This window comes from Paracoccus sediminicola (assembly GCF_027912835.1).
In the GTDB taxonomy this organism is placed as follows: Bacteria; Pseudomonadota; Alphaproteobacteria; order Rhodobacterales; family Rhodobacteraceae; genus Paracoccus; species Paracoccus sediminicola.
Genome location: NZ_CP115768.1, coordinates 2,403,742 through 2,460,053, shown reverse-complemented (window position 1 = coordinate 2,460,053; position 56,312 = coordinate 2,403,742). Strand labels below are relative to the sequence as shown.

Genomic DNA, 56,312 nt, shown 5'->3' with positions numbered 1-56,312 from the left:
GCAGTCGCCATGACGAAATCGGCATAGTGGTGGGAACGCCCCATGAGCTCGCCGAGGCCGCGGCAAGCAAGGCCGAAGCGGCGCGCGATCGCGGCCCATTCACCGGCCCGCTTCGGCATGGTCTGTGAAAGCCGTTGCGGCCGCTCGTCTCCCGCTCGGAGCCCGAACGCCTTTGCCAGGGTCGGCCAAACATTCCGCCAGACGAACACGTCGCCATTGGTGATGTTGAAAATTTCGTCGCGCGCTGAAGGAGACATTGCCGCCCAGTACAGGGCATTTGCGATCAGCCGGGCATCCACCGCTTCAAGCACATAATCCGGTCCGCCGGGATAGCCGAAATCGCGTCCCGCCGCCGCCTCCATAGCTGCAAGGGCACCAAGAACGGGCAAGGCATTCATGGCGGCGCCACATACATCGCCAAATACGACCTGGGGTCTCCAGATCGTCCATGCGAAGTTGGACACGCCGCCAGCCTTCCTGATGAAATCTTCCTGTAGCCAGTAGAAGTTTCGATGCTGATGTCTGGGCCAGCTTTCCCGAGCGGGAACCGGAAAAGGGCGAATATGGACGCCATAGGCCTTCGTCCCCTGAAAGAGAGAAACGTGGCGCATATTGCCGCCCGTGGTAAGGGGACCGACCACATTGCGGAGCATGGTGAGATTGATCTCCATCTGCCGCTCCGATCTCCAGCCCGACACGAGATCGTCTTCCTCGAAGACTGCCGCATAGACGAGATGCGTTACCGTTTCGAGATGGGGCACCGCGGCACAGGCGGTGGCGTCTAACAGGTTGACGGGATGATATCGCACCTTGGCACCAAGCCCGGGGTTGCGGCGGGACAATGCGGTGACTGTCCAGCCGCGGGCCGCAAAACATTCCGCCGCTGCTCGGCCGATAACGCCGGATGCGCCGGCGATAAGCACATGACCCGAACCGACCATCTCAAGCGCGCTGGCTAAACCGGCGTCCGACCAGTCCAGCGGCGATGTTCACTTTCTGGATGTCGATCGCACCACCTGCGATGCCCCAGCCAAAGCTGTCACGGACCCGGCGTTCCATGCCGTATTCGCGAGCATAGCCGTAGCCTCCCATCAGCTGCATCCCCATAGCCGTCACTTCGCGTGTCATCTCATTCGCAAGACACTTCGCCATGGCGGCCTGCTGGCTGTCGGGCAGACCGGTCCCGGCGCCGGCTGCGGCCCGATGGATCATCAACCGGCAGGACTCGACGCGCATCGCCATTTCGGCAAGACGCAGCTGAACAGCCTGAAAATCAACGATCGGCTTGCCGAACTGGCTCCGGTCCTGCACGTAGGCAAGGACCTGATCAAGCGCACCCGCCGCCACGCCAAGCGCCATTGTGGCATTGCCGAGACGCTCGATGTTGAAAAGCCCCATCAGCTTTGAAAAGCCTCCGGCCTCAACAATAAGGTGTTCGCGCGGAACGCGAACCTTATCAAAGTTCATATCGGCAGAGGGGACGCCGCGAAAGCCCATAAGCTCTTCCTGGGGACCAAAGGTAAGACCTTCGGTATCACGATCGACGAAGACTGCTCCGATTCCCTTGGCGCCCGGTGTGTCGTCGAAGCGGCAGAACACAACGTACCCTTGGCTGTGACCCGCGCCAGAGCACCACCGCTTAGTGCCGTCTATGACGATCTCCTCGCCGTCGATCACGGCCTTTGTGCGCAGGTCGGTAAGTGCGGTCCCCGCGTCCGGTTCGGACATACAGATCGCGACGAGCATCCGACCCGCGACCGCGTCCGGCACGACACGCGCGGCCAAGTTCGGATGCCCAAGCGCCTCGACGATGCGGACGGGTCCTGCGCAGCATTCGAAGACTGGAAAGCCGACACCGACCGAAATCTTCGCGAACTCCTCCATTGCAATGAAGGCATCCAGATGCGGCAGGCCCAGCCCCCCATGCTCCTCCCTCGAATTGATGCCGAGGAAGCCCAGTTCGGCATATTTTTTCAGCCAGTCCTTACCGACAGGCTCACCCGACTCGCCAATCTGCCGGGCCAGTTGCGGCAGTTCCGATTGCGCAAAGCGGCGCGCCGTCTCCTGCAATGCGCGTTGATCGTCCGTGAAGTCGAAGTTCATGTCATTCTCCAGGAATGTATTCAAAGCGGCCGTTGGCCAATACGGAGGCATCCCGTGCGGGCACGCGAGCGCTGAAAGCCGCCGATCCGGGCTCGAGTCGCCAGTAATCGAAGACGATCGCCTCTCCCGGATAAACGGGCGCGGAGAAGCGGGCTCGAATCAGGCGGACACGGAGAGGATCGTTGCCGGCAAGCTCGCGCATCAGGGCACGGCAGGCTATTCCGAAAGTTGATAGCCCGTGCAGGATCGGCCTGTCGTAGCCGACCTTTCGCGCGACTTCCGGATCGGAATGCAGCGGATTGAAGTCGCCCGAAAGACGGTAGATCAAAGCAAGCTGGTTCTGCGTTTTGATCTCGACCGAACCATCCGGATCGCCGTCGGGTATCACCTGAACAGACCGTTCACGTCCTGCCGAACCGCCGAAACCGCCGGCACCGCGGCAGAAGATCGTATGACGGATCGTAGCGAGCATTTGGCCGGTCCGCGCATCTTTGAGTTCGCGCGCTGTCACGATCAGCGCACCACGCCCTTCACCCTTGTCGATCAGTTCCTCGATGACCGTCTTGCCAGTCGCCGAACTCTCAAGCGGCAGAGGCGCGTGCAGAACCATCTCCTGCTCGCCATGCACGACCCTCGAATAATCTATCCCAGCTTCCGGATCGCGCAGCCAGCTTCCGTCATAGCAGAGGACATTCGCCATGGCCGGCATAACGTCCATGCCCTTCGTTCTGTCCAGAAAACGCAGCTGTTCGGAATCTGTCGGATCATCACCGTAGCCGAGGCCGAGCGCATATAAAGCTGCGTCCTTCGCCGTCCATTTCTGGATGATCTCTGGCCTTTTCAACGATGCCAGATAGACTGCATTAAGTGCCATCAGACCGGATCCCACGAAATGACATCGGCCGAACGCTCAAGCGGCGTAAAATGCGGTCCGAATGCATCGGGCAGTGTGTCGGCTATCGATTCAGCCGTCCAACCCTCACCGCGATGCAGGCTGCGGACCGGACGCGGCTGGTTGAACAGATAGATTTCGTTGTTACGCACTGAGAATATCTGTCCCGAGATGCCCGTCGCACGATCAGAGCCGAGAAATGCGACGAGCGGTGCGATCTTTTCAGGCGTCATACGTTTCAACTTCGCCACGCGGATCTTGTCCGCCTCGGTTTCAGTCGGGATCGACGACACCATCCGGCTCCAGGCGAAAGGCGCAATGCAGTTGGAGCGGACACCATAGCGCTGCATATCCATCGCTATCGCCCGCGAAAGTCCGACGATACCCAGCTTCGCCGACATGTAGTTGGCCTGACCGAAATTTCCGATCAGGCCGGCCGTCGAGGTCATGTGCACAAACGAGCCCGTTTCCTGCGTTCGGAAATATGTTGCGGCCGCGCGTGAGATATTGAAACTACCGAAAAGATGCACACGCAGAGGTAGTGCCCCGGGGGATGGTGTAAGAGCGCCGACCTTCGGAGAGGTCCAAAGCTGATCAGGTCGCCACGGCGGACAGCCTGATGTCGGGATTGTCGGTGACGCGCGCGAGGCTTTCAAGAGACATATATCTCCGCGCAACCGTCCATTCGTCATTGGTTTCAAGCATCAGCGCGCCGACGAGCCGGATGATTGCCTCGTCGTTCGGGAAGATGCCGATGACGTCAGACCTGCGCTTGATCTCCCGGTTCACCCGCTCCAGTGGATTTGTCGACGCGATCTGAGCCCAGTGCTCGCGGGGAAAATCCATGTAGGCGAGCACGTCGTCGCGCGAGACGTCCATGAGGGTGCCGAGCCTCGCCTGCTTCTCGCGCAGTGCGTCCGCGACGACCTCCCATTGGGCTTCGGCATCCGCCTTGTTTTCCTGGGCGAAGATCGTCTTCAGCATGGCTGCCACAGCCGTGCGCTGCTTGGTCGGAGCATGGGCGAGCGCGTTGCGCATCCAGTGAACGCGACAGCGCTGGTGCGTTGCATCGAACACTCGCCGCGCAGCAGCCCGCAGCCCCTTGTGGTCATCGGCTACGACCAGCTTCACACCGCGCAGGCCACGGTCTGCGAGAGAGCGCAGGAAGTCGGTCCAGAACGTTTCTGCTTCGGAAGGACCGGTGGCGACGCCGAGAACCTCGCGCTTGCCGTCCTCGTTGACCGCGACGGCGATTATCACAGCGCGGCTGACGATCCGTCCGCCCTCACGCACCTTCACGTAGGTCGCGTCGAGCCAGAGATACGGCCAGGCTCCTTCCAGCGGGCGAGAGAGGAAGGCGTTCACCCGCTCGTCGATTTCGACGCAGAGGCGACTGACCTGGCTCTTCGACATGCCGCCCGCGCCCATGGCCTTCACCAGATCGTCCACGGAGCGCGTGGAAACACCTTGGACGTAGGCCTCCTGAATCACCGCCACGAGCGCCTTCTCGGCTGTGCGGCGCGGCTCCAGGAAGCTGGGCAGGTAGCTCCCTTTTCTCAGTTTCGGGATCTCCAGCGCGATCCGCCCGGCACGGGTGTCCCAGTCCCGGTCCCGGTAGCCGTTCCGCTGAACCTCCCGCAGGGGCGAACGTGCGCCCTTCGCGGCGCCGGTTCGCTCTTCTACCTCCGCTTCCATGATCCGCTCGGCCGCGAAGGCCAGCATCTCGCGGACGAGGTCGCCGTCAGCCTGCTTCTCAACCAGCTCGATCAGCGTCATTCTGTCGTCGGTCATCGTCATCTCCGTTCTTGGTTCAAGGTCTCGCAACCCGAACCTGCCCGAAGATCGACGATGGCCGCCAGCGTCACACCCGGCCGCGCGCTGCGCTACGCCAGGGGCTCCGCGCGCGGCCTCCTACACCAACCGGTGGGGCACTACCCACGCAGAACGGTTTCGAACTGATTCGGCTGCATCTTGTGGAAGATCGCGTCGCGCAGGATGCCAGCATTGTTCACCACGAGATCAACCCGCCCATAGGTGTCCATCGCGGCTTGCACTATTCGCTCCGCGGCATCCCACTCGGTGACGCTCTCTGTATTTCCGATCGCTTGTCCGCCGGTCTCACGGATTCCCTTCGCGACTTCCTCCGCGGCGCCAGCATTGTCCTTTTCACCCGTGAGTGTGACGCCAATATCGTTCACGACGACGTTGGCGCCCTCTGCGGAAAGGCCTTCAGCGATCGCCTTACCGACCCCTTGCCCAGCGCCGGTCACGATGGCCGTCTTGCCTTCTAGAAGCTTGTTCACGTGCCTTCCTTTCAATGTCTACAGAGTCGCGGCATTTCCGAGAACGGCGGTCGCCTGGCTGCTTAGGACGCCGCCATTGGCATGGGCGACGCTGATTTCCGCACCGGTCACCTGTCGATCGCCCGCTTGTCCCCGAAGCTGCTCGACGGATTCGATCAGCGTGAAAAGCCCATACATGCCCGGGTGATTACAGCTGAGGCCTCCGCCATTAGTATTGACGGGAAGCGAACCGCCCGGGGCGATCGCGCCGGAAGCGGCAAGGCGTCCGGCCTCGCCCTTTTCGCAAAAGCCGAGGTCTTCAAGAAACAGCAATGTGCAGATCGTGAACGCGTCATAAACCATCACGTGATCGACGTCGGGTGGCGATACACCCGCTTCCGCCATGGCGTCCCGGCCAGAGCGTTCGGCCGCGGTGCGGGTCAGGTCCGGCATTGCCGCGATCTGTCGATGACTGACGGCAGCCCCCGTTCCGAGCAGCGGAACCAGCGGTTGTCTTAGATCTCGAGCGCGTTCGGTGGTGGTCAGAACGATCGCCCCGCCGCCATCGGTGACAAGGCAGCAGTCAGCCTTGGAAAGCGGATCGCTGACAAGTCGAGATGACAGCACATCTTCTATCGACAGATCGCCTCTGCTGAAGGCATCCGGATTGTGGTTCGCCCATTGCCGCGCAGCGACGGCGACAGATGCAAGATCTTCCCGCGTCGTGCCGTATTCGTGCATGTGACGCGCAGCAGCCAGTGCGTAGCTGGAAATCGGGTAGAGTGCCCTGTATGGCTCCTCGAAAGGCTGCGGATCCGGCATCGGCACCAGCTTGCCGCCAGCGCTGCGCTGATTTGAGCCGTAGCAGACAAGAGCGGTCGAGCATTGCCCAGCGGCAAGCGCCGAAATGGCAGAGCGCAGGTGGAACAGGAACGACGCACCGCCGACCATCGTGCCATCGGCATGGCGAAGGTTCCTCGCGATGCCAAGCCTCTCGGCCGCGTTCAGCACCGGCAGGCCAGAGACCGAAGAGGCGCAGTAGAGGCCATCCACATCTTGGAGTGACAGCCCGCAATCTTCGACAGCGAGGATTGCCGCTTCCTGCAACTGGTCAAAAGCGCTGAACTCCGGGGCGTCCCAGCGTTTTGTGTTCCCGATCCCAGCAATCGAGACGACCCCGCGCAAACGATTGCTCATGACCGCCCCCCGATCCGGTCGAAGACGACGATGGGCTGGTCACCCTCTTGCGTGATGCGCGCCACAACCGCTTCGCCAATCGCGACACCTGCGGGATCACATTCCACGCGGGTCAGAATTCGCGGTCCATCGTCCAACTCGATGATCGATACGTTGTAGGCCCTGTCTCGCTTGCGGACGGTTGTCGTGGAATAGACCGTGCCGTGACCGGATGCATCGATGAACGAAAGCGTGACGCTTCCACACTCGCCGCAGACGAGTTGCGGCGGAAACTGACAGTGATTGCACGCGCCGCATGCCTGCAGGGTGAAGCGTCCCTGGCCGAGGGCGTCACGCCAACGTGCCTCCGGGCCCGCCCCATCAAAGCGTGGATCGGTGCTCATCGCTATGCTCTTCCTTGTTATGGCTCTGCCGCGTCGCAGCAGCTGCAAAGTCGAGAGCCTCACTGAAGGGCAGCTCGCGGATCGCTCGCCAGACCTGCCTCTCGCCTTTGATTTCGGGCCCCGTGGCGATGACCCCCTCGTCCCGAAGAACCGAAAGGTGATCTTTCGCACGCGCCAATCGGCGCGCTGCAAGGGATCCAAGACGCGCCGACGCTACGACGGCGATAAGCGGGTGAAACCCGGCTGCACTGGCCGAGCCTTCTTCCACAGCGCTCCGATCAGCGAGGAGGAGAAGAAGGATGCCGCGCATCCCCACCTTGCCGGAAATCCGAACGCTGACGGGAATTCTGGCATCGTCCAACGCCCTGATCCATCCAACTGCGTCGGGGCCAACACCCTCGCTAGCCAGCCCCACGACCTCAAGCCCGTCTTCCGAACGCAGATTGCGCGCCAGAACTTTCGCCAAGTCTCTGTCGTCCTGCCCGTCCAACCGGATCGTCTTCATTGTCATCGACCCTCGAATACTGGTGGACGCTTTTGCTGGAACGCGGCGATACCTTCCGCGGCATCCGAACTGGACAGAAGTCCCGCCATGACCGAGACTTCGTGATCCAAGGTTCCGGAAAGCGACATGTTCCAGCTTGCGCGCATGACGCGCTTTGCCGCAGGAAGCGCCAGAGGACCATTCTTCGCCAGCTCGGCGCCGAACTGGCAGGCTTCTTCGATTACGCCCCCGCACGGGACCACGCGGTCGACAAGCCCAGCTCTGCGGGCAGTAAAGGCGCCGATCGCAGCACCACCAAGCGCGGCCACAGACTGGACACCATCACCGGCGCGCCTTCGCCAGAGTTGCGTGCCCCCTGCCCCCGGAATGATCCCAAGACGGATTTCCGGCTGACCAAGGCGGGCCGTATCGGAAGCAATCACTACGTCGCAGGCGAGCGCGATCTCGCATCCCCCGCCGAGGCAAAACCCAGAAACCGCCGCAACAAGCGGCTTTTCTGTCCGGCGAATTTCTTTGAAGCATCGCGCGTTGACCGATCGCGCGTATCCTGCAGACGTCTGACCGGACAGCATATCGATATCCGCGCCCGCGGAGAAATCGCCCTCTCCACCTGTCAAGACGATTACCCGGACCGAATCGTCGCGGTCGGCCTCCGCCAAACTGTCGCGCAGACCTTCCAACACCGCCAGATTCAACGCGTTACGCACTTCAGGTCGCTGGATACGGATGACGACCACGTGCCCCCTGCGGTCGACACCGATCACTCCCGAATCTCGTGACTGCATCATGCGATTTCCTCCACCGATCACTCTTACATACTGATTGGTATGATTGCAACCAGTAACCGAATTAAGTCGGCACTTATGGACAAATCCATACCTTTATTAGCATCACAGAGCCCAGAGAGCGCGTAATAATAGGTTTATGAACAGTTGACGTATCGATCATACTGTGCAGTATGCTTCTTGTTGGGAGGACTTCATGAAGGCAAGAATCGTCGCATCGGTGCTGCTCGCCGCAGCCGTCGCCATTCCCGCCATGGCCTCCTCGCAAGAGGGCCCCGTGAAGGTAGGGGTAATCTTTCCGCAAAGCGGGGGGGCCGGCCCGCAGGGACGGCATGTCATTCAGGCCATTCAGGCAATGGCCGAAATCCTCAATGAGCAGGGCGGCGTTCTCGGGCGGCAGATCGAACTGATCAGCCGCGACGATGAGAGCACACCTGCGATCGGCGTCTCGCGGGCCAATGAACTGATCAGCGAAGGCGTCGAGGTTTTCATCGAAGGCTGGAACAGCCCGGTCACACTGGCCATGCAGCCGGTCATCGACCGGGCCGACATCATGGACATCACGGTTTTTTCAAGTGCCGACGGAATTCTGTCCGGTGAAGGCAATGCGCTTGCGGTTCGCCTGAACAGTTCAAACGCTCAGAATGGCGTCGTGACCGCCAATTACATCGCCGAGAACGGCTGGACCCGCGTGGCCTTCCTCACCGAGAATGACGCGTACGGCAATGGGGCGCAGCAGGCGATAGAGGATGCGTTCGCCGAGATGGACTATGAGTACCAGAAGGTAGCGGAAGAGAAATTCCCGTTCGAGCAATCCGATTTCCGCGTTCAGCTATCCAACGTCAAGGCTGCCAATCCGGACGTCACGGTGGCGATCAGCGCCAATGAAGGACTCGGCATGCCGGCGCTTATCAGACAGGCAAAACGCTCGCGCCTGCCGGGTCAGCTTGTTGCTGCGGTCGGTACGGTCGCGCCGAGCGTCATTGATGTCGCGGGCGACACCGCCGACGGGCTGGTCGGCGCTGATATCTACTTCCCGAATGTCGAGCCCTTCGCGTCGAACGAAGCTAATCAGCGCTTTGTCGCTAAGGTCGAGGGCGAGTTCGACTACACGCCCGACAAGTACATGGCACTCGGCGCTGTTGCGCTTCAGATCTGGTCTCAGGCGGTTAGCGATGTCGGATCCTTCGAAAAAGGCGCGGTAGGTGAGCGAATCAGGGGCGGCAGCTTCGAGAACACCATCCTTGGCGACATCACCTTTGAAGACAATGGTCAGATGATCAGCAATCACTTCACGTTCTCAGTCTCTGGGCAGACCATTGTGGTCGATGACGGGGACGAGACACCCGGGGAAAGCTCATCGGCGAAATAGTTCGACAGGCTGTCCACCGAACACAGAAACATACGCGTCCAACTGGGAGGAAGCCACGATGGGAAACAGGTTGAAGGGAATATTACTCGCCGCCGCGACGTTCGGCGCCTCGCTGAATTTCGCCCATGCGCAGGATCAGAGCAGCGATGGTGGCGAGCCAGTAAAGGTTGGGCTCATCTTTCCGTTGAGCGGCGGTGCCGGCCCACAGGGTCAGCACGTGAACTGGGCAATTGAGGCTATGGCAGATATCATCAACGAAGAAGGCGGGGTCATGGGACGCCAGATCGAACTGGTCAGCCGTGATGACGAAAGTACGCCGGCGGTCGGTGTCTCGCGTGCCAACGAATTGATTTCCGAAGGTGTCGAGGTCATCATCGAGGGCTGGAACAGCCCGGTGACGCTGGCGATGCAGCCGGTCATCAGCCGTGCCGGCATTCTCGACCTCACGGCCATTTCAAAGGCCGACCCGATCCTTTCCGGCGAAGGCAACTCGCTACCGGTGCGGTTCAACAGCTCCAATGCGCAGGATGGCGAAGTGGTCGCACGTTACATCGCCGACAACGAATTCACGCGTGTCGCGTTCCTGACCGAGAACGACGCCTACGGCAATGGTGCCCAGGAATCGATTGAGGGTGCGCTGCAAGCGATGGGCCACGAATATGAAAAAGTCGCTGAAGAAAAGTTCCCGTTCGAGCAGGCTGATTTCCGCGTACAACTGTCCAACGTCCGGTCAGCCAATCCTGACGTGACGGTCGCGATCAACGCGAATGAGGGGCTCGGCATGCCGGCGCTTATCCGGCAGGCGAAGCGTTCGCGACTTCCAGGCGAACTGGTCGCCGCGGTCGGGACGGTTGCACCAAGCGTGATCGAGGTGGCCGGCCCCGGCGCGGACGGCCTCATCGGAGCCGACATCTATTTCCCGAATGTAGAACCCTTCGCATCGAACGAGATGAACCAGCGCTTCGTGGCGAAGACCGAGGAAATGCATGATTACACGCCGGACAAGTTCATGGCATTGGGCGCCGCTGCGCTTCAGGTCTGGGCGATGGCTGTTGAAGAGGTCGGTTCGTTCGAAAAGGACGCAGTTGCCGAACGCATCCGAGGCGGCAGATTTAATGGCACCATTTTTGGTGACGTCGCCTTTGAGGACAGTGGCCAGCTCATCTCCAACCATTATCTGTTCGATGTGGCCGACGGCGAGATCGTTGTCCGCGACGGCCAGAACTGAGTACGACAGGAGCCAGCGCGGTGTCTACCAAACATCAGGGCAAATCGCTCAAGGTCGAGGAGCTGGGAGTGTCCTTCGGGGCTCTTCGCGCCCTCGATGGTGTAACATTCGAGGTCGCGCCCGGAGAGATCCTCGGTATAATCGGGCCGAACGGCGCCGGAAAAAGCACCTGCTACAACGCAATCACTAACATGGTGACGCGGGAGGGACGCGTTCAAATCGGCGAAGAGGACGTCACGGACGTGCCCCCCTACCGTCTTCCGTCATACGGGCTGAGGCGGGCCTTTCAGCAGAACGCCTTCTTTGCCGAAATGAGCGTGCTGGAGAACATGGTGGCTGTAAGCCAGCATGAACACGGCTCGTCATTGGCGCGGACGATCTTTCGGCCGATAGCCTCTCATGCAGGGGCCAAGCGCGCCCGGCAAGAAGCGCGGGATGCACTGAACCAGATGCAAATTCCCGAACGTTTCCACGACGCCCGGCCCGGCGAGGTCCCGTACGGCACCCAACGGTCCCTCTCAATCGCGCTCGCAAATGCAACGGGGGCCGACATCCTCCTCCTTGATGAGCCTGCGGCGGGCCTGGGAGGCGAGGACATGAAGAGGCTGGTCGCCTTGCTCCGTCGTCTTCAGTCACAGGGCATGACCCTCGTTATCATTGAGCATCACATGGATTTGATCATGAGCGTCACCGACAGAATTGTCGTGCTTGATCAAGGCAGAATGATTGCCAGCGGGACCCCGGCGGAGATCCGCAAGTCTCCGGCGGTTCTCGAAGCCTATCTGGGGCGCGCGGCATGAGCATCAGCGATCCCATCCTGACCATCACGGACCTCACGGCCGATTATGGCGGCAACCGGGCTTTGGTGATCGGCAAGCTGACAGTTCGCCGCGGCGAACTGCTCGGTGTTGTCGGGCCCAATGGCGCTGGCAAGTCCACGCTGGTCGGCGCCATCCTCGGCTGGTCACGCGGCGATCCCAAAGTTTCGGGCCGGGTCGAGCTCGACGGTGAGGACGTCAGCCAGATGTCCACCGCGCAGCGCGTCCGCCGCGGTCTTCTTCTGATCCCCGAGAGCACATTAATCTTCAGCCAGATGAGCGTCGCCGACAATCTGGCTCATGCAGCGACCAATCCTGGGGCCGGGCGTGACATTTATTCCCTGGATGACATTTACGATCTCTTTCCGAACCTCGCCAAGCGTCGCCATCACCTTGGAAGCCAGCTTTCGGGCGGGGAGCGTCAGATGCTCGGCATTGCTCGTGCGCTTCGCCTCGCCCCGCGTGTTCTCTGTCTTGACGAGCCGTCGATCGGCCTCGCACCGAAACTCGTGTCGAGCGTATTGAGCACGATCCACGATCTTGCCAACGACGGTCTGACTGTGCTGCTGATCGAGCAAAATGTAGAAGCAGCGCTGAAGGTCGTCGACCGGCTGATGCTGCTGGAACGTGGTCGGATCGTGACGTCTGGCACAGCAGACGAGATGCGCGAAGACAAGCGCATTGCAGAAGCCTATCTGGGAGCCGCTGCATGAACTTTCTCCAGCAGGTCATTAACGGGATTGTGCTCGGTCATGCCTATGCTCTGATCGCCATCGGGTGGACCGTGCTCCTCGGTGTGGCGCGGCTTGTTAACTTCGCTCACGGTCAGATCTACATGGTCGCAGCCTTCGTCACCTGGTTTGCCATGGACTCTTGGGGCCTGCCTTACCTCATGGCCATACCGCTCGCCATGATGGCTGGAATTGCGATAGGATTCGTGATGCAACGGACTATGCTGGGCCTCACGATCCGCCAGGACCTCGTTTCGGTTATGATCGTCACGCTTGGCTTCGGATACGTGCTTGAGGGCGGGGCTGCCCTGACCTTCGGATCGACCGGTCAGATCCTCGACACGCCACTTTCGCTGCGTGACATTTATATCGGCAATATCTGGATCACATGGCAGGACATTGCGCTCGTGATCGTCGCGATCCTCGTGTTCATTGGTCTAAAGCTGACACTCGATCGTAGCCATCTCGGCCGACTGGTTCGTATGGTTGCTGAGGATCCCAAATTGGCGCAACTCGCCGGCATCGACATCAGCAAGGTCTATCTCGGGGTTTTCGCCTTTGAGGGCGCCGCAGTCGCTCTCGCCGCGGCGCTGGTGGCGCCGCGGACACCAATTCTCACCTCCATGGGATTTGATGAGGTCATTATCACTTTCGTTGTCGTTGTTCTTGGGGGGATCGGCTCGGTGACAGGCAGCTATCTTGCCGGTCTAAGTATCGGTCTTTTTACCGCATTCTTCGGTGCATATGTCTCGTCGGCCTATGTTACGGCTGCGGTCTTCCTTGTCCTCATCGCGTTTCTCGTAGTGCGACCAGGCGGGCTCGCCGCATCTGCAGGAGGTCGCTAGGATGTCAGGCGTCGCTCAAGCTGGCATGTGGATCATTCTTGGCATTGGCGGATTCTTCCTGCCGATGGCCCTCGGCGGCAGCAGCGCGGTCTATTCTGCTCTCGTCGTCATCGCGATCTTCGCGGTCATGGCCTACGGGCTTGACATCATCGTTTCCGACCTTGGTGAGGTCAGCCTCGCCCATACGGTTTTCTTCGCGATCGGCGCTTACACCACGGCGATGACCACCAGCCGCTTAGGCGCCAATCCACTTGTCTCGCTTGCCGCGACGATCGTCCTGACGCTTGTCGTGGCCGGCGCAATCGCGCTGGCGACCTTGAGACTTCGGCAATTTGTATTCTCGCTCGTGACCTACGCCGTGACAGTCGTCGCAATGACCATCGCCTCTAACTGGACCTTCATCGGTGGTTCGGACGGAATCAGCGGCATACCGGTCTTTTCGCTGCCAGGCTTCACTGCCCGGAATGACCGCGACCTCTGGCCTGTGGCTTGGATGCTGCTGCTCGTCGCGCTGTGGTTCGTATCGAGCTTCAGGCGCTCGCGCCTCGGCCACGCTGCCATGACGGTGCATCTCAACCCCGCACTCGCCACGATGAGCGGCATCAATCCTGCAGCGGTCAGGATGCAGGTCTTCCTGTTCTCTGCGCCGATCACGGCCTCCGCAGGATGGCTCTACGCTTACCAGCGCGCCTATATAAGCGCCGACGTTCTTGCGATCTACTTTCTGATCCTGATCCTGACGGCGGTGGTGCTGATCGGCAGGCGTGTGTTGCTTGCACCACTCGCGGGGGTCGCTCTCATCATCCTGCAGGAACGCTTCCTGTCCTACGGCGCCTATGTGGATCGCATTATACTCGGCACGGTTCTCATTCTGGTTCTGTCCTTCCTGCCGGGCGGTCTGCTCGGCCTGTTCCGGAGCGGTTTCAGGGTGCTGAAGCCAAACAGTGCGAAACAGGTTCAGGCCATTGCCGATAGCAAAAATACGAGGAGCACGTGATGGGTGTCATTTGGGAACCGAAACTAGACGAGGATGCGCGCGCGTGGTTGGACAAGGCTGCTCGCCTGACGGACGAGAAGTTCGCGCCGCTGGCCGACAAACTCGACCGCGAACAACGCTATCCCTGGGAAAACGTCGAGGCGCTGGTCGATAGCGGTCTCGCCGGGCTTTTCATTCCTGAGGCCTATGGCGGAAGGGGTGCGCCCCTTCGAACGACCGTTGCGGTCGTCGAGCGGATCGGGCGAGGCTGCGCGTCGACGGCTGCGATCCTCTGCGCCTGCCAGCTCGGCGCCTTTCCGGTCCTTCTGGGCGGCACAGAAGCGCAGAAAAAACTTTATCTTGGCGCTATGGCAGAGGGAACGGCAACCTCGTTTGCCCTTTCCGAACGCTCCACCGGTTCGGATGCAGCGGCCATCACCGCGACAGCCTTACGCGAGAATGGAGGCTGGCGGATCCGGGGTGAAAAGTACTGGATCGGAAATGGCGGAGCGTCGCGCTATTACGTGGTTTTCGCCAAAACCGATCCGGCCGCCGGGGGACGCGGCATTACCGCCTTCATGGTCGACAAGGAAGCAGATGGTGTCGAGATCGATGAGTTGAACGACAAGATGGGCATTCGTGGAACCCAGACTTCGAACCTGAAGCTCGATACCTGGGTCAGTGCCGAAGCACAGGTTGGCGAAGAGGGGCGGGCCTTGCGTCTCGCCCTGCAGACGCTGACCGTCGGCCGCATCATGGTTTCGGCGCAGTCGACCGGCCTTGCGCTGGGCGCCTACGACACCGCGTCGGCGCGTGCCGCCGACCGTGAGGCATTCGGTAAGAAGATCATCGAAAACCAGGGGATCGGCTTTGCCCTTGCGGACATGGCGACAGAAGTCTCAGCAGCCCGGATGATGCTTTACGAGGCTGCGAGAGCCTATGATGCCGGCGAAGACGTATCCTCGCTTGGAGCGATGTCTAAACTCTACACATCGGAAGTTTCGCACCGCGCCGCCGACACGGCAGTTCAGATCTGGGGCGGTTTCGGCTATTGCAAGCCGAATGTCGCCGAACGACTCTACCGCGACCAGCGAATCCTGCAGATCTACGAGGGCACATCGGAGATCCAGCGGCTGGTTCTGGCGCGGTCGATTCACAAAGATGCTTCGGCGGCAAAATGAGGTTACTCGAGCGTCGAAAGCACCAGCCTGATGAGCAAGAACGCAGACCAACAATCCGATTCCACAATGGAGCGCGATCCGCGCCGCCAGATCATTTCTGTCGCGGCAGAACTTTTCATGGATTTCGGATATTCAGCGACATCTATCGACGCGATCGCAGAGCGGATCGGCGCAACAAAAGGAATGGTCTACTACCACTATCGCAGCAAGTCGCAGATCTTCTTCGATATCCAGCGGTTGGCCATGGAGCGATTGTCCATGATGGTGGAGCCGGTCGCACGAAGCGACCTCCCGACCGAAGACAAGCTGCGTGCAATGGCGCATGCGCATGTGAAACTTCTTCTGACGGAAACACCCATCCACAAAGTAGCAGTACAGGGGCTCGAGCGTTATCTGTTCGAGCAGAAGGGGTTTCGGCACACGAAGGTGCTTGCCGAAATCAACCGCTCGCGCGACAACTACGAAGAAATGTTTGCCGAAGTAATTGCCCAGGGCGCACGCGAGCGTATCTTCAAGGACCTGTCCCCGCGCCTTCTGACCAAACCGTTCTTCGGCGCGATGAACTGGGTCACCGTCTGGTATCGGCCGCGCAGGCTTCAGACCGATGCCGATACGGTCGCGCTTCAAGAAATACTGGTCGACTTTGCGATGAGCGGGTTGCGAAATGACGGGAGACCCATTGATGCACGCTTCGCCCAAGGAACCCTATAGCGACACCATCTGGGACGAGGTCGAGACCTGGTCGCGGGACCGCATCGAAGCTTTCCAGCTTGATCAGTTGAAGACGCAACTTGTTCGTGTCGGCGAGAAAAGCGCGCATTATGCCAAGCTGTTCAAGGAGACCGGTTTCGATCCGCATGCGTTTTCGGATTTTGCGGATCTCTTGAAGTTACCTCTGACGAAGAAAAAGGACTACGTGGCCGGGCTTGCTGCGGATCCGCCCTTCGGCACGTTTAGAGCTGTGGAAATGGCTGACGCGGCTCGTGTCCACTATTCCTCCGGCACCACCTCGCGTCCGGCACCGGTACTCTGGAGCCATTCCGACATCGGGCGCTGGTCCGACCTGTATGCGCGCTATCTTTACGCACAGGGCCTTCGCAAGGACGATGTTTTTCACTGCATGTTCGGCTACTCTTGGTTTGTCGGCGGTCTCGGAGCATCGCTCGCTGCCCAGCATCTCGGCGCACTCGTAATCCCCGGAGGGTCCGTCGATACCGAGAGGCAGATCGACACGATCTTGGAATACAAGCCGCGCTGTGTGATCGGTACCCCGTCCTTCATGGCGCATATTGCCGAAAATGCGGCGAAGCGGGGCGTTGACCTGCGCAAATCGAGTGTCGAGATGGTGTGTGTCGGTGGTGAGCCGGGCGGTTCGATTCCGGGCACGCGCGAACGCATCGAGCGCCAGTGGGGTGCGAAGATGTTCGACTGCTACGGCGCTCTTGAGTGCCAGCCGATTGGCTGGGACACCGCTCGGCAGGATGGCCCGGTTATAGCAGAAGATTTCATCTATACCGAGGTTCTGGATCCGGAAACCGACGAACCTGTGCCCGATGGTGAGGCGGGCGTGCTTGTCCTCACCCATCTGGACAAGCAGGCATGCCCCCTCGTGCGGTGGTGGACAGGGGATATCGTGGTCCGTGACCGGTCTGTCGCGCTCGATGGGCGGACCCACGCCCGACTTGTCGGCGGTGTTCAGGGACGCGGCGACGACATGCTTATCGTGCGCGGCGTGAACCTCTTCCCGTCCGCAGTCGAGGACGTCGTCCGCGCCCATGAGGGCACGACAAACGAATACGCTATATTTGTCGACGACGGCATGAAGGATCCCGAGACGGGCTTTTTGAAGCGCATTCTGCTGCGGGTCGAACGGGAGGCTGGAAGCGATGACGGTCTGGAAGCGAGCCTGCAGCAGAAGCTCCGCGACAAGCTGAACGTCCGTTTCGATATCGAGATCCTCGAACCGGGAACCCTTCCGCGAACCGTCCACAAGGCCAAGCGCCTGATCCGGGAGTGATCAAATGGCAACGCCGACACCCCTTGCGGGCCGGACGGTCGTCGAGTTCTCGCAGTTCATTGCCGGTCCGACCGCGGGCCAGCTTCTTGCCGACTTCGGCGCGAGCGTCGTCAAGATCGAGCCCGCGAATGGTGATGGATCCCGTGCCCTTCCCGGAAGCGAACACGGCTCGGCCTATTTTCGCTGTTTTAATACCGGCAAGGAAAGCCGAATTCTTGATACGCGCCGCGACGACGATGCATCGGTGCTTGCAGATCTGCTTTCCCGCGCGGATGCGATGATCTGCAATCTCGCGCCAAGGGGCCTCCGGCGACTTAATCTCGGCCCGGACAGGATCCTCGACCGATTTCCGCAGATCGTGGCCACCTACGTGTCGGGCTATGGGCAGGACGATGACCGGACATGCATGGATACGATCGCACAGTGCGAGAGTGGTTTTGCATGGATGAACGGAAACGTCGATGGCACACCGCGCGTCTCCACCTCATGGCCGGTGGACTTTTACAGCGGGCACTATGCGGCCATGTCAACGGCTATGGCCGTGCTTGATGCCAAGAGGGCTGGCGGCATCGTGATTGACCTCACGATGATGGAGGTCGCCTCGGCCATGCTGCTGGGACCGGCTGCCATCCTTCTATCTGAAGGCGGAACGCTCGGCGCGCCGTCCGGCAACCGAGATCGGGCCTCCTCGCCCTCCGGGATCTACGAATGTGCCGACGGGCACGTCTATATCTACGGCGGCCTCGATCCGTACTGGCAGTCGCTTCGCAACGAGACAGGCGGTCCTCATGCCAGCTTTTCCGAGCGGATGGCGCGCGCAGAGGAGTTCGATGCAAACGTCGAGGCCTGGACCCGTCCGCAACAAGCCGATGACGTTTTGTCGACACTCGCCCGGCTCAGAATTCCCGCCGGTAAGGTCCGCCATCCTGGCGAAGCTCTGGACGTCATCCGGACACTTCGGCCGGACGCCGGCGTGACCATCCGCGATAATGGCGAGGCCGTACCGGCCTTCCCGGCCCTTTTCAACGGGAAGCGCATCGACAGACAGCCGGCGCCGCCTCTTGGACAACCGACATCGAATGGAGGAGTCAGCCATGAGCGCTGAAGTCACTGTACTGAAGGACGGCCTGATGTCCGGAATGGGAGCCGTTGTCAGCGGCGCGGGAACGGGCATCGGTCGCGCGATCGCCCTACGCCTGTGCCAACTTGGCATGGACGTCACCGGCATCGGCCGGCGCGAGGATCCGTTGAAGGACGTCGAGAAAACGGCCAGCAGTATGCCCGGTTCGTTCCGATGGAAGAGCGTCAATGTGCGCGAGAGCGAGAAGCTTGTGGCCAAGATCGCGGAGGCTGGCGAGGCGCACGGGATCGACCTGCTTGTGAACAATGCCGGCGGACAATTCTTCGCTCCGGCGACGAACATCAGCAAGGGAGGCTGGGAGGCGGTCATCGACCTGAACCTGACCGCTGTGTTTGCGGCGACGAAGGCCGCATACCCGTTCCTCAAAGAACGGCAAGGTGCCGTCGTGAATATGAGCCTTTCCGGTGTTGAGCGCGGTTCCATGGGTCTGGCCCATTCCGTCGCAGCACGAGCCGGTGTACTGGGCATGACACGTTCGCTGGCGCTGGAATGGGCCGGGGATGGCATCCGGCTCAACTGCATCGGACCTGGCACCGTCGTTACCGCAGGTCTGTCGGATGAGGCTGCTCGCGAAATGCTCGATACGCTGCTGGAGGCGACACCGATGCATATGGACACGAAAGTTGAGGAGGTGGCCGAACTTACCGCGTTTCTCGCAAGCCCTGCCGGTCGAATGATGACCGGTCAGTTGATCCAGATCGACGGAGGGGCACATATCGGTGCCGGGCTTCACATGATTGAGGCTGACTGATGGGCGCCGCGCCGCTAACGGGCATCACAGTACTCGATCTAAGTCGCGTCCTTGCCGGCCCCATCTGCACCCAGACCCTCGCCGACCTCGGCGCAGAGGTCTGGAAAATCGAGCAGCCGGGCAAGGGCGACGATACTCGCGGCTGGATGCCGCCCGATATCGACGGAGAATCGACCTACTATCTCGCCTGCAACCGCAGCAAAAAATCTGTTGCGCTCGATCTCAAAAATCCAGAAGATCTTGCCGCCTTACATGAACTGGCCGGGCGGGCAGACGTGCTGGTTGAGAACTTTCGGCTTGGTGCCCTGAACTCTTATGGTCTCAACCCGGACAGCCTGTGGGAAACGAATCCCGGCCTGATCTACTGTTCGATTTCCGGTTACGGCCGTACCGGGCCGCGTGCCCGCGAGGGCGGCTACGATTTCACCATCCAGGCCGAGAGCGGCCTCATGGCGATCACGGGCGGGCCAGATGGCTGCCCCATGAAGCTGGGCGTTGCGATTACCGACATCGTGACGGGAATGAACGGGGTCCAGGCCATCCTTGCGGCTCTATTCGCCCGTGAAAGGACAGGACGCGGCCAGCATATTGACCTTTCCCTTTTTGAAAGCGCTGTCGCACTTCTCGCCAATGTGGCGACCGGCCACCTCAATACCGGGCGCGATCCGGGCCGGTTCGGCAACGCCCACGCCACGGTCGTGCCATACCAGCTTTTCGACACAGCCGACGGGACCGTCGCGCTCGCCTGCGGCAATGACGGGCAGTTCCGCAGGCTTTGCGAGGACGTATTCGGCCGCCCCGACCTCGCTGCAGATCCCCGCTATCTGCTTAACCGCGACAGGGTCGACAATCGCGAAACGCTCATCCCCGAACTGCAGCGGCTGTTTGCAACCCGTCCAACCAATGAATGGCTCGCCGAGCTTGATGCTAAGGGCGTGCCTGCCGGTAAGGTGCGATCTGTCGCGGAAGTGTTTACCTCGCCCGAAGTCCAGATACGCGGCCTGGTGCAGGAGGTTCCGGACGAGAGGCACGGCACTGTCCGGCTCGTCAGGTCACCGTTGCGCTTCTCGGACACCGAGGTAATGACCCCAACCGCCCCGCCTCGCCTTGGCGAGCACACTGAAGAGATTCTCGCAACTGTGAGGCCGAGGAAGAGCCACTAGCAACTGCATCTGTCAGACGGCCTGAGAAGCCCATGATTTTTGGGTTTTGCACAGCGCGTTTGCCATTGTGACGAGCTTGCGAGCTACGTTGGTGATGATCACCTTTTGCGGTTTTCCAGCCTGTCGCAGGCGATCTGCGAAGGTTTTCAGCACAGGGTTATGATGGGCGGCGACAAGCGCGGCTTGGAGCATCACGTGTCGCAGCAAGCGACGCCCACCCCCGATGGCCCGTTTTCCTCGCAACATGCCGCTGTCATGTGCGATAGGGGCGAGGCCCGTTAGAGCGGTGGCTTGTTCGCCGGTGATCTGACCAAGTTCCGGCATCTCGGCGATCAGCATCGTGCTTGCGTGCAGGCTCTCATGACTTTCGGCACCCGATTGCATCAAATTTCTGCAGCCGATGTCGTAGTAATGCAGCACCCAGCTGCATCGAACTGGGCACCGAAGGCAGCACCTATAGATTGTCGAAATTGGCGTCCCGGCGGCGCAGTGACTCACCTCGTAGCTTGATTTGATGTCGATCTCGCGACAGACGGTCGAGAACAGCATCAGCTATCACCGGATTGTCGATGAGCGAATGCCAATCGTTGAAGGGACGCTGTCCGACCATGATGGTGGACAGTGTCCCCGCGCGGTCCTCGATGATATCGAAGAGTATCGATTTCTCGCCCTCACTCATCGCGACCTTCCCGAAATCGTCTATCATCATCAGCTTAAATTTTGCCAATTTCTCGCGCTCCCGCAGATAAACACCGTCCGCAAGCGTCATCGAAAGGCTGTAAAGCAGGTCGGACATCTTGAAGTAGCGGGATTTGTGCCCGGCCCGGATCGCGGCCGTCGCGATACAGGCGGCTATCCAGCTTTTCCCAGCGCCGGTCTGGCCGCTGATCAGGATATTCCAAGCGTATGAAATCAAGTCACATTTCAAGAGATCGCGCATGATGGCTGGGTTCAAACCGCGCGCTCCGTGCTGATCAACTCCTCAGGTGCAGCCTTGACCGGCAATTTTGCCTCGTTCAACATTCGGGTCAGTCGGCTCGACGCACGACGCTGTTTCTCGGCGATGAGTAGGGATGCGACCCGCTCAACGAAGGCCATATCGGCGTATTGCATATCACCGGCTTGGCGATCCAGCGTGTCGGCAAAGCCTGACAGCGAAAGCTCGCGCGCCAATGCCACGACGTGTTCATGCTGCATCTTCATCGTCCTCGCTATAATAGCCTGCACCACGGATGTTGCCGGAGGGTGAACATGATGATTTGGGGTCATGACGCTTTGGCCTGATCGGACCGCGCGCGAGGATATGCCGCAATGTGTCCGCGTCGATCTGATTGCGCCGGATGGCCTCGGCACGCCTCGCGCTTTCAGCCGTTCTGTCGTGACCAGGCCGCGCTCCAGCATGGCATTGCGCACGGTGTTCGAGATCGCGTTCGAGGGCAGGTAGCCATCGCCGTTTACCATCCCGGCGTAGAAGCTTGCGATCTCGTCCATGCTGGCGCGTGGTGCGTCTGTGCAGCCCAAAGCCGGTTGCTGCGGTCGAGTGACGGAATGGAAGTCACGAGAAATCAAACAGTTACCGCTTAAGGCGCTGAAATCGTTCAGTTTCGTGATTTCCCCTTTGATCGGCTCATAACCTGAAGGTCGTAGGTTCAAATCCTACCCCCGCAACCAAAATCACACCTAAGATATCCGATAGACAAGCCGATGGCGCTTTCATGCCACCGGCCAGTCGCACGTCTATATCAACGCGATATCTGCGTCCGATAGAATAGGTGCCGCTGATCCTCCCCCAGCGAAGTGCTCCGCCGGTATGTTTTGCAAACGGAGGATCGAGAATTGCATACAAGTAACCGAAGGCGGAAGCGATTGTCTCGAAGTTGCGGCAGGTTGAGGTGCCGATGGGGCAAGGTTTGTCCGGTCTGGACGCGGTCAGGTGTGTCGGCGTTGTCGAACGGACGTATTATCGCTGGCGCAAGCAATATTGCGGAATGGGCGTAGACCATCCGTTCCGACAACGGCCCAGAGCTCATCGCCCGAGCCGTTCGGAACCGGATCAGCGCCGTCGGTGCGAAAACGGCTTACATCGAGCCCGGATCACCTTGGGAGATTGGTTTCGCGTGCTCACTCGGACCAGTGGCGTTCGCACGCTCAATGCGAAGGCTTCAACGCCCGTTTTCGCGCTGAATTGCTGAAAGTTGAAGTCTTCCACAGCCTCCGTGAGGCACAGATCCTGATCGGGCAGTGGGGAGAAAGCACTTCAGGACGAAGCGACCACAAAACGCTTTGGGCTATCGCCCCCGACCCCGGAAATCATTGTCGCGAGGGACCAAGGGCCGGTCATGAATTAACTTCTAACCTGGACCACCCAGGTGGGCTGATCAGGAAAAATACTTGAGCGGGATGCGCAGCTCATAGTCATGGCCTCGACGCGCCCCGGACGACGAGCGCTCGGGAGTCCCGCCGCGCTTCGCAGCGCCGCGTCACGCCAATCTGCTGCCCAGAAGGTCGCCTTCCCGTTCGACGACTGGATAGGCGATGAGCGTAAAGTCGGTGTTGATCTGCTTCAGCGCGCGGATCACCTCCTGATGCTGATTGGTGGTTTGCAGCGCCGCGGGGTTGTTGTTCCGCAGGCGGGCGAGATGGGCGTTTTGCAGCTCTTTCTCGATGATGCGCGTCCGGTCCTTTTCCTCGATCAGTTGCCGGGCCGTTTCGACATCCTCCGTCAGCAAGACATTCAGCGCCAGCCTTGCATTGGATAGCACCCGGTCGTGGAAATCCCTCAGATCGCTGGATCCGTGGTCGGAAAAAACCAGTCCCTGGGCATGCATCTTGCGCGCCTGTTCCAGCAGGTTGACGGCGATCTGGTCCCCGGCGTCTTCGAGATGGTTGGCCAGCGTGGCAATCGACATGCTGCGGCCAAGTTGCTCGGGTGTCAGACGTGTTTCGTTCAGCCGTGCGAGATATATCTTGATCTCGTAATGCATCCTGTCCACGCGGCGCTCGCTCGCGGCAATCCGGTCGGCGGTCGCGGAGTCCCAACTTGCAAAAAGGCTCATGACCGGGCGCAGCATCAGATGCGTTTCCTCGGCCATCCGCAACAGCTCGCGCTGCGCATTGATGATTGCCTGAGAAGGCGCTTCGAGCATGGCTTCGTCAAGCGCGCTTTCCTCTGGATCGGTGTCCGGGCCGTCGGCAGGCAGGACCGCGCTCGCAAGGCGGACAATGACGGGAATGAACGGCAATGCCAGAAGCGCGACCGCACAATTGAATGCAAGATGAAGATTGATGGCTTGTCGCGCTGGGCTGCTGCCGAGCTGGTCCAGCAATGCCGGAGCGCTGAACAGCGCGCCCAATACCACGAGGGCACCGCCGCCCCGGAGGGCAAGGTTGGACAGCATGATCTGCCTCGGACCGCGCTCGGCCTGCCAGGTCAGGACCACCGGGATCAACGCGCCCCCGAAATTCGCGCCGAGCACCATGGTTGCCGCGGCCTGCGCGGGCAGAAGCCCCTGCATGGCGAAGGTGACGAACATGAGCACCGCCGCGATTGACGAGTGCATGGCATAGGTGATGATGGCCGCCAGAAGAAAACCCGAGGCCGGGTCGCTGGTCAGCGGCACCAGGATGGTCTGCACGATCTCGCTGTCCTGCAATGGCTGCGCCGCCGCGCGGATCATGGACAATGAAATCAGAACCAGCGCCAGCCCGATCAGGATGCGGCCCGCCTGCTTGGGCTGGCGGCCGGTCGAGCGCAGGAACAGCGCCACGCCCAGAATCAGCAGCACAGGGGTGACGACGTGAATAGGCAGCAGCAGAATCTGTGCGGCGATGGCCGAGCCCAGATCGGCCCCCAATATGAGCGCCACCCCGGCAGAGATCGCCAGCGTGCCAGTCTCGGCGAAGCCCGCAGTCAACATTGCGACGGCGGTCGAGCTTTGCAACAAAATGGCCGAGACGATACCAGCGCAGACGGCGCTCACCCGCGATCCGGTCGCATGTCGCAGCAACCGACGCAGCGGCGTCATGAAAGCACGCTCGATCCCGGTGCGGATCATCCTGACCGACCACAGCAGCAGCGCGACGGCCCCGGCCAGGTTGATGATGAAAACGATCATGTATGCGAAACTCGAATAGGAAGGATATTGGCTTTTCAACAAAGAATCGCCGCGATAATGTGGTTTGTCCAACATTTTTTCTTGCATTCACGGTCAAGCTCCAACAATCTTTCCCTATCTGATAGGCCAGTGAAGGAACTTAACGGTTCGATGCAGCTCGAGGAGTTTCAGGTCCAGCCCGCAACCCGTCTGCGAAAGGCAGAACGGCGCAAGCAGATCCTGCTCGAACTGCGGCTGCGCCAGCATCTGCGTATCTCGGACCTGGCCGAACGTTTCGGCGTTTCGACGGAAACGGTCCGCCGCGATCTTGACGACCTGGCCGGCGAGGGTCTGATCGATCGTGCACATGGCGGCGCTTCTCAGCCTGTGCCGGGCACCTATCCGTCGCTGGATGAGCGTCAGCGCAAGAGCCTTGAGGAACGCGAAAGGATCGGACGGCTTGCGGCCTCGATGGTGCGGGCGGGCGAGACGCTGATGATCGATTCCGGCTCGACCACAATGCAGATGGCGCGGTTTCTGGCCTTTGCAAACACGGCCTGCCGGGTCATCACCAATTCGCTGCCCATCGCCATCACCATGGGGAACAGCGAGGCGGCGCATGTGATGCTGTGTCCCGGCGAATATCTGCCCCGCGAATCCGCAGTGGTCGGGGATGAGACGCTGGAATTCCTGCGCCGCTATCAGGTTGACCGGACGGTGATCGGTGCAACTGCCCTGGCCGAGGATGGTATCTTTGAATCGGTCAGCGGCTTCGCAGCGGTCAAGCAGACGATGCTGGCGCAGGCCGGGCATTCTGTCCTGCTGATCCACGGCGGAAAATTCGGTGCCTCGGGTTTTCGCAAAGCGGCCGAGCTGAAGGAACTGAGCACCGTAGTCGTCGATCGGGCAATGCCGCCGGCATTGGCGCGGGCGATGAAAACCGCACAGGTCGAGGTTCGGGTGGCCAGATGACGACAGTAACGTTCACCCGGAGAGGGTTTACAACAAGGAGGAGGAAGACATGAACAATGTGACATTCGCTGCGACGGCTGTTATCGGCGCGCTTCTGGCGCTTGGGACCGCCGCGCAGGCGCAGGAATGCGAGCGTGGCGATCTCGATGCGCGTTTCTGCGATACGGATGGCGACCTGATCGCGGACATCCCGACGGACGAAGCGCAATTGCAGGACCCCGACACGCTGATTTTCGCCTATACGCCGGTCGAGGATCCGGCGGTTTATGAAACCGCCTGGGCGGATTTCCTGGCGCATCTGGAAAGCGAAACCGGCAAGAGCGTCCAGTTCTTCCCTGTGCAATCCAACGCCGCCCAGATCGAGGCGATGCGGTCCGGCCGCCTTCATATTGCCGGCTTCAATACCGGGTCGAACCCGCTTGCGGTCAACTGTGCAGGCTTCAGGCCGTTCACAATCATGGCCGCGCCCGATGGCAGCTTTGGCTATGAGATGGAGATCATCACCTATCCCGATTCGGGTATTACCGAGATTGAGGATCTGAAGGGCAAGGAAGTCGCCTTTACCGCGCCGACCTCGAATTCCGGCTTCAAGGCCCCCTCGGCGATCCTGAAGGCGGATTACGGGATGGAAGCAGAGACGGACTTCACCCCGGTCTTCTCGGGCAAACACGACAATTCGGTTCTGGGTGTTGCGAACAAGGACTATCCCGCCGCGGCCATCGCCAATTCCGTGATGACCCGCATGATCGAACGCGATGTGGTCAGCGCGGATCAGATCGTTTCGATCTACAAATCCGAGACCTTCCCGACCACCGGCTATGGCGTTGTCAATAACCTCACGCCCGAACTGCAGGAAAGCATTCGCAACGCGTTCTTCAACTTCGACTGGGAAGGCACCTCGCTGCAGGAAGAGTTCGAAAAGAACGGCGAGGGCCAGTTCATCGAGATCAACTACAAGGATTACTGGGACGTGATCCGCAAGATCGATGAAGCCAACGGCGTCAGCTACGCCTGCCAGTGATCCGGGTTGAATGATCCGGCAAACCGATCGGCGCGGCCCGTCGCGGCCGCGCCACAAGAAGTACTGGGGACAGGGCGGCGAATGCTGAAGCTGAAGAAACTGGTCAAGACCTATGCCACCGGGGATCAGGCGCTGAAATCCATCGATCTCGAGGTGCCGGACGGGCAGGTGCTGGCCCTCATCGGCCCGTCAGGGGCCGGTAAATCGACCATGATCCGCTGCATCAACCGTCTGGTCGAGCCGACCAGCGGCGAGGTCTGGATTGATGATCTGGAAATCACCCATTTGTCTTCCGGCAAGCTGCGGCGCGCGCGGCGCAAGATGGGCATGATCTTTCAGGAATATGCCTTGGTCGAACGCCTGACAGTGATGGAGAACGTGCTGTCTGGCCGGCTCGGCTATGTCGGCTTCTGGCGGTCGCTGACGCGGCGTTATCCGCAAAAGGATGTGGACGAAGCGTTTCGCCTTCTGGACCGCGTGGGTCTGGTGCATATGGCCGACAAGCGCGCCGACGAATTGTCGGGCGGCCAGCGGCAGCGCGTCGGCATCTGCCGGGCGCTGATCCAGGATCCCAAGCTTTTGCTTGTCGATGAGCCCACCGCCTCGCTTGACCCCAAGACCTCGCGCCAGATCATGCGGCTGATCTGCGAGCTTTGTGAGGAACGCGGCCTGTCCGCGATCATCAACATTCACGATGTCGCGCTGGCCCAGATGTTCGTGTCGCGTATCGTCGGGCTCCGCTTTGGCGAGATTGCCTTTGACGGCTCTCCCAAGGCACTGACACCGGAAGTGCTCACACAGATCTACGGCGAAGAGGACTGGGAGGCGACGATACAGAAGGAAGAAGAACAGCAGGAGGCCGCGTCGTGACCGCCTCGACCGAGCTTCAGGCCGTCCTCGGCAAGCCCTGGCGAAAGCCGCCGCTGATCCGCAGCCGGGCCTTGCGCTGGGCGCTCGGCGTCGGGTTCGTGGTCTATCTCATCCTCGCAATCTCGACGATCCCGGTCGATTGGGGCCGTGTCTATGAAGGGCTGGACCGTGGCTGGCAATTCATCACCGCTTTCGCGCGCCCTGATTTTACGTCGCGTTCGACGGATATCTGGACGGGGCTAGAGGAAAGCATCGTCATGACGGTGGCGGCATCGGTGGTGGGCATCGCGATCTCGATCCCAATCGGGCTCGGCGCGGCGCGCAATATCGCGCCGCTCCCGGTCTATCTGATCTGCCGCTCGATCATTGCCGTGTCCCGCGCGCTTCAGGAAATCATCGTCGCGATCCTCCTGGTGGCCATCTTCGGCTTTGGTCCGCTGGCCGGGTTCCTGACGCTGTCATTCGCCACGATCGGCTTTCTGTCCAAGCTGCTGGCCGAGGAAATCGAATCCATGGATCGCAGCCAGTCCGAGGCTGTCCGCGCCACAGGTGCGCGCTGGGGCCAGTGGATCAATTACGGCGTTCAGCCGCAGGTCATGCCCCGGCTGATCGGACTGTCCATGTATCGGATCGACATCAACTTCCGCGAAAGCGCCATTCTCGGCCTGGTCGGCGCGGGCGGCATCGGAGCCACGCTGAATACGGCCTTTGACCGCTATGAATACGACACCGCCGCCGCCATTCTCATCCTGATCATCGTGATCGTCATGGCGCTGGAATATCTGTCCGGCGTCATCCGTGCGAGGGTTCAGTGATGCCGACCATCCAACAAGACGGCAAGCAGCTCTGGCGCCGGCGCACCACCGGCAAAGCCATGCTGCACTGGTTCGGCTGGCTGATCGGCGTGGCGGTCTTCGTGTATTGCTGGCTGCGCATCTCGGAAGCGACGACCTGGTTCTTCGTGCAGGATGCGCCGCGCATCGCCGGAGATATCTGGACCCGGGCAACGCCGCCGAGATGGGAATATGTCACCCAGCTCGGCAAGCCGATCTGGGACACGCTGAACATCGCCACGCTGGGCACGCTGATCGCGCTGTGCCTTGCGGTGCCGGTGGCTTTTCTGGCGGCGCGCAACACCACACCGTCGGCCTATTTCATCCGGCCTCTGGCGCTGCTGATCATCGTGGCCACGCGCTCGATCAATTCGCTGATCTGGGCATTGCTGCTGATTGCGATCATCGGGCCGGGCGTGCTGGCCGGCGTGGTTGCCATCGCCATCCGCTCGATCGGCTTCTGCGCCAAGCTGCTTTACGAGGCGATCGAGGAAATCGACCGTAGCCAGGTCGAGGCAATCACTGCAACTGGCGCTTCTCGCTGGCAGGTCATGGCCTATGGCATCGTGCCGCAGATCCTGCCTGCTTTCGCCGGAATCGCTGTTTTCCGCTGGGACATCAATATTCGCGAATCCACCGTGCTGGGATTGGTGGGAGCAGGCGGGATCGGGCTTCAGCTGTCGTCATCGCTGAATGTGCTGGCATGGCCTCAGGTCAGCCTGATCCTGCTTGTGATTTTGTTCGCCGTGGTCATCAGCGAATGGGTGTCGGCAAAGGTGCGCGGAGCAATCATATGATGGAGCTGGCCGAGGCTTTCGCCGCCTATGAGGCCGCGCGCGACCGGCTTCCGCAACCCTCGCGCCATGGGGCGGCCCGGGCGGCCTCCGATCTGTCCGAGATCGCGGACCGCTTCGACGTCTTCCTGCTGGATGCATTCGGCGTGCTGAATATCGGTGAATGCGCCATTCCCGGCGTGGTCGAACGCCTGCAGTCGCTGCGTGACGCCGGCAAGACGCTGATGGTCGTGTCGAACGCCGCCAGCCTGCCGCATGAGATGCTGATGCGGAAATACGCGGCACTCGGCTATGATTTCGCGCCGGGCGATGTCATCACCAGCCGCAAGGCGATGATGGCCGCACTGGAGACCGCGCCTCCTCGTCGCTGGGGCCTGATGTCCAGCCGCGCCGCCGGGCTGGGCGAGCTGGCCACGCTGGATACCGAATATCTCGAAGACGAAGGATCGGTTTACGATCGCGCCGAGGGGGTGCTGATGGTCGGCACGGCCGGTTGGACCGAGACACGGCAGCGCCTGCTGGAAGACAGTCTGCGGAACGATCCGCGCCCGGTTTGGGTCGGGAATCCCGATATCGTCGCCCCGCGCGAGAACGGGTTCTCGCAAGAGCCCGGTTATTTCGCGCATCGCCTTGCCGATGCCACCGGCATCGCGCCGCAATTCTACGGCAAGCCGTTCGGAAATATCTTCGATCTGGCGTTGGCGCGGCTGCCGGCAGATATCCCCCTCGACCGTATCCTGATGGTCGGAGATTCGCCCCATACCGACATCCTGGGCGCGAACACAGTCGGGATCGCCTCGGCGCTGGTGGCGGGCTATGGTTTTCTCGGCGGCGCGCCCGCGCGCGCCTATCTGGATGTAGCGGGAATTTACCCTGACTTCGTTCTCGACCGGCCCTGAGACGCGACGACTTATTTCAATCCGGCCCGGCGCCCGGATCGAAGCCGCGCTTCACCGAGCTGCGGAGTTGCAGCCTCGGGCGAAGCCGCAGCTCTTCCATGCTGTCTTGCGCCGGCTCTGACAGCAGCCATGTCACGCTTTCGGCGGCAATCTCTGCGATGGGCTGGCGGAACGAGGTCAGCGCATAACCTTCCCAGCCCGCCTGAGGGATATCGTCGAACCCGATCACCGATAGGTCGTCAGGGATGCGCAGCCCCAGCCGCCAGCGGGCCGCGTCCATGAGCCCGCAGGCCATCAGATCGGTGGTGCAGAAGATGCCGTCCGGCCGGTCCTTTGCGGTCAGCAGCGACATGCCCAGTTCCAGCCCGGTCTCATACGACGTAGCCCCGACACGGTGCTGCACCCAGTCGATGCCGGTCTCGTCTGCTGCTTCGCGAAAGCCGCGCTCTCGCTCCAGGAGGCTGGGCGTGTTCGCGCAGGAGCTGGCAAGGGCCAGCCTGCGGCAGCCGGCGGCGCGCAGCATTGCCACGGCCTGCCGCCCGGCATCGGCATCGGCCAGCCGGACCAGAAGCGCACCGGGGTGATCTCCGTCGCGATTGATCAGCACCAGCCGCATTCCGTTGCGCTGGCAAGTCTCGGCCAGCGATCGCGCCGGCATGCCGGACAGGAAGATCGCCGCATCCGTGCGATAGCTGATCGCCTGCAGCAGAGCCTCTTCGACACTGGCATGCGAACGGTCCGTATTGATGACCAGCGCCAGCTTGCCCGCCCGTTGCAGCGCCGCGGTCAGCTCGGCCAGAAGCTGCGCCCTGTAGGGTGTGCCGATCTCGGCCGAGATCAGCGCGACCATGCCGGATTCGTTGCGGATCAGCCCGCTGGCCAGACGGTTGACCCGATAGCCAAGCTGATCCGCCGCTTTCAGGATCTTGGCGCGGGTCTCGGGCGCGATGCTGGCGCCGGGGGTGAAGCAGCGCGAGACCGCCGCGCGTGAAACACCGGCAAGCTCGGCCACGTCCTTGGCGCTGGCGGGGGTTCTGGGCATGAGATCTCCTATCTGATCGATTGCCTGCACAGCATTGCAAGATGACACCATAAAGAGGTTTTATGACAATATGATTATAGGAATAGAATCAGTTGACGCAGAGCCATATTCTGCCCGAAGCTGATGAACAGCATTGCAGATTAATCTGCATCCTGCGCAAGGGGAGGGGAATATGCATATCAAGACAGCCGCAATCGCAACTGGGGCGGCGCTGGGTCTTTCGGGTGGAATGGCAGCGGCGGCAGAGCTGAACCTGATCTGTTCCGCCGATGTTGTGATCTGCGAGAAGCTGGTGACGGAGTTCGAAGCCGGTCATTCCGACATCAACGTCAACATGGTTCGCCTGTCCTCGGGCGAGGCCTATGCCAAGGTCCGCGCCGAGGGACGCAATCCTCAGACCGACCTGTGGTGGGGCGGCACCGGCGATCCCCATCTTCAGGCGGCGCATGACGGGCTGACCGCTGAATACAGATCGGAGCTGCTGCCAGAGCTTCAGGACTGGGCCGTCGAACAGGCGGAAACCTCGGAATACCGGACCGTCGGTGTCTATAGCGGCGCGCTGGGCTGGGGCTATAATACCGAGATCCTCGCCGAGAAGGGCATCGAAGGCCCAGCCTGCTGGGAGGATTTGCTGGATCCCGCGCTGAAGGGCGAGATCCAGATCGCCGATCCGAACTCTTCGGGCACGGCCTATACGACGCTTGCGACTCTGGTTCAGCTGATGGGCGAGGACGAGGCTTTTGAGTTCCTCAAACAAATGAACGAAAACGTCGCGCAATATACGAAATCCGGATCGGCCCCCGTAAAGGCTGCCGCGCGGGGCGAGACCGGGCTTGGCATCGTCTTCATGCATGATGCCGTGTCGCAATCGGTCGAGGGCTTTCCGATACAGGTCATGGCCCCCTGCGAAGGGACCGGATACGAAGTCGGCTCGATGTCGATCATCGAGGGTGCGCAGAACCCGGACGAGGCCAAGATATTCTATGACTGGGTGCTGACTGCCGAGGCGCAGAACCTGATGCCCGAGGCCGGTTCGTTCCAGCTGCCCTCGAACAAATCCGCCACCGCTTCCGAGCATGTGCCGGATCTCAGCGAGGTGAAGCTGATCGACTATGACTTTGCCGAATACGGCTCTGCCGATCGCCGCAAGGAATTGCTGGCCCGCTGGGATGCCGAGATTGGCGGGCAGGCGGCGCAGTAACGCTGTCGATCTGGCCGGGCAGGGCGCTTCGTCCGACCCGGCCCTCATGTAAGCAACGAACGGGCAAGCGCCGGGATGACTGCGGATAACAGGCGGCTGGACTGGATCATCGGCGCTGCGGCCTTGGCGCTGCTGTTGCTGCCCTGGTACAAGATCCGGGGCGGGTTCTTCGGACTTGACTGGCTGGCCGATCTGGGCAGCGATCCCGATCTGTGGCCGGGCATTTTTCAGGCGGCGATCGGGCGCTGGCAGCTTTGGCCGGTGCTGCTGCTGCTGGCGCTGTCGGTATGGCTGCGGCTGGCCCGGCCATCGGGCGGCGACAGGGGGCGCTGGCTGATCCGTATCGGTGCGGCCGGTCTGATCTGGATGATCGCCGAAGGCCTGTCGGTCGGGATGCGGGGCTGGAACTGGGGCCTGCTGGAGATCATGTTCGGCGAGGCCAAGGGGCAACCGGCCTTCGGTGCCGGCGCGGTCATCCTTGCGCTGTTCTTCACTTGCCTCATCTCGTTCGGCGCGGCAGAGCGTGGCGCGCTGAAGGGCGATGCCTTCGTGCTGACCTCGATCGCGCTGCTGATCCTGCTGGTCGGCAGCTTCGTTTTCTATCCGATCCTGTCGATCTTCACCGGCGCGTTTCAGGATTTCGACGGCTCTTTCACCACCGAAGGCGTGCGCAAGAATATCGCCGACCCCAAGATCTGGAGCCTCGCCTGTCTGGGCGGCGGCACCTGCGGCGTGGCTTGGCGCACCTTCTTTCTGGCAATCTGCACCGCGACCGCCACGACGCTGCTTGGCCTGGCCTTCGCACTTGTCGCGACACGCACCCGTTTTCCCTTCAAGAAAAGCCTCCGCCTGCTGACGGTGCTGCCAATCATCACCCCGCCTTTCGTCGTCGGGCTTGCGCTGATCATGTTGCTGGGCCGTTCCGGCACGCTGACGCAGCTGATCGAGGATGCGACCGGATGGGAGCTGGGTCGCTGGCTTTACGGCCTCACCGGAATCTGGCTGGCGCAGGTGCTCAGCTTCACGCCGATTTCTTTCCTTGTGCTGATTGGTGTGGTCGAGGGGGTCAGCCCCTCGATGGAAGAGGCCTCGCAGACCCTGCGCGCCGGGCGCTGGCGCACCTTTCGCCGGGTGTCGCTGCCCTTGATGGCGCCGGGGCTGGCCAATGCCTTTCTGATCGGGTTCATCGAAAGCATGGCGGATTTCGGCAATCCGCTGGTGCTGGGCGGATCTGGCGGGGTGCTGTCGACCGAGATTTTCTTCTCGGTGGTCGGCGCGCAGAACGATCCCTCGCGTGCCGCGGTCCTGGCCGCGGTGCTGTTGTTTTTCACCCTGTCGGCATTCCTGGCCCAGAGGCTGTGGCTGACCGGCCGCAATTTCGCCACGGTCGGCGGCAAGGGCGATGGCGGCAATCATGCCCTACTGCCCGCCCGTGTCGCATGGCCGGTGATCGGCGTCGTGACGCTATGGAGCCTGTTTACGGTGATCGTCTATGCGATGATCCTGTTCGGCGGCTTCGTGAAGCTGTGGGGTCTGGATCACACGCTGACGCTGGACCATTACATCCGCGCCTTCGGCATCAGCTTCGAAGGCGGTCTCCGCTGGACCGGGGTGGCGTGGGACAGTTTCTGGACCACGATGATCATCGCGCTGATCGCAGCGCCGCTGACGGCAACGGTCGGGCTGCTGACCGGCTGGCTGATCTCGCGCCAGAACTTCCCCGGCAAGGCGGTGTTCGAATTCGTCCTGATGATGAGCTTTGCGATCCCCGGCACGGTCATCGGCATCAGCTATATCATGGCCTTCAACCTGCCGCCGATCCAGATGACGGGCACCGCGCTGATCCTGATCGTCTGCTTCGTGTTCCGCAACATGCCAGTGGGCGTGCGCGGCAGCGTGGCGGCCATGGCGCAGCTTGACGGCAGCCTTGACGAGGCATCGCTGACGCTGGGCGCCAATTCCGGTCGCACGCTGCGCAGGGTCATCCTGCCGCTGCTCCGGCCCGCGATCATGGCGGCGCTGGTCTATAGCTTCGTGCGCGCGATCACCTCGATCTCGGCCGTGATCTTCCTCGTTTCGGCGAAATACAACATGGCGACGGCCTATATCGTCGGGCTGGTCGAGAACGGCCAATACGGCGTTGCCATCGCCTATTCCTCGGCGCTGATCGTGGTGATGATCGCCGTCATCGGCAGCTTCCAGCTGCTGATCGGCGAACGCCGCCTGCGCCGCCGCACAGATGCAGCCATCGCCAAGGAGGCCATGACGTGACCAACCCGCAACGAGGCGCAGTCGAATTCCGCGCGGTGCGCAAGGATTATGGCGCCTTCACGGCGATCCCGAAGCTGGACCTGACGATCGAGCCGGGGCAGCTGGTGACGCTTCTGGGCCCCTCGGGCTGCGGCAAGACGACCACGCTGCGGATGCTGGCCGGGCTGGAAACCCCGACCGACGGCACGATCAGGATCGGCGGTCAGGATGTCACGCGTCTGCCCGCGAACCGGCGCGACGTGACCATGGTGTTCCAAAGCTACGCGCTGTTTCCGCATATGAGCGTTATAGACAACATCGCCTATGGGCTGGAATCCGACGGCACCAGACCCGCACGAGCGCGCGAGATGGCGCAGGCCGGGCTGGAACTGGTCGGGCTGTCGGGCCTTGGCGACCGGCTTCCGTCCGAGCTTTCGGGCGGCCAGCAGCAGCGTGTCGCCGTCGCCCGTGCGCTCGTGCTGGAGCCGCAGGTCCTGTTGCTGGACGAGCCGCTGTCAAATCTGGATGCCCGCCTTCGCCGCCGCGTGCGCACCGAGATCCGCGAATTGCAGCAGCGGCTGGGCTTTACCGCCGTTTATGTCACCCATGATCAGGATGAGGCGCTGGCGGTGTCCGACCGGATCGTGGTGATGAAGGACGGCGTGGTTGCGCAGGACGGCACGCCACGCGAGCTTTATGAAAGCCCGGCCTCGGAATTCATCGCGGATTTCATCGGCGAGGCGAATGTCATCGACTGTCAGGTGCTGGTCGTGACCGGGGGTCAGGCCCGGGTCAGCGTCGGCGGCGTGGAAACCTTCTTGCCGGCGCGCGGCGTGGCACCGGGACCCGCCCGGCTGGCGGTGCGCCCCGGCGCGTTCAGGCTTTCCGGTGACGGACAAGGCCTGGAAGGCCGTGTCGCGACCGCAGCCTATCTCGGGGACCATATAGAATACGAGATCGAAACCGCGGCGGGGCCGCTTTTCGTCATCGATGATACCAGCTCTGCCGCCGTCGCCCCCGGATCGGGGATCCGGCTGCAATTTCGCGGCGTCGGCGTGGCGCTGATCGCATGAGGGCAGAGCAATGGAATTGAGAGAGCTCGACTTGCGGGTCCGGCTGACCGCGATGGAACACGCCGCGCGTGAAGCAGGTGATCTGGCGCTGCGCTATTTCCGCAAGCGCGACCTTCTCGATATCGAGACGAAACGCTCGCTGACCGACATGGTCTCGCTTGCGGACCGCGAGGTCGAGACACTGATCCGCAACCGGCTCTTGTCCGAATTCCGCGATGACGCGTTCCTTGGCGAAGAGCACGGCATGACCGGTGGGCTCAACTGCCTGACATGGGTGATCGACCCCATCGACGGAACGGCGCCATTCCTGAACGGGCTGCCGGGATGGTGCGTCTCGATCGGGCTGAGGGATGCCAGCGGCCCGCTTTTGGGCGCGATTTACGCGCCTGTGCTGGACGAGCTTTACCTCGGTGGGCGGGGGCAAGGCGCCACGCTGAACGGCAAGCCGGTGCGGGTGACCGACCGCTTCGATCTGAGCACCGGGCTTCTGGGGATCGGCGCGAATGACCGTATCGACCCGGCCCGGTTTGGCCGTTTCTGTCAGGATCTTTCGGCGCAGGGGATCGCTCATGTGCGCTATGGGTCCGGTGCGCTGATGCTGGCTTTCGTGGCCGCCGGGCGTCTGGTCGGTTATTGCGAGCCGCGCATGTCGATCTGGGACTGCCTCGCCGGCTATGCGCTGATCGAGGCGGCGGGCGGGCGCGTCGCACCCTGCGCGGATGCGGAGCTCCGTGGCATCGGCTTTCCCGTCCTCGCGGCCATCCCTGGGGATTACGACAGGCTTTCAGCTTTGACTGCGTTCGACGATCCGGGCTGGAACAACGCCGCCGCGCCTGCGGGAACACGCCCGGCGTGATCCGGCAGCGCCATGACCCTCATCCGTTCCGGACGATCAGACGCCCGGGCAGAAATGCGCTGCTGCTGCGCTGCCCGTTCAAAACCTCAAGCAGGCTTTCGCACATCGCCGTAATCGGCTGACGATAGGTCGTCAGCGCATAGGAGGGCGCCGCCGCCAGAGGAATATCGTCGAACCCGGTCACGGCGATTTCCGCCCCCGTCCCGCGCAGGTTGCGGACAGCGTCGCTCACCCCGATCGCCAGAATATCGTTCTCGCAAACCATCACATCGGGCAGACCCTTCTGCGCCGAGTCGGTCAGCAGCGCCTCGGCGGTATTGATCGCGGACTGAAAATCATAGCCGCTGGTATGGCGCGCCGGCACGACATAGCCGGTCTTGGAGCGCCAGTAATCGGTGAAGCTGTCCAGCCGGTGCAGCTTGGCCGATTGCGTATCCGGCCCGGCGATGAAGGCGGGGCGGCGATAGCCGCGCGCCAGCAGGTGATCCGCGATCTCGCGCATCGCCAATACGTCGTCGCAGGCAATGGTCAGCGTGTTCGGGTTGCTGCTGTAGCGTGCAAAGACGACCAGCTTTTTCACCCGCCGCGCCCCAAGCGCGGTGTCCAGAACGCGGTCGTCGAACCGCGTCCCGATCATCACTGCCGCGTCGACCCGTCGCTGGCTCGCCGCCAGCAGCGCAGCCGAGGCATCTTCGCTTTCCGACATGTTCACTAGCAGCGAGCCCCAGCCATGCGACCACAGGATCCGTGTCAGCCGCTCCAGCAGCACAAGCTTGTGCGGGTTGTTGAAGTCATTGGTGATCAGCGCCACCAGATGCGACCTGTCCGATGCCAGCGAGGCCGCCAGAAGATCCGGCGCATAGCCCAGTCTCTCAGCCGCCGCCATCACCCTTTCCCGGCTCTTGCGTGAGATAGAGGCATCTTTCTTGAAGGCCCGCGCCACAGTCCAGCGGGACACGCCCGCTGCCTCGGCCACGTCGTCGGCGGTGATAGCACGCGCCGTGTCGAGTTGGTTCGTTATATCGGTCATAGGCCCAGCTTACCCCGACGCGGCGCGCGCGGGAAGAAATTTGCACGCGCGAGCATATTTTTCTTGCACGCGCGTGCAGAATCGCTCAGCTTGGGCGCTAACAGACAGCTTGCGATGATTCGAGGGAGGGGTGCAGAATGATGAAGGTAGCGTTGCTTGGGGCCGGCCGGATCGGTCAGGTCCACGCGAAATCCATAACCGCCCATGACGGATCTCGGCTTGTCGCCGTGGCCGACGCCATCCCCGAAGCAGCGCGCAAGCTGGCCGGGCAGATCGGCGCCGAAGTCAGAAGCATCGACGATATCCTGGCCGATGACGAAATCGACGCAGTGCTTATTGCGACCTCGACCGACACCCATTCCGACCTGATCGAGCGCGCCACCGCGGCAGGCAAGGCGGTGCTGTGCGAAAAGCCCGTCGATCTGTCGCTGGACCGTGCGCTTGCCACTCTGAAAACCGCCGAGGCCAGCGGCCAGCCTGTCATGGTCGGCTTCAACCGGCGTTTCGATCCGCAATTCGCCGCGCTCAAGGCCGCCTATGACGCGGGAGAGATCGGCAAGGGCGAGCTCCTGTCGATCACCTCATTCGATCCAGCGCCGCCGCCCATCGACTATATCAAGGTCTCCGGCGGACTGTTCCGGGACATGATGATCCATGATTTCGATATTGCCTGCTGGATCTTCGGCGGCCCGCCCGCGCGTGTCAGCGCCACGGGCAGCGCCATGGTCGATCCTGAAATCGGCACGGCGGGCGATGTCGATACCGCCGCCGTCATCCTGCAATGGGACGATGGGCGCATCTGCGTCATCAAAAATTCGCGCCGGGCCGGTTACGGCTATGACCAGCGGATCGAGCTGCTCGGCTCGGAGGGGCTGCTTTCGGCCAAGAACATGCTGGAAAACACCGTCGAAAAGATCACCGCAAGCGGCGCCAGCGCCGCCAAGCCAGTCTATTTCTTCCTCGAACGCTATATGCGCGCCTACGAAATCGAATGGACCGCCTTTATCGACGCGCTCCAATCCGGCGCTGCGATGCCGGTCACCCTGCGCGAAGGCGTCGCCGCGCTGGCCTGCGCCGAGGCGGCCACACGCTCGGCGCAATCCGGCGACAGCGTAGCGATCACGCCCGACATGCTGGGGGCGGAATGATGCGCCAGACCGGATGCTGCACCTGGATTTTCGGCGGCGAGGATCTGACCGCCATCGCCGCCCGCGCCCGGCGCGCGGGGCTGGACGGGGTCGAGCTGCATGGCGATGTCGACGGGATCGACCCGGCCAAGGCGGGACGCATCTTCGCGGAACACGGGCTGACGGTATTTTCCATCACCCCCGGCGACGCCGATATCTCGCATCCCGAAAAGGAAGTCCGCGACGCTGCGGTGGCCTATTACGAAAGGCTGATCGACTGGGCGGGGCGGCTGGGTCAACCCGACGGCCTGCCGCGCATCTCCTGTCACGGCCTCGTGCAGCGCATCCGCCCGATCAGCGATCAGGCGACCGAGGATGCGCATCTCGCCGACAGCACCCGCCGCATCTGCGCCCTCGCACAACAGGCAGGGCTGCCGGTCGTGTTCGAGATCCTGAACCGCTACGAATCTCATCAGATCCGCACCGTCGCCGAGGGGCTGGCGCTGCTGGAACGTGTCGGCGCATCGAATTTCAGCCTGCTGCCCGACGCCTACCACATGAATATCGAAGAGGCCGACCCCGCCGCCGCCCTGCTTGCGGGTGGCGACCGGATCGGGCTCTATCACGTCGCAGATTCCAATCGCGGCGGGATCGGAGACGGTCATATCGATTTCGCCGCCCAATTCGCCGCGCTGGACCGGATCGGATATGACGGCCCGGTCATCATCGAACCCGCCGCCCCCGGTCCCGACCCGTTCACCACTGACAAGGGCGCGGGCTATCGTGATACGCTCGAACAGATTCTGGCCCGCTCGGTCCAGGCCATCCGGCGGATCGAGCAGGCCAATCCATCCGGCGCGTTACGCGCTGGCTGAAAAGGGCGTGGAGGAACGCCCGCACATCACCAATGGGAGGAGAACCATGAAACATCTTTTTGCAGCTTCCGCCATGACGTTGGCCCTCGCGGCCCCGTCTCTGGCACAGGACATCGTCGTCGTGGCGCATGGTCAGGCCAATGACCCGTTCTGGTCGGTCGTCAAGAACGGCGCCGCCAAGGCCGGCGAGGATACCGGCGCGAGCGTCGATTTCCGCTCGCCCGAGACCTTCGACATGGTCCAGATGAGCCAGCTCATCGACGCCGCCGTCAACCAGGAACCCGACGGGATCGTCGTGTCGATCCCCGATGGCGACGCACTCGGGCCGTCGATCCAGCGCGCGGTCGAGGCCGGGATTCCGGTCATCTCGATGAATTCCGGCGGCGATGTCGCCGCCGATCTCGGGGTGATTCTGCATGTCGGCCAGTCCGAATATGACGCGGGCGTCGCAGCCGGAGAAGAGCTTGCCGCGCTTGGCGGCACCAAGGGCATCTGCGTCAACCAGGAGGTCGGCAACGTCGCGCTCGACCAGCGCTGCGAGGGCTTTGCCGAAGGCTTCGGCAATCCTGTCGAGGTGGTGCCGACACAGGCCGACCCGACCGAGGTTCAGTCCAAGGTTCGCGCCGCGCTCGAATCCGATCCCGAAGTGGACACCATTCTCGGTCTCAGCGCGCCGCTGGTGGGCGAGCCGTCGATCGACGCCGTCGAGGCCGTCGGCCGGGACGATGTGCTGATCGCGACTTTCGACATGTCGGCAGGTTTCCTCGAGGCCGTTGCCGATGGCCGCGCCACCTTCGCCATCGACCAGCAACAATTTCTTCAGGGTTATCTGCCGGTCAGCTTCCTGGCGCTCAATGCGAATTACGGGCTGATGCCGGCGGGCGACGTGCCCTCCGGGCCGAACCTCGTCACGCAGGACAAGGCCGAACAGGTGGTCGATCTTTCCGCCGAAGGCATCCGCTGATCGAAGGCGGGCGCGCGCGATGATTTAAGGCGCGCGCCCGCAACTGACACGCAGTGATTATCAGGGTGGAGGACCCCATGACGACGGACGCCACGAATACGGCGGACGAACGGATCAAGTCCGAATCGTTCGCGACCCGCTTGATGAAGCGACCCGAGCTTGGCGCCATTGGCGGTGTCATTCTGGTCACGATCTTCTTTCTGATCACCGCCGACAGCACCATGTTCACCCTGTCCGGCATCATGAATTTCATGACCCCAGCCGCGCAGCTTGGCATATTGGGTATCGCCGCCGCGATGCTGATGATCGGCGGAGAATTCGACCTCTCCATCGGCTCCATGGTGGCCTTCACCGGGCTGATCTTCGGTGTGCTTGCCGTGAATATGGGATTGCCGCTGATCGTGGCCATCCCGGTGACCCTGCTGGCCGCAGCGGCGATGGGGGCGCTGAACGGCTATGTCGTCATCCGCACCGGCCTGCCCAGCTTCATCGTCACGCTGGCCTTTCTGTTCATCCTGCGCGGTGCGTCTCTGGTGGGGCTGAAGCTGTTCACCGGCGGCTCGACCCAGCTTCGCGGCGTGCGCGACGCGGTGGAGAACGACTTTCTCACGCCGATCTTCTCGGGCGACGCCTTCCCCGGTCTCTTCACCTGGCTGGCCGAGCGTGGCATCGTCGACAGCTTCAACTCCGGCGCGCCGAAAGTGCCGGGAATCCCGGTCGAGATCCTGTGGTTCATCGCCATGGCGCTGGTCTGCACCTTCGTCCTGCTGCGCACGCCCGCCGGCAACTGGATCTTCGCCACCGGCGGCGACGACAACGCCGCTGCCAATTCCGGCGTGCCCGTCAAGCGGGTCAAGATCTCGCTCTTCATGCTGACCGCCTGCGCCGCCGCTCTGGTCGCGATCATCACCGTGATCGACGCCGGGTCAACCGATGCGCGGCGCGGCTTCATGAAGGAGTTCGAGGCGATCATCACCGCGGTGATCGGCGGCTGCCTGCTGACCGGCGGTTATGGCTCGGCCATCGGCGCCTTCTTCGGAGCGATCATCTTCGGCATGGTCACCATTGGCCTGACCTATACCGATTTCGATCAGGACTGGTTCCAGGTCTTCCTGGGCGGCATGCTGCTGCTGGCGGTGGTCTTCAACAATGTCATCCGCAAGCGCGTGACGGGGGAACGTTGAGATGTCCGATCCCATCATCCACATGGAAAACATCAAGAAGCATTTCGGCAATGTCATCGCCCTGAACGGCGTGACCTTCGATGTGCGCCCCGGCGAATGCCACTGCCTTCTGGGCGATAACGGCGCCGGCAAATCCACCTTCATCAAGACCATGTCCGGCGTTCACAAGCCGACCTCGGGCGAGATCTTCTTCGAAGGCAAGCCGCTCAGCTTCGACAGCCCGCGCGACGCGATGGAGGCCGGCATCGCCACCGTCTTCCAGGATCTCGCCATGATCCCGCTGATGAGCGTCACCCGCAATTTTTTCATGGGGCGAGAGCCCAAGAAGGGTGGCATCGTCAAGCGCTTCGACATCGACCGCGCCAACGAGATCACCATGGAAGAGATGCGCAAGATGGGCATCAACCTGCGCGCGCCGGATCAGGCGGTCGGCACGCTGTCGGGCGGCGAACGCCAGACGGTCGCGATTGCGCGGGCGGTCTATTTCGGGGCCAAGGTGCTGATCCTGGACGAACCGACCTCGGCGCTGGGGGTGCGCCAGACCTCGAACGTTCTGGCCACCATCGACCGGGTCCGCAATCAGGGCATCGGCGTCGTGTTCATCAGCCATAACGTGCGCCACGCCATGGCCGTGGGCGACCGTTTCACCGTGCTGAATCGCGGCCAGACCCTCGGCACCGCGGTGAAGGGCGAAATCGACTCCGCTCAGCTTCAGGACATGATGGCTGGCGGGCAAGAGATGGCGCAGCTGGAAGGTTCGCTGGGCGGCACCATCTGAAACCGATCGGGGCGGGGGCAGATCGCGCGCGCCCGCCCTTCAGCAACACGGAGACGTCGTGACACAACACATGCCATCTCGACCCCTCGGTGTGGCGCTGATCGGCACCGGCTTCATGGGCAAATGCCATGCCATGGCCTGGCGCAATACAGCCACCGTCTTTGGTGGCGCCCATCCGAGGCTGGAAGTCCTCTGCGACACCCCCGCCGACAAGGCCCACGATTATGCCGCGCAATTCGGCTTTGCCCGCGCCAGCGATGATTGGCAGACGGCGGTGGTGGACCCGGCCGTCGATATCGTCTCGATCACCACGCCGAACGGGCTGCACCGCCCGATGGCCGAGGCCGCGCTGAAGGCGGGCAAGCATGTCTGGCTGGAAAAGCCGATGGCCCTGACATTTGCCGATGCGCAAGCGATGGCCGATCTCGCCGCTGCGCATCCGGGTCAGGTCACGCTTCTGGGCTATAACTATCTTCGTAGCCCGGCCTTTCAGGCGGCGCGGCAACTGGTCGCCAACGGCGCGATTGGTCGCCCGCTGGCCTTTCGCGGTGTCTATGACGAGGATTATTCCGCCGATCCCGACCTGCCGTGGTCGTGGCGCATGACCCTTGCAGGCGGCGGGCTGGGGGTGCTGGGCGATCTCGGCTGTCATCTGGTCAGCCAGATGGTCGCGCTCATGGGGCCCGTAGTGGAGGTCACCGCCATGACCCAGATCGCCATTGCCAGCCGTCCCTTTGCCGAAGGCCCGCGCGCGGTCGAAAATGAAGACAGTGCGCTGGCCCTGATCCGCTTCGCATCCGGCGCTCAGGGCAGCTTTGCCACCTCGCGCGTGGCACGGGGCCGCAAATGCCGCCTGCAATGGGAAGTGCATGGCAGCGACGGCAGCCTTGTTTTCGATCAGGAAAACATGAACGAGCTTTGGGTGCACCGGGCCGGAGAGCCGGGCTTCACCCGCCAGCTTTCCGGCCCGGAACAGCCCGATTTCGCGGCCTTCTGCCCGGCTCCGGGTCATAATTTCGGCTTCAACGAGTTGAAGATCATCGAATGCCGCGACCTTTTGCGGGCGATCTGTGGCGGAGCGCCCGCCCGCCCGGACTTCGCGGCCGGACTTCATATCGAACAGATCATCCACGCCATGGCGGCCTCGGAGGGCCAGCCGGTGAAGATCGAGGAGAGTCTCCATGAAACCGCTTGACCTGATCACGATTGGCCGCAGCAGCGTCGACCTTTACGGCGACCAGATCGGCGGCCGCCTGGAGGATATGGGGTCTTTCAGCAAGTATATCGGCGGGTCTCCGACGAATATCGCCTGCGGAACGGCGCGGCTCGGTCTCAAATCCGCCGTCATCACAGGTGTCGGCGACGAACATATGGGGCGCTTCATCCGCGAGCAGTTGCTGCGCGAAGGCGTCGATGTGCGCGGCGTCAAGACAGATCCCGAGCGGCTGACCGCGCTGGTTCTGCTGGGCATTCGCGATGAGGACAGCTTTCCGCTGATCTTCTATCGCGAGAACTGCGCCGATATGGGGCTGACCGAGGAGGATATCGACGAAAGCTTCATCGCCGAGGCGCGCGCCGTGCTGGCCACCGGCACGCATCTTTCGCATCCGCGGACGCGGGCGGCGGTGATCCGGGCGCTGGAACTGGCGCGCAAGCACGGGGCGAAGACGGCGCTTGATATCGACTATCGCCCGAATCTCTGGGGCGTGGCCGGGCATGGCGAGGGCGAAAGCCGCTTTGTCGAAAGCGAAAAGGTGACGGCGGAACTGCAATCGACTCTGCATTATTTCGACCTGATCGTCGGCACCGAAGAGGAATTCCACATCGCCGGCGGCTCGACCGACACCATCGCGGCGCTCCGGGCGGTGCGGCAGGTTTCGGGTGCCACGCTGGTCTGCAAGCGCGGGGCTGCCGGGGCGGTGGCCTTTGAAGGCGCGATCCCCGACAGTCTGGACGACGGCCAGACCGGTCCGGGCTTCCCCATCGAGGTGTTCAATGTGCTCGGCGCGGGGGACGGGTTCTTTTCCGGGCTGATGAAGGGCTGGCTGGATGGCGAGGACTGGCCGCGCGCGCTGGAATATGCGAATGCCTGCGGGGCCTTCGCCGTCAGCCGCCATGGCTGCACCCCGGCCTATCCCAGCCTGACCGAGCTGGAATTCTTCCTGAGGCGCGGCGTGCAACGCCCCGATCTGCGCAACGATGCCGAACTGGAACAGGTGCATCGGGCCACCAACCGCGCCAATCCCGGCGCGGGAGACTGGTCGACAATGCGCGTCTTCGCCTTCGACCATCGCGGCCAGCTGGAGGAGATGCCGGGATATACGCCCGAGAAGGGCGGCGCGTTCAAGCAGCTGTGCCTGCAAGCCGCGCTTCAGGTGGCGGATGGTCAGCCGGGGTATGGCATATTATGCGACAACCGCATCGGGCGTGCGGCGCTGCATGCGGCCTCAGGCTCGGGGCTGTGGATCGGGCGGCCTGCGGAATGGCCGGGCTCGCGGCCGCTGAGGCTGGAACCCGAGCTTGGCCCCGATTGCGGCGGCCTGCAGGAATGGGCGCGCGAGAATGTGGTGAAGGTGCTGTGCTTCTGCCATCCCGATGACGATGCCGCGTTGCGCGCCGAGCAAGAGGCGACGATGGCCCGGCTTTACGCAGCGGCGCGGCGCAACGGGCTGGAATTTCTGCTGGAGGTGATCCCGTCCAAGGTCGGGCCAGTGGACGACCAGACTACGGCCAAGCTGATCCGGCAATTCTATGCCGCCGGGATTTATCCTGACTGGTGGAAGCTGGAGCCGATGACGACCCGCGCAGGCTGGCAGAACGCCATCGCCGCCATAGAGGACCACGACCGCCATACGCGCGGCATCGTGGTGCTGGGCCTCGACGCGTCCAAGGAAAAGCTCGCGGCCAGCTTCGACATCGCGGCGGGCTTCGATCTGGTGCGCGGCTTCGCCGTGGGCCGCACGATCTTTGCCGATGCGGCGCGCGCATGGATACAGGGCGAGATGGGCGACGATGAGGCAGTCAGGCAGATGGCTGACCGCTATGCCGCGCTCTGCGCAATCTGGGACAAGGCGCGGGCGACCGCGAAGGAGGCCGCATGACCACGATCAGACTGACCGCCGCACAGGCCATGACCCGCTGGCTTTCCGTGCAGATGACCGATGAGGGCGCGCGCTTTATCGAAGGCGTCTGGGCGATCTTCGGTCATGGCAATGTCGCGGGTATCGGCGAGGCGCTGCACGGGATCGGCGAGGCGTTGCCGACATGGCGCGGACAGAACGAGCAGTCGATGGCCCATGCCGCGATCGCCTATGCCAAGGGAAAGGCGCGCAGGCGGGCGCAGGCGGTGACGACCTCGATCGGGCCGGGGGCCACGAATGTGGTGACGGCGGCGGCGCTGGCGCATGTGAACCGGCTGCCCTTGCTGATCATCGCGGGCGATGTCTTCGCCAACCGCCGCCCCGATCCGGTGCTGCAACAGGTCGAGGCTTTCGACGATGGCACGATCAGCGCCAATGACTGTTTCCGCCCCGTGACGCGCTATTTCGACCGCATCACCCGGCCCGAGCACCTGCTGACCGCACTTCCCCGCGCCATGGCCGTGATGACCGACCCGGCGAATTGCGGGCCGGTCTGCCTGTCCTTCTGTCAGGATGTGCAGGCGGAAGGCTATGACTGGCCGGTCGCGTTCTTCGAACCGCGTGTCTGGCGGATCCGCCGCCCCGCCCCCGATCCGGCGGAACTGGAGGACGTCGCGGAACTGATCCGCACCGCCAAGGCTCCGGTGATCGTGGCCGGTGGGGGCGTGATCTATGCGCAGGCCGAGGATGCGCTGGCCGAATTCGCCAGCCGCCACAATATTCCGGTGATCGAGACGCAGGCGGGCAAATCCGCCCTGCCGCAATCCCATGCGATGAATTATGGCGCGGCCGGCGTCGATGGCGCGGCCGCAGCCAATGAGATGGCGGCGCAGGCCGATCTGGTGATCGGCATCGGCACGCGGCTGCAGGATTTCACCACCGGCTCGCGGACGCTGTTCGGAGAGGCGAAGCTGACCAGCATCAATATCCAGCCCTATGACGCGGCCAAGCATGGCGCGGTGGGCCTTGTGGCGGATGCGAGGGTCGCGCTTGAGGCGCTGACGGATGCCTTGGGCGATTACCGCGCCGATGCCGCCCGGCCGCAATCGCGCGCCGACTGGCTGAGGGCGGTCGATGCGCATTGTGCGGCGCCTTCGGATACCAACGCGCTGCCGACCGATGCGCAGGTGATCGGCGCGGTGCAGCGCGCCACCGGCGAGGACGCCATCGCCATGTGCGCCGCCGGCACCATGCCCGGCGCGCTGAAGCTGCTGTGGCAGGCCAGCCGCCACGGCTATCACATGGAATACGGCTATAGCTGCATGGGCTATGAAATCGCGGGCGCGATGGGGCTGAAACTGGCCCGACCGGATCGCGAGGTGATCTGCTTCGTCGGCGACGGCAGCTATATGATGATGAACAGCGAACTGGCCACGGCGGTGATGCGTCGCGTGCCCTTTACCGTCGTGCTGACCGATAATCGCGGCTATGGCTGCATCAACCGCCTGCAGCAGGGCACTGGCGGTGTTCCGTTCAACAATCTCTATGCCCACAGCAATATCGAGGCGCAGCCGCAGATCGACTTTGTCGCCCATGCCGCCAGTATGGGCGCCCATGCGGTGAAGGCCGAGAACATCGCCGAACTCGAAATCGAAATCGCGCAGGCCCGGACACGTGATATCCCGACCGTGATCGTCATCGACACCACCGCCGAGCCCGGACCCGGCGACGGGCTGGACGGCGCGGGGCATTGGTGGGACGTTGCCGTGCCAGAGGTTGGTGATACGGAAAAACTGAAAGCGGCCTACGCCGATTATCTGAAGAACGCCGCGCAACAGCGGCTCGTGAATTGAGGGTGACATGATCCGCTACGGCACCAATCCCATCGCCTGGTCGAATGACGACGACCAGAGCATCGGCGCGCATCTCTCGCTAAAGGACTGCCTGTCGGATTGCCGCGAGATCGGCTTTGACGGCATCGAAAAGGGCCACAAGATGCCCTCGGATGGCGATGAGCTGAAAGCGGCCCTCGGCGCTTACGGGCTGGGCTTCATCGGCGGCTGGCATTCGTCGAATATCCTGGCCACCGGCTCGACGCCGGAGGTCGAGCGCGCGGCGATGGATGCCCATATCGCCATGTCCAAGGCTGCGGGAAGCGATCTCATCATCATCTGCGAATGCTCGAATTCGGTGCATGGCAACGATCAGGTGGCGGCCAATGACCGCCCGATCCTGACCGATGACGAATGGGACCGGCTGATGACCGGCATCAATGATCTGGCCGCTCATGCCAGCGCGCAGGGGATGCGCTTCTGCTATCATCATCATGTCGGCTCTTGCGTCGAGAGCGCCGACGATATCGACCGTTTCATGGCGGCTGCCGAGCCGGATGTGTATCTGCTGCTCGACACCGGCCATGCAAGCTTCGGCGGCGCCGACCCTGAGGATTTGGCGCGCAGATATATCGACCGTGTCGGCCATATACACTGCAAGAATATACGGCAGCCGGTGATGGAGGCGGTCCGCGCCGAGGGGCTCTCCTTCATCGAGGGTGTCCGCCGCGGCGCCTTCACCGTGCCAGGCGATCCCGAGGGCTGCGTGGATTTCGCGCCGATCCTGCGCATCGCGGCAGAGGCCGGTTACGATGGCTGGCTGGTGATCGAGGCCGAACAGGATCCCGAACTCCGCGACCCGCGGCACTACCAGTCGATGGGCCATGACGCGCTGCGCCGCATGGCGGTGGAAGCGGGGCTGGACCGCGATGAGGCGGCATAAGCTCATGACAGTGCGGTGCGCGGACGCCCGGCTTGTCCGCGCCACGTCGCAGGCCACCGGGCTGATCGCGATGCGCGGCAATGCCGGCCCCGACCGGAGACCGCGCGCAACGCATGCTCCCGTTTCGCGGCCTCCGGCGTCCGGACTTTCAGAAAGGAAAACCTATGAGCCATCTTCTTCGCAAACCCTTCGGCAGCCGCGGCGAGGTGCATCGTATCACCCCTGACAACGCCGGCTGGCGCTATGTCGGCTTCTCGCTCTACCGCCTTCGCGCAGGCGACCGGGCGGCGGAGAAAACCGGCGAACGCGAGGTGATTCTGGTCATGGTCGAGGGCCGCGCGCGCTTCCACGCCGCCGGGCAGGACTGGGGCGAATTGGGCGACCGGATGGATGTCTTCGAAAAGAGCCCGCCGCATTCCCTCTACGTGCCGAATGGCCAGCAATGGCAGGCTGAAGCGACCACCGATTGCGTGATCGCTGTCTGCTCCGCACCGGGGAAGGGTGGTCATGAGGCGCGTCGGATCGGCCCGGACGGCATCACCCTGACCGAGCGCGGAAAGGGCACGAATACCCGCCATATCAACAATATTGCGATGGAGGATCAGGACCATGCCGACAGCCTGCTGGTGACCGAAGTCTTCACACCCGCCGGCCACTGGTCGAGCTATCCCAGCCACCGCCACGATGAGGACGATTTCCCCCGCATTACCTATCTGGAGGAAACCTATTACCACCGGCTCAACCCCAGCAATGGCTGGGCGATCCAGCGCGTTTACACCGATGACGGCGCGCTGGACGAGACCATGGCAGTGAAGGATGGCGATGTCGTCTGCGTCCCCCGAGGCCATCACCCCTGCGGAGCCCCCTATGGCTTCGAAATGTATTACCTTAATGTCATGGCGGGACCCCGCCGCAACTGGCGCTTCGTTCCCGCACCGGAGGTCGAATGGATCATGAACCAGTAGCGGGGCGAGCCCTCGCGCCGCGCCGCGAAGAAAAAGCCCGCTGTTGTGACCGGCACAGACGCCTCGGAGATGCGCCCGCGGAAATGCGCGGCATAAGCCGGTCCGCAGCCCCGATGGGCGGCGGCGCCTGCCGGGACTGGAACGGCGGGGCCTGACATGGCAGGGGGGCGCGACGACATTCCTTCCTGTGGCGGTTTCGATTCATGCTGAAATCCCTTCCTGCGCGCGCCGATCTGAGCTCTTACCTTCCCGGCTTCGCGGTGGCGGTGCTGGTGGCGGTGACGGCGCAGTTCCTGTCGGACCACTATGGTGCGCCGGCAATGCTGCTGGCGCTTCTGCTGGGCCTGTCGCTGAACTTCCTGGCCGAGGACGGCACCCGGACCGAGCCCGGCATCGCCTTCACCGCTCGCACCGTGCTGCGGCTGGGTGTGGCGCTGCTGGGGGCGCGGATCAGCGTCGACATGCTGGCTGACCTGGGCGGCCCGGCGATTCTGCTGGTGATCCTCGGCGTCGTGTTCACCATCCTGTTCGCCCTGCTGGCCAGCCGTTTCGTCGGACGGGCCTGGCGCTTTGCGCTGCTGACCGGCGGCTCCGTGGCGATCTGCGGGGCCTCGGCGGCGATGGCAATTGCCTCGGTGCTGCCCAAACACGAAAAATCCGAGCGCGACCTCGTCTTCACCGTGCTGTCGGTGACGGTGCTGTCGACGGTGGCGATGGTGGTCTATCCGATGCTGTCGCAGCTCTTCGGCTTCTCGGCGCGGGATTCGGGCGTGTTCCTGGGCGGCACCATCCATGACGTGGCGCAGGTCGTCGGGGCGGGGTTCTCGGTCGGCATCGAGACCGGCGAGACGGCGACGCTGGTCAAGCTGATCCGGGTCTCGATGCTGGCCCCGGTGGTGCTGGTCTTCTCGCTGGCGATCCGCGCGAAGGGTCTGGCCGACACCGATGCGGGCGGCTCGTCCCCGCCCTTGCTGCCGGGCTTCGTGGTGGGTTTCCTGATCCTGGCCGCGGTGAACTCGCTGGGGCTGATCCCGGCGACGGTGGCCGATCTGGCCGGGAGCCTGTCCCGCTGGGCGCTGCTGATCTCGATCGCCGCCGTCGGCATCAAGACCTCGCTCAAGAAGATGTTCGAGGTCGGCGGCGGTGCCATTGCGCTCATCGTTGCCGAAACCATCTTCCTCGGCGTCTTCGTCGTCGGGGGCATCCATTTCTTCACAGGCTGAGAAGCGGCAGAGGCTCGCCCGTTCAGGTTTCCAGCATCATGACTCCGTAACGCCGGAGACGCTGTTTCGCACCGAATGACCAAGCAGGATCGGCGCCAAAACGAAGTTTTCGGCGCCGATACGCGATGCTACAGAATTGCAGTTCAGAAATGCCGGCTCAGCAGGATTTTATAGTTTCGGCCAGGCGCCGGGCCGGTCTGATAGGTGGCCGGGGTATAGTCGCGGCCGGTTAAGTTATCCACGCCCAAATTGACCCGTATCCCTTCAAGCGCGCCGCCCGCCGGTGCCCAGATCGCGTAGATGTCATGGACGCCATAGCCGACCCGGCGCGAGCCGTCGGGCTTGTCGCGACCCTTTGACAGAATGCTGCGAGCGCCGATCTTCCAGCTCTCGGAGGCGTGCCAGCTTGTCGACAACACGGCGCGGTCATTGGGCAAGCTGTTGAGGATCTGATCATCCTGATCCACCCCGTCCACCACTGATATGGCAGCACCGAATTGCCAGTCTCCGCGCAGATAGCTCGCCTCGAGTTCTCCGCCCTTCATCGAAAAGCGTCTCGCATAATGACTCCGTCCCGCGAAGGGGCGACTGCCGTCGCTGGAAATGTCTGCAACGGAGCCAAGCAGCGCCAGCCGGGTTTCCTTTTTCGAGTTCCTCGAAGGCTCGGCGAAACTACATCGGCAGCAGAGGATTTGGCAGAAGATTATTATCGGCCAAGAATTTCGGGCTGCTCTTCGCGCAACTTCTCCAGCGTATCGTCGATACGGTCGAGATGCCGCTTGATCGCGATGACAGCTGCGTCGGGGTCACGTTCGCGCAGCGCACGAAGGATGTCGCGATGCTCCGTCATCGCGTTCCAGGCATTATAGGAAAGCGACGTGTAGCGCGCGCGGTCCATATGCCCCTTGTTGTCACGGACAAGTGTCCAGACGAAATCCAACCCTGCATAGGCACAAATATCGTGATGAAACTGTTCATCCAGCTTGTGGAAACCGTCACGATTGCCGCCTTCCAGAGCGGTCTGCTGGCGTGAGATTAACTGATCCAAAGCATCATGCTGCTCGGTATTCAGACACAGGGCAGCCTTCTGAAGGCACGCAGTTTCCAGAGCAAGGCGTATGAAATGGGCCTGACGGATCGCCTCCTCGGAAATCGGCGTGACCGTCGTGGCACGCTGAGGCCGGATCTGTATGAAGCCCTGCCGCGACAACCTGAAAAACGCATCACGCACCGGTTGGCGGGAGACGCCCATCCGGGCCGCAACCTCGGCCTCTGAAAGCTTGGCGCCCGGACGCAGGGTCAGATTAATCACCTGCTCATATAGAACATCATAAACCTGATCGGTCACTGTGCGCGCCTGCATTGAGGCCAGAGAAGGCAATGACGCGGCAATCGAATTTTCAGACTTCGTCATCCCACACCCCTAACTGCCACTTATGATTGACGCAACTGGTTAACTAGCATATTAGACGATTAGATGAGTGGCAAGACGATTCGGGAGGATCATCAATGGCGCTTCTGAATGACGACCGATTGTTTCCGGCGGATATAGCGGGCCGCACATTGGCGCGCGCCCTCTATGACGAAGTACGGGATCTTCCGATCATCAGCCCTCACGGACATACCGACCCTCGCTGGTATGCCGAAGACGCCGCATTCGCCGATCCGGCGCAGCTTATGGTTACCCCCGACCATTATGTGTTCCGCATGCTGGTATCGCAGGGCGTGAAAATGACTGATCTTGGTGTGCCACGCGCCGATGGCGGCTCGACCGAAACCGACGGGCGGAAGATCTGGCGTCTGTTTGCCAGCAATTACCACCTGTTCCGCGGCACGCCTTCGCGGCTCTGGCTGGATCACAGCTTTCAGAACGTATTCGGCATAGACAGGCATTTATCGGCAGAGACCGCTGACTGGTATTACGACCATATCGCCGATTGCCTGAGCAAACCTGAGTTCCGCCCCCGCGCCCTGTTCGAGCGCTTCAATATCGAGGCGATTTCCACGACCGAACCGGCAACGGACGATCTTCGCTGGCACCGGATGATACGTGACTCCGACTGGGACGGGCGCGTCATCACCGCATATCGTCCGGATGGCGTCATTGACCCTGAAATGGCCGGTTTCGCGGAAAATATTGCCCTGATGGGCGAACAGACCGGTTTCGACACCACAAAATGGGCAGGCTATCTTGATGCGCATCGCGCCCGCCGCGCTTATTTCAAGGAGTTCGGTGCAACCTCCTCCGATCACGGTCACAGCAGCGCCCGCACAGAGAATCTGCCGCAGGCCGACGCAGAGGCGCTGTTCGATAAGGCCCTGAAAGGCGCTTGCACAGAAGAAGAGGCCGACGCGTTCCGAGGCCACATGCTGACCGAAATGGCCCGAATGAGCCTTGATGACGGGTTGGTCCTTCAGATTCATCCGGGATCGCGCCGAAACCATAATATCGGCGTTCTGGCGCGTCATGGCCGTGACAAGGGCTTCGATATTCCGGGGCGGACAGATTATGTCGCCGCGCTTTCGCCCCTGCTGAACGCCGTCGGAATGGAGCCCGACCTGACGGTCATCTTGTTCACACTTGATGAAACATCTTATTCCCGCGAGCTTGCACCGCTGGCGGGTGCCTGGCCTTGTCTGCGGCTTGGCCCGGCATGGTGGTTCCATGACAGCGCCGAAGGCATGCGCCGTTTCCGTGAAATGACCACTGAAACGGCCGGCTTCTATAACACCGTCGGCTTCAACGACGATACACGTGCATTCTGTTCTATTCCCGCGCGGCATGACGTCGCCCGGCGTGTAGACTGCGCCTATCTGGCAACATTGGTTGTCACAGGTCGTCTGGCCGAAAATGAGGCGCATGAACTGGCCCATGAGCTGACCTACGGGCTGGCGAAGCGGGCCTATAAACTCTGAGCTTCTGACAGGGAGGAAAATATGAAGCTTCTCAACACCACACTCGCAGGGCTGATGGTCTCTGCCGCGATGGTCTCTGCTGCGGCGGCGCAAGAATGCGAAACCACGCTGCGGTCATCCGACACGCATCCCGAAGGCTACCCAACCGTCGAGGCGGTGAAAGCGATGGCCGAAGAGGTCAAGGAAAAGACCGACGGGCGCATCTGCATCGAAGTGTTCCCCTCGTCGCAGCTTGGTGAGGAAAAGGACACGATCGAGCAGACCCAGTTCGGGGTGATTGACATGGTCCGTGCGACGCTCGGCACCTTCAACGACATCGTACCGGAAACGCAGCTCTTCTCGCTGCCCTATCTGTTCCGCGATCAGCAGCATATGTATAACGTCGTTGACGGTCCGATCGGCGACGAGCTGGCCGACGCCATTGCCGAACACGACCTGATCACGCTGGCTTATTATGACGCCGGTTCGCGCAGCTTCTACAACTCGCAGAAGCCGATCGAGTCGATTGACGATCTGGAAGGCATGAAGTTCCGTGTCATGCAGAACGATGTTTTCGTCGACATGATGGATGCGCTTGGCGCCAACGCGACTCCGATGCCCTATGGCGAGGTCTATTCGGCGATCCAGACCGGCGTCATCGACGGGGCCGAGAACAACTATCCCAGCTATGACAGCTCGGGGCATTCCGAGGTTGCCAAGTATTTCACGCTTGATCAGCACCTGATGGTCCCCGAAATCGTAGCCATGTCGAAATCGACCTGGGATGGCCTGTCAGCCGAGGATCAGGAGATCATTCGCGCCGCAGCCGAGAACTCGGAAACCGTCGAGCGTGAATTATGGGCCGAGCAGGAGGCGGCGTCGAAAGAGGCTGTCATTGCAGGTGGTTCGGAGATCGTCGAGAGCATCGACAAGACCCCGTTCATCGAAGCCATGGCGCCGGTCTATGAGAAATATGCGACCACGCCCGAGGCGAAGGAGCTGATCGAGCGGATCCAGGCCACCGAATAGCGACAAGAAACCGGCCGCCCGCCTCGGCGCGGGCGGCCATTCCTGTTCGGGAGGTCAGGATATGCGCGGCATCATGCTGAAAATGGCCGATATCACCGGCTGGATCGCGCGAGTGGGATTGTGGGTCGCCGGGATCGGGCTTGTTCTGATGACGGCCTTCGTCTTTGCGCAGGTCTTCTATCGCTACATCATCGGTTTCAGCCTGTTCTGGGCAGAGCCGGCCAGCGTGATGCTGATGGGCTGGTTCATTTTTCTGGGCGCGGCGGTCGGCGTGAAGGAGGGCTATCATTTGTCCTTCGATGTGGGGCTGATGGTGATGCCGGAAAGCTGGCGTCCGTGGTTTCACAGCTTCTCGGATCTGGTGGTCACGGCATTCGGCTTCGGGATGAGCTTTTTCGGCTGGCAGCTTGCGGCGAAGGCGGCAAGCGGGGTGATCCCAGGGCTCAACATATCGCGGATCTGGGATTTCGCGCCCCTGATCGGCGGGGGCGTCCTGCTGGTGCTGTTCTCCGTCGAGCGCATCCTGCGCCGTGCAGCCGGTCTGAAAACCTCGCGTTTCGGGGACATGGACGACGCCGCCGATGGCGAGGTGGACGGCCATGCGGAAGGTCCCGCGGCACAGGATATCCTGGAAGACACGACACGCGGCGGAGGGCGCTGAGATGGAATACTGGATCCTTTTCGGAAGCTTTGTCGGCCTGCTGCTGATCGGCACGCCGGTGGCCTTTTGCCTCGGTGCCTCCAGCTTTTTCACCGTACTTTATCTGGGTCTGCCGCCCGTCGTGGTGTTCCAGCGGCTGAACTCCGGCATTTCCGTCTTTGCGCTGATGGCGATTCCCTTCTTCATCTATTCCGGCGACCTGATGGTTCGCGGCGATATCGCGCGCAGGCTGGTGGCCCTGGCAGGATCGCTTGTCGGGCATATGCGCGGCGGCCTGGGACAGGTAAACATCATGGCATCGCTGATGTTTGGCGGGGTTTCCGGTTCTGCCGCCGCCGATGCCAGTGCCGTGGGCGGTCTGATGGTGCCGCAGATGAAAGAGCGCGGCTATGATGTCGATTATGCCGTGAACATTACCGTCACCAGCTCGATCATCGCGCTGCTGCTGCCGCCGAGCCACAACATGATCATCTATTCCATTGCTGCGGGCGGGCGTCTGTCCATCGCGGATCTGTTCACCGCCGGGATCGTGCCGGGCCTTCTGCTGGCAGTGCTGCTGATGACCGCGGCCTGGTATGTCGCGCGCAAGAATGGCTACCCCACCGAGCCGTTCCCCGGATTCCGCATGATGGGACAGCTTTTCGTCTCGGCCGTGCCTGGGCTGATCCTGATCGCCATCATCTTCGGCGGCGTGCGTTCGGGCGTCTTCACCGCCTCGGAATCCTCGAACATCGCCGTGGTCTATGCGCTGCTTGTCACCGCAGTCGTGTATCGCAGCCTGCCTTGGGCCGAGTTCGTCGAGGCCACCAAGGCCGCCGTGCGCACCACCTCGATGGTCCTTCTGGTCATCGGCTGCGCGGCCTGTTTCGGTTGGCTCCTCGCCTATCTTCGCGTGCCGGCTCAACTGGTCGAGTTCCTGCAGAATATCTCTGACAGCCCGCTTGTGATTCTGTTGCTGATGAACGTCATGTTGCTGGTGCTCGGCACCTTCATGGACATGTCGCCGCTGATCGTTATCACCACGCCGATCTTCCTGCCCGTGGCGCAGGCTTTCGGTGTCGACCCGGTGCATTTCGGCGTCATCCTCGTGCTCAATCTGGGCATAGGTTTGTGTACGCCCCCTGTCGGCGCGGTGCTGTTCGTGGGCTGTGCCGTCGGGCGGATCAGTATCTGGCAGGCCATGCGCACAATCTGGCCCTTCTATGGCGCCGCGTTCGTCGCGCTGCTGCTGGTGACCTATGTCCCGGCGCTGTCGCTGTGGCTGCCCTCACTCTTCCGGTAAGGAGACCGATATGAGCGAACCCGTCCGAACCGTTCTGGCGCAAGAGCCCGAGCTGATGGTTGTCAGCTTCGCCTTCGAGAAGGGCGACGAAGGCGCCCTGCACAGCCATCCGCATGTGCAGTCCACCTATGTCAAATCAGGTCGCTTCAGCTTCACCCAGGACGGACGC

Annotated in this window: 56 protein-coding genes and 1 pseudogene (2 of these 57 only partly in view); 39 read left to right on the top strand and 18 right to left on the bottom strand. The window is 62.1% G+C overall.

Going from position 1 to position 56,312, the window contains the following annotated elements:
- From PAF18_RS12110 to PAF18_RS12065, 10 genes are all read right to left on the bottom strand, one after another.
- On the bottom strand, positions 1-941 hold the 5' portion of the coding sequence (locus PAF18_RS12110) for an NAD-dependent epimerase/dehydratase family protein (protein ID WP_271115972.1). Its footprint begins 172 nt before the window's first position; 941 of the gene's 1,113 nt are visible here — the first part of the coding sequence; its start codon is at positions 939-941; its stop codon lies beyond the left edge, outside the window.
- A 1-nt stretch (position 942) separates the two neighbouring features.
- Entirely contained in the window at positions 943-2,103 is a 1,161-nt protein-coding gene (locus PAF18_RS12105; RefSeq protein ID WP_271115971.1) for an acyl-CoA dehydrogenase family protein, read from the bottom strand.
- A 1-nt stretch (position 2,104) separates the two neighbouring features.
- Positions 2,105-2,977: a MaoC family dehydratase gene (locus PAF18_RS12100; RefSeq protein WP_271115970.1), complete on the bottom strand. Its 873-nt coding sequence runs from the start codon at positions 2,975-2,977 to the stop codon at positions 2,105-2,107.
- Complete coding sequence (locus PAF18_RS12095; protein WP_271115969.1) at positions 2,977-3,687, bottom strand: SDR family oxidoreductase; 711 nt, start codon at positions 3,685-3,687, stop codon at positions 2,977-2,979. Before PAF18_RS12095 ends, PAF18_RS12100 begins: the two co-directional genes overlap by 1 nt.
- The gene (locus tag PAF18_RS12090; protein ID WP_271115968.1) at positions 3,590-4,786 is read right to left on the bottom strand and encodes an IS256 family transposase; all 1,197 of its coding nucleotides are present in this window, start codon (positions 4,784-4,786) and stop codon (positions 3,590-3,592) included. The genes PAF18_RS12095 and PAF18_RS12090 overlap by 98 nt, the downstream gene beginning before the upstream one ends.
- Before the next feature lie 140 nt (positions 4,787-4,926).
- Positions 4,927-5,298: an SDR family NAD(P)-dependent oxidoreductase gene (locus tag PAF18_RS12085; RefSeq protein WP_271115967.1), complete on the bottom strand. Its 372-nt coding sequence runs from the start codon at positions 5,296-5,298 to the stop codon at positions 4,927-4,929.
- A gap of 18 nt (positions 5,299-5,316) precedes the next feature.
- A complete protein-coding gene (locus tag PAF18_RS12080) occupies positions 5,317-6,474 on the bottom strand; it encodes an acetyl-CoA acetyltransferase (RefSeq protein WP_271115966.1) in 1,158 nt (385 codons plus the stop codon).
- Positions 6,471-6,857 carry a Zn-ribbon domain-containing OB-fold protein gene (locus PAF18_RS12075; RefSeq protein ID WP_271115965.1) on the bottom strand — a complete coding sequence of 129 codons (387 nt, stop codon included), beginning with the start codon at positions 6,855-6,857 and terminating at the stop codon, positions 6,471-6,473. The genes PAF18_RS12080 and PAF18_RS12075 overlap by 4 nt, the downstream gene beginning before the upstream one ends.
- The gene (locus tag PAF18_RS12070) at positions 6,835-7,362 is read right to left on the bottom strand and encodes a hypothetical protein (protein ID WP_271115964.1); all 528 of its coding nucleotides are present in this window, start codon (positions 7,360-7,362) and stop codon (positions 6,835-6,837) included. The genes PAF18_RS12075 and PAF18_RS12070 overlap by 23 nt, the downstream gene beginning before the upstream one ends.
- 2 nt (positions 7,363-7,364) lie before the next feature.
- Entirely contained in the window at positions 7,365-8,150 is a 786-nt protein-coding gene (locus PAF18_RS12065; protein WP_271115963.1) for an enoyl-CoA hydratase/isomerase family protein, read from the bottom strand.
- Between the two features lie 193 nt (positions 8,151-8,343).
- Between PAF18_RS12065 and PAF18_RS12060 the strand changes: the two genes are divergently transcribed.
- Genes PAF18_RS12060 through PAF18_RS12005 form a run of 12 tightly spaced genes read left to right on the top strand, consistent with a single transcriptional unit; the run spans position 8,344 to position 20,370 of the window.
- Positions 8,344-9,519: an ABC transporter substrate-binding protein gene (locus PAF18_RS12060; RefSeq protein ID WP_271115962.1), complete on the top strand. Its 1,176-nt coding sequence runs from the start codon at positions 8,344-8,346 to the stop codon at positions 9,517-9,519.
- Between the two features lie 58 nt (positions 9,520-9,577).
- Positions 9,578-10,747, top strand: a complete 1,170-nt coding sequence (locus tag PAF18_RS12055) for an ABC transporter substrate-binding protein (protein WP_271115961.1) — start codon at positions 9,578-9,580, stop codon at positions 10,745-10,747.
- 20 nt (positions 10,748-10,767) lie between these two features.
- The gene (locus tag PAF18_RS12050; RefSeq protein ID WP_271115960.1) at positions 10,768-11,547 is read left to right on the top strand and encodes an ABC transporter ATP-binding protein; all 780 of its coding nucleotides are present in this window, start codon (positions 10,768-10,770) and stop codon (positions 11,545-11,547) included.
- The gene (locus PAF18_RS12045; RefSeq protein WP_271115959.1) at positions 11,544-12,278 is read left to right on the top strand and encodes an ABC transporter ATP-binding protein; all 735 of its coding nucleotides are present in this window, start codon (positions 11,544-11,546) and stop codon (positions 12,276-12,278) included. The genes PAF18_RS12050 and PAF18_RS12045 overlap by 4 nt, the downstream gene beginning before the upstream one ends.
- A complete protein-coding gene (locus PAF18_RS12040) occupies positions 12,275-13,141 on the top strand; it encodes a branched-chain amino acid ABC transporter permease (RefSeq protein WP_271115958.1) in 867 nt (288 codons plus the stop codon). Before PAF18_RS12045 ends, PAF18_RS12040 begins: the two co-directional genes overlap by 4 nt.
- A gap of 1 nt (position 13,142) precedes the next feature.
- On the top strand, positions 13,143-14,138 hold the full coding sequence (locus PAF18_RS12035; RefSeq protein ID WP_271115957.1) for a branched-chain amino acid ABC transporter permease: 996 nt from the start codon (positions 13,143-13,145) through the stop codon (positions 14,136-14,138).
- Positions 14,138-15,298 (top strand): acyl-CoA dehydrogenase family protein, encoded by a 1,161-nt coding sequence (locus PAF18_RS12030; protein WP_271115956.1) that lies wholly within the window; start codon positions 14,138-14,140, stop codon positions 15,296-15,298. The genes PAF18_RS12035 and PAF18_RS12030 overlap by 1 nt, the downstream gene beginning before the upstream one ends.
- Before the next feature lie 30 nt (positions 15,299-15,328).
- Complete coding sequence (locus tag PAF18_RS12025) at positions 15,329-16,009, top strand: TetR/AcrR family transcriptional regulator (protein ID WP_271115955.1); 681 nt, start codon at positions 15,329-15,331, stop codon at positions 16,007-16,009.
- Positions 15,981-17,315, top strand: a complete 1,335-nt coding sequence (locus tag PAF18_RS12020; protein WP_271115954.1) for a phenylacetate--CoA ligase family protein — start codon at positions 15,981-15,983, stop codon at positions 17,313-17,315. The genes PAF18_RS12025 and PAF18_RS12020 overlap by 29 nt, the downstream gene beginning before the upstream one ends.
- Before the next feature lie 4 nt (positions 17,316-17,319).
- The gene (locus PAF18_RS12015; RefSeq protein WP_271115953.1) at positions 17,320-18,420 is read left to right on the top strand and encodes a CaiB/BaiF CoA transferase family protein; all 1,101 of its coding nucleotides are present in this window, start codon (positions 17,320-17,322) and stop codon (positions 18,418-18,420) included.
- Positions 18,410-19,207: an SDR family NAD(P)-dependent oxidoreductase gene (locus PAF18_RS12010; protein ID WP_271115952.1), complete on the top strand. Its 798-nt coding sequence runs from the start codon at positions 18,410-18,412 to the stop codon at positions 19,205-19,207. The genes PAF18_RS12015 and PAF18_RS12010 overlap by 11 nt, the downstream gene beginning before the upstream one ends.
- On the top strand, positions 19,207-20,370 hold the full coding sequence (locus tag PAF18_RS12005; protein ID WP_271115951.1) for a CaiB/BaiF CoA transferase family protein: 1,164 nt from the start codon (positions 19,207-19,209) through the stop codon (positions 20,368-20,370). The genes PAF18_RS12010 and PAF18_RS12005 overlap by 1 nt, the downstream gene beginning before the upstream one ends.
- Before the next feature lie 12 nt (positions 20,371-20,382).
- Here PAF18_RS12005 and PAF18_RS12000 read toward each other — a convergent pair whose 3' ends face one another.
- The 3 genes from PAF18_RS12000 to PAF18_RS11990 form a co-directional block, all read right to left on the bottom strand.
- Complete coding sequence (locus tag PAF18_RS12000) at positions 20,383-20,709, bottom strand: transposase (protein ID WP_271115950.1); 327 nt, start codon at positions 20,707-20,709, stop codon at positions 20,383-20,385.
- A gap of 115 nt (positions 20,710-20,824) precedes the next feature.
- Positions 20,825-21,325, bottom strand: a complete 501-nt coding sequence (locus PAF18_RS11995; RefSeq protein WP_271115949.1) for an ATP-binding protein — start codon at positions 21,323-21,325, stop codon at positions 20,825-20,827.
- Positions 21,322-21,861, bottom strand: a complete 540-nt coding sequence (locus tag PAF18_RS11990) for a P-loop NTPase family protein (protein ID WP_271115948.1) — start codon at positions 21,859-21,861, stop codon at positions 21,322-21,324. Before PAF18_RS11990 ends, PAF18_RS11995 begins: the two co-directional genes overlap by 4 nt.
- 510 nt (positions 21,862-22,371) lie before the next feature.
- Here PAF18_RS11990 and PAF18_RS11985 point away from each other — a divergent pair.
- Positions 22,372-22,718 (top strand): annotated as a pseudogene (locus tag PAF18_RS11985) (integrase core domain-containing protein); the annotation flags it as partial.
- A gap of 132 nt (positions 22,719-22,850) precedes the next feature.
- Here PAF18_RS11985 and PAF18_RS11980 read toward each other — a convergent pair.
- On the bottom strand, positions 22,851-24,485 hold the full coding sequence (locus PAF18_RS11980) for a Na/Pi cotransporter family protein (RefSeq protein ID WP_271115947.1): 1,635 nt from the start codon (positions 24,483-24,485) through the stop codon (positions 22,851-22,853).
- 129 nt (positions 24,486-24,614) lie between these two features.
- On the opposite strand from PAF18_RS11980, the gene PAF18_RS11975 reads away from it, so the two are divergent.
- The 6 genes from PAF18_RS11975 (at position 24,615) to PAF18_RS11950 (ending at position 29,853) form a co-directional block, all read left to right on the top strand.
- Positions 24,615-25,436 (top strand): DeoR/GlpR family DNA-binding transcription regulator, encoded by an 822-nt coding sequence (locus PAF18_RS11975; RefSeq protein ID WP_271115946.1) that lies wholly within the window; start codon positions 24,615-24,617, stop codon positions 25,434-25,436.
- A 49-nt stretch (positions 25,437-25,485) separates the two neighbouring features.
- A complete protein-coding gene (gene phnD / locus PAF18_RS11970) occupies positions 25,486-26,457 on the top strand; it encodes a phosphate/phosphite/phosphonate ABC transporter substrate-binding protein (protein ID WP_271115945.1) in 972 nt (323 codons plus the stop codon).
- Positions 26,458-26,538: 81 nt separating this feature from the next.
- On the top strand, positions 26,539-27,327 hold the full coding sequence (phnC, locus tag PAF18_RS11965) for a phosphonate ABC transporter ATP-binding protein (protein WP_271115944.1): 789 nt from the start codon (positions 26,539-26,541) through the stop codon (positions 27,325-27,327).
- Positions 27,324-28,142, top strand: coding sequence for a phosphonate ABC transporter, permease protein PhnE (phnE, locus tag PAF18_RS11960; RefSeq protein ID WP_271115943.1), 819 nt, complete (start codon positions 27,324-27,326; stop codon positions 28,140-28,142). Before phnC ends, phnE (PAF18_RS11960) begins: the two co-directional genes overlap by 4 nt.
- A gap of 59 nt (positions 28,143-28,201) precedes the next feature.
- A complete protein-coding gene (gene phnE / locus PAF18_RS11955; RefSeq protein ID WP_434802260.1) occupies positions 28,202-28,957 on the top strand; it encodes a phosphonate ABC transporter, permease protein PhnE in 756 nt (251 codons plus the stop codon).
- Positions 28,954-29,853 carry an HAD-IIA family hydrolase gene (locus PAF18_RS11950; RefSeq protein WP_271115941.1) on the top strand — a complete coding sequence of 300 codons (900 nt, stop codon included), beginning with the start codon at positions 28,954-28,956 and terminating at the stop codon, positions 29,851-29,853. Before phnE (PAF18_RS11955) ends, PAF18_RS11950 begins: the two co-directional genes overlap by 4 nt.
- A 16-nt stretch (positions 29,854-29,869) precedes the next feature.
- On the opposite strand, the gene PAF18_RS11945 is transcribed toward PAF18_RS11950, so the two are convergent.
- Positions 29,870-30,895: a LacI family DNA-binding transcriptional regulator gene (locus PAF18_RS11945; protein WP_271115940.1), complete on the bottom strand. Its 1,026-nt coding sequence runs from the start codon at positions 30,893-30,895 to the stop codon at positions 29,870-29,872.
- A 172-nt stretch (positions 30,896-31,067) separates the two neighbouring features.
- Between PAF18_RS11945 and PAF18_RS11940 the strand changes: the two genes are divergently transcribed.
- From PAF18_RS11940 to PAF18_RS11925, 4 genes are all read left to right on the top strand, one after another.
- Entirely contained in the window at positions 31,068-32,096 is a 1,029-nt protein-coding gene (locus PAF18_RS11940; RefSeq protein WP_271115939.1) for an ABC transporter substrate-binding protein, read from the top strand.
- A 75-nt stretch (positions 32,097-32,171) separates the two neighbouring features.
- Entirely contained in the window at positions 32,172-34,367 is a 2,196-nt protein-coding gene (locus PAF18_RS11935) for an ABC transporter permease (protein ID WP_271115938.1), read from the top strand.
- Positions 34,364-35,419 carry an ABC transporter ATP-binding protein gene (locus PAF18_RS11930; RefSeq protein WP_271115937.1) on the top strand — a complete coding sequence of 352 codons (1,056 nt, stop codon included), beginning with the start codon at positions 34,364-34,366 and terminating at the stop codon, positions 35,417-35,419. The genes PAF18_RS11935 and PAF18_RS11930 overlap by 4 nt, the downstream gene beginning before the upstream one ends.
- A gap of 10 nt (positions 35,420-35,429) precedes the next feature.
- Positions 35,430-36,275, top strand: coding sequence for an inositol monophosphatase family protein (locus PAF18_RS11925; RefSeq protein ID WP_271115936.1), 846 nt, complete (start codon positions 35,430-35,432; stop codon positions 36,273-36,275).
- Between the two features lie 19 nt (positions 36,276-36,294).
- Here PAF18_RS11925 and PAF18_RS11920 read toward each other — a convergent pair whose 3' ends face one another.
- Entirely contained in the window at positions 36,295-37,305 is a 1,011-nt protein-coding gene (locus PAF18_RS11920; RefSeq protein WP_271115935.1) for a LacI family DNA-binding transcriptional regulator, read from the bottom strand.
- A 137-nt stretch (positions 37,306-37,442) separates the two neighbouring features.
- Here PAF18_RS11920 and iolG point away from each other — a divergent pair, with 137 nt between their 5' ends.
- The 11 genes from iolG (at position 37,443) to PAF18_RS11865 (ending at position 50,276) form a co-directional block, all read left to right on the top strand.
- A complete protein-coding gene (iolG, locus tag PAF18_RS11915; RefSeq protein ID WP_271115934.1) occupies positions 37,443-38,453 on the top strand; it encodes an inositol 2-dehydrogenase in 1,011 nt (336 codons plus the stop codon).
- Positions 38,450-39,307: a sugar phosphate isomerase/epimerase family protein gene (locus tag PAF18_RS11910; protein ID WP_271115933.1), complete on the top strand. Its 858-nt coding sequence runs from the start codon at positions 38,450-38,452 to the stop codon at positions 39,305-39,307. Before iolG ends, PAF18_RS11910 begins: the two co-directional genes overlap by 4 nt.
- 73 nt (positions 39,308-39,380) lie before the next feature.
- Entirely contained in the window at positions 39,381-40,271 is an 891-nt protein-coding gene (locus PAF18_RS11905) for a sugar ABC transporter substrate-binding protein (RefSeq protein WP_434802219.1), read from the top strand.
- A gap of 77 nt (positions 40,272-40,348) precedes the next feature.
- Positions 40,349-41,455, top strand: a complete 1,107-nt coding sequence (locus tag PAF18_RS11900) for an ABC transporter permease (RefSeq protein WP_271115931.1) — start codon at positions 40,349-40,351, stop codon at positions 41,453-41,455.
- A 1-nt stretch (position 41,456) separates the two neighbouring features.
- On the top strand, positions 41,457-42,233 hold the full coding sequence (locus PAF18_RS11895; RefSeq protein ID WP_271115930.1) for an ATP-binding cassette domain-containing protein: 777 nt from the start codon (positions 41,457-41,459) through the stop codon (positions 42,231-42,233).
- 70 nt (positions 42,234-42,303) lie between these two features.
- Positions 42,304-43,428, top strand: a complete 1,125-nt coding sequence (locus PAF18_RS11890) for a Gfo/Idh/MocA family protein (protein ID WP_271115929.1) — start codon at positions 42,304-42,306, stop codon at positions 43,426-43,428.
- A complete protein-coding gene (locus PAF18_RS11885) occupies positions 43,415-45,334 on the top strand; it encodes a bifunctional 5-dehydro-2-deoxygluconokinase/5-dehydro-2-deoxyphosphogluconate aldolase (RefSeq protein WP_271115928.1) in 1,920 nt (639 codons plus the stop codon). Before PAF18_RS11890 ends, PAF18_RS11885 begins: the two co-directional genes overlap by 14 nt.
- Positions 45,331-47,166, top strand: coding sequence for a 3D-(3,5/4)-trihydroxycyclohexane-1,2-dione acylhydrolase (decyclizing) (gene iolD / locus PAF18_RS11880; protein ID WP_271115927.1), 1,836 nt, complete (start codon positions 45,331-45,333; stop codon positions 47,164-47,166). The genes PAF18_RS11885 and iolD overlap by 4 nt, the downstream gene beginning before the upstream one ends.
- Positions 47,167-47,173: 7 nt before the next feature.
- Positions 47,174-48,088 (top strand): myo-inosose-2 dehydratase, encoded by a 915-nt coding sequence (gene iolE / locus PAF18_RS11875; protein WP_271115926.1) that lies wholly within the window; start codon positions 47,174-47,176, stop codon positions 48,086-48,088.
- A 164-nt stretch (positions 48,089-48,252) separates the two neighbouring features.
- The gene (iolB, locus tag PAF18_RS11870; protein ID WP_271115925.1) at positions 48,253-49,053 is read left to right on the top strand and encodes a 5-deoxy-glucuronate isomerase; all 801 of its coding nucleotides are present in this window, start codon (positions 48,253-48,255) and stop codon (positions 49,051-49,053) included.
- 203 nt (positions 49,054-49,256) lie between these two features.
- Positions 49,257-50,276: a YeiH family protein gene (locus PAF18_RS11865; RefSeq protein WP_271115924.1), complete on the top strand. Its 1,020-nt coding sequence runs from the start codon at positions 49,257-49,259 to the stop codon at positions 50,274-50,276.
- A gap of 143 nt (positions 50,277-50,419) precedes the next feature.
- Here the strand turns inward: PAF18_RS11865 and PAF18_RS11860 are convergent, their stop codons facing one another.
- Positions 50,420-50,821 carry a TonB-dependent receptor gene (locus PAF18_RS11860; protein ID WP_271115923.1) on the bottom strand — a complete coding sequence of 134 codons (402 nt, stop codon included), beginning with the start codon at positions 50,819-50,821 and terminating at the stop codon, positions 50,420-50,422.
- Between the two features lie 161 nt (positions 50,822-50,982).
- Positions 50,983-51,624: a GntR family transcriptional regulator gene (locus PAF18_RS11855; protein ID WP_271115922.1), complete on the bottom strand. Its 642-nt coding sequence runs from the start codon at positions 51,622-51,624 to the stop codon at positions 50,983-50,985.
- Positions 51,625-51,785: 161 nt separating this feature from the next.
- On the opposite strand from PAF18_RS11855, the gene uxaC reads away from it, so the two are divergent.
- From uxaC to PAF18_RS11830, 5 genes are all read left to right on the top strand, one after another.
- Complete coding sequence (uxaC, locus tag PAF18_RS11850) at positions 51,786-53,192, top strand: glucuronate isomerase (RefSeq protein WP_271115921.1); 1,407 nt, start codon at positions 51,786-51,788, stop codon at positions 53,190-53,192.
- A gap of 21 nt (positions 53,193-53,213) precedes the next feature.
- Complete coding sequence (locus PAF18_RS11845; RefSeq protein ID WP_271115920.1) at positions 53,214-54,200, top strand: TRAP transporter substrate-binding protein; 987 nt, start codon at positions 53,214-53,216, stop codon at positions 54,198-54,200.
- 61 nt (positions 54,201-54,261) lie between these two features.
- Positions 54,262-54,861, top strand: coding sequence for a TRAP transporter small permease (locus tag PAF18_RS11840; protein WP_271115919.1), 600 nt, complete (start codon positions 54,262-54,264; stop codon positions 54,859-54,861).
- 1 nt (position 54,862) lies between these two features.
- Complete coding sequence (locus PAF18_RS11835; RefSeq protein WP_271115918.1) at positions 54,863-56,143, top strand: TRAP transporter large permease; 1,281 nt, start codon at positions 54,863-54,865, stop codon at positions 56,141-56,143.
- A 10-nt stretch (positions 56,144-56,153) separates the two neighbouring features.
- Positions 56,154-56,312: the 5' portion of a cupin domain-containing protein gene (locus tag PAF18_RS11830; protein WP_271115917.1), read on the top strand. It continues 123 nt past the right edge of the window; the window shows 159 of its 282 coding nt (coding positions 1-159); its start codon is at positions 56,154-56,156; its stop codon lies beyond the right edge, outside the window.

Bases quoted from the DNA above. Each gene is read 5' to 3' on its own strand.
- PAF18_RS12025 (WP_271115955.1), top strand. From the start codon at position 15,329: ATGAGCAAGAACGCAGACCAACAATCCGATTCCACAATGGAGCGCGAT.
- PAF18_RS12005 (WP_271115951.1), top strand. From the start codon at position 19,207: ATGGGCGCCGCGCCGCTAACGGGCATCACAGTACTCGATCTAAGTCGC.
- PAF18_RS12040 (WP_271115958.1), top strand. From the start codon at position 12,275: ATGAACTTTCTCCAGCAGGTCATTAACGGGATTGTGCTCGGTCATGCC.
- phnC (WP_271115944.1), top strand. From the start codon at position 26,539: ATGCTGAAGCTGAAGAAACTGGTCAAGACCTATGCCACCGGGGATCAG.
- PAF18_RS12080 (WP_271115966.1), bottom strand. From the start codon at position 6,474: ATGAGCAATCGTTTGCGCGGGGTCGTCTCGATTGCTGGGATCGGGAAC.
- phnD (WP_271115945.1), top strand. From the start codon at position 25,486: ATGAACAATGTGACATTCGCTGCGACGGCTGTTATCGGCGCGCTTCTG.
- PAF18_RS12095 (WP_271115969.1), bottom strand. From the start codon at position 3,687: ATGACGAATGGACGGTTGCGCGGAGATATATGTCTCTTGAAAGCCTCG.
- PAF18_RS12030 (WP_271115956.1), top strand. From the start codon at position 14,138: ATGGGTGTCATTTGGGAACCGAAACTAGACGAGGATGCGCGCGCGTGG.
- PAF18_RS11895 (WP_271115930.1), top strand. From the start codon at position 41,457: ATGTCCGATCCCATCATCCACATGGAAAACATCAAGAAGCATTTCGGC.
- iolB (WP_271115925.1), top strand. From the start codon at position 48,253: ATGAGCCATCTTCTTCGCAAACCCTTCGGCAGCCGCGGCGAGGTGCAT.
- PAF18_RS12100 (WP_271115970.1), bottom strand. From the start codon at position 2,977: ATGGCACTTAATGCAGTCTATCTGGCATCGTTGAAAAGGCCAGAGATC.
- PAF18_RS11835 (WP_271115918.1), top strand. From the start codon at position 54,863: ATGGAATACTGGATCCTTTTCGGAAGCTTTGTCGGCCTGCTGCTGATC.
- PAF18_RS11845 (WP_271115920.1), top strand. From the start codon at position 53,214: ATGAAGCTTCTCAACACCACACTCGCAGGGCTGATGGTCTCTGCCGCG.
- phnE (WP_434802260.1), top strand. From the start codon at position 28,202: ATGCTGCACTGGTTCGGCTGGCTGATCGGCGTGGCGGTCTTCGTGTAT.
- PAF18_RS11890 (WP_271115929.1), top strand. From the start codon at position 42,304: ATGCCATCTCGACCCCTCGGTGTGGCGCTGATCGGCACCGGCTTCATG.
- PAF18_RS12015 (WP_271115953.1), top strand. From the start codon at position 17,320: ATGGCAACGCCGACACCCCTTGCGGGCCGGACGGTCGTCGAGTTCTCG.
- PAF18_RS11945 (WP_271115940.1), bottom strand. From the start codon at position 30,895: ATGCCCAGAACCCCCGCCAGCGCCAAGGACGTGGCCGAGCTTGCCGGT.
- PAF18_RS11950 (WP_271115941.1), top strand. From the start codon at position 28,954: ATGATGGAGCTGGCCGAGGCTTTCGCCGCCTATGAGGCCGCGCGCGAC.
- PAF18_RS12045 (WP_271115959.1), top strand. From the start codon at position 11,544: ATGAGCATCAGCGATCCCATCCTGACCATCACGGACCTCACGGCCGAT.
- PAF18_RS11920 (WP_271115935.1), bottom strand. From the start codon at position 37,305: ATGACCGATATAACGAACCAACTCGACACGGCGCGTGCTATCACCGCC.
- PAF18_RS12010 (WP_271115952.1), top strand. From the start codon at position 18,410: ATGAGCGCTGAAGTCACTGTACTGAAGGACGGCCTGATGTCCGGAATG.
- PAF18_RS12000 (WP_271115950.1), bottom strand. From the start codon at position 20,709: ATGCTGATCGCCGAGATGCCGGAACTTGGTCAGATCACCGGCGAACAA.
- PAF18_RS12055 (WP_271115961.1), top strand. From the start codon at position 9,578: ATGGGAAACAGGTTGAAGGGAATATTACTCGCCGCCGCGACGTTCGGC.
- iolE (WP_271115926.1), top strand. From the start codon at position 47,174: ATGATCCGCTACGGCACCAATCCCATCGCCTGGTCGAATGACGACGAC.
- PAF18_RS11860 (WP_271115923.1), bottom strand. From the start codon at position 50,821: ATGAAGGGCGGAGAACTCGAGGCGAGCTATCTGCGCGGAGACTGGCAA.
- PAF18_RS11990 (WP_271115948.1), bottom strand. From the start codon at position 21,861: ATGGACGAGATCGCAAGCTTCTACGCCGGGATGGTAAACGGCGATGGC.
- PAF18_RS11940 (WP_271115939.1), top strand. From the start codon at position 31,068: ATGCATATCAAGACAGCCGCAATCGCAACTGGGGCGGCGCTGGGTCTT.
- PAF18_RS11980 (WP_271115947.1), bottom strand. From the start codon at position 24,485: ATGATCGTTTTCATCATCAACCTGGCCGGGGCCGTCGCGCTGCTGCTG.
- PAF18_RS11840 (WP_271115919.1), top strand. From the start codon at position 54,262: ATGCGCGGCATCATGCTGAAAATGGCCGATATCACCGGCTGGATCGCG.
- PAF18_RS12090 (WP_271115968.1), bottom strand. From the start codon at position 4,786: ATGACCGACGACAGAATGACGCTGATCGAGCTGGTTGAGAAGCAGGCT.
- PAF18_RS12075 (WP_271115965.1), bottom strand. From the start codon at position 6,857: ATGAGCACCGATCCACGCTTTGATGGGGCGGGCCCGGAGGCACGTTGG.
- PAF18_RS11865 (WP_271115924.1), top strand. From the start codon at position 49,257: ATGCTGAAATCCCTTCCTGCGCGCGCCGATCTGAGCTCTTACCTTCCC.
- PAF18_RS11925 (WP_271115936.1), top strand. From the start codon at position 35,430: ATGGAATTGAGAGAGCTCGACTTGCGGGTCCGGCTGACCGCGATGGAA.
- PAF18_RS12035 (WP_271115957.1), top strand. From the start codon at position 13,143: ATGTCAGGCGTCGCTCAAGCTGGCATGTGGATCATTCTTGGCATTGGC.
- PAF18_RS11885 (WP_271115928.1), top strand. From the start codon at position 43,415: ATGAAACCGCTTGACCTGATCACGATTGGCCGCAGCAGCGTCGACCTT.
- PAF18_RS11900 (WP_271115931.1), top strand. From the start codon at position 40,349: ATGACGACGGACGCCACGAATACGGCGGACGAACGGATCAAGTCCGAA.
- iolG (WP_271115934.1), top strand. From the start codon at position 37,443: ATGATGAAGGTAGCGTTGCTTGGGGCCGGCCGGATCGGTCAGGTCCAC.
- PAF18_RS12070 (WP_271115964.1), bottom strand. From the start codon at position 7,362: ATGAAGACGATCCGGTTGGACGGGCAGGACGACAGAGACTTGGCGAAA.
- iolD (WP_271115927.1), top strand. From the start codon at position 45,331: ATGACCACGATCAGACTGACCGCCGCACAGGCCATGACCCGCTGGCTT.
- PAF18_RS11935 (WP_271115938.1), top strand. From the start codon at position 32,172: ATGACTGCGGATAACAGGCGGCTGGACTGGATCATCGGCGCTGCGGCC.
- PAF18_RS11905 (WP_434802219.1), top strand. From the start codon at position 39,381: ATGACGTTGGCCCTCGCGGCCCCGTCTCTGGCACAGGACATCGTCGTC.
- PAF18_RS12060 (WP_271115962.1), top strand. From the start codon at position 8,344: ATGAAGGCAAGAATCGTCGCATCGGTGCTGCTCGCCGCAGCCGTCGCC.
- uxaC (WP_271115921.1), top strand. From the start codon at position 51,786: ATGGCGCTTCTGAATGACGACCGATTGTTTCCGGCGGATATAGCGGGC.
- PAF18_RS12020 (WP_271115954.1), top strand. From the start codon at position 15,981: ATGCACGCTTCGCCCAAGGAACCCTATAGCGACACCATCTGGGACGAG.
- PAF18_RS12065 (WP_271115963.1), bottom strand. From the start codon at position 8,150: ATGATGCAGTCACGAGATTCGGGAGTGATCGGTGTCGACCGCAGGGGG.
- PAF18_RS11910 (WP_271115933.1), top strand. From the start codon at position 38,450: ATGATGCGCCAGACCGGATGCTGCACCTGGATTTTCGGCGGCGAGGAT.
- PAF18_RS12105 (WP_271115971.1), bottom strand. From the start codon at position 2,103: ATGAACTTCGACTTCACGGACGATCAACGCGCATTGCAGGAGACGGCG.